Source organism: Mojavia sp., from assembly GCF_059505145.1.
Genome location: NZ_JCACKA010000057.1, coordinates 1 through 57,671, shown reverse-complemented (window position 1 = coordinate 57,671; position 57,671 = coordinate 1). Strand labels below are relative to the sequence as shown.

Below are 57,671 nucleotides of genomic sequence, written 5' to 3'. Positions count from 1 at the left end.
AGAATAAACCTGCTTAAATAAGATCACCTGCCAAACATTTCCTGATTGATCATCTAATTTTTTTTGTGAGCGATAAAGTATTTCTCCTGGTCTTTCTTTTAGTTGGATGACAGCAGCGATCGCTTTTTGAGATGTACTGATTTCTAAACCCAGAAATATAAAGGTCGTCAATATCCCCAGCAGTAGCAGCCATCCAAATATTTGTAATAAACGGCGCAACATCAGATGTACCTCCTTGCCCTGGTTCAGAGTCAATGGCTAAAAGTTCCATTGCTTTTCTCCCTTGCGATAAGTAACATACTCCCGGCGCTCATCCTAAGGCTCTTAGTTAGATGTAGTAGAGATTGTAGTTTTCTGAACAGCCTCTCCAGCCTTTACAACACCAGATGGAAGATGCACAACATGGACTGTACAAGGAGCATGGTGAAGGACGTAATTACTCACGCTACCAAGGAATAGTTCTGTTATTCCTGAGCGACCCCGACGCCCCATAACAATTAGGTCAGCGCCACAACTACTAGCTATTTGACAGACCACACGACCAGGACTACCCATGCTTTGGTTAAATTCTGCCTCAATACCTGCTGTGTTTGCTTGGGCGCATAAGTGTTGCAATATCTCGATACCTTTATTTTTAAAAGTATCCCACTGCTTTTGGTAGTACTCGAAGCTTTGAGAACCCAATCCTGGATAGTAATCAAAATTGGATAAGATGGGTGCGTAGGGACTACCTTCTTCTTCCCCAGATAGGACATGCAGTAGCATTAATTTAGCATTTGTTACCTTTGCTAAAGCCAAGGCGTGCTCAAAAATCTGCTGCCCCATTTCCGAACGATCCAAAGCCACTAAAATCTTTTTAAACATATAGACCTCTGTTTTTGATTAGTTATTGGTAATTCGATTTGCTAATTTCTTGACCTTGAATTGGTACATATTCCAATTCCTCAATATTGTTCGGCAACTGATAGATAAAATTTTTCTAATCGTTATTAAAGCTGAATTTGTAAAGGATTTTTCGTGCTTTAATTATGTTTATAAAGCAACAATTTGAGGAACTTGTGAGGACAGCAGCAGACTTATTTAAAAGTCGCCTGCTACAAGCCTTTATATCCATTGATCAAACGCTACATCACTGTCCATCAGCCCTGGTTACGCCTGTCATTTAATATTAATTAAATGTTTAATATCATTACTTTGCGTTAATTCTAACAGTTTCCATTTTGAGCTACAAAAGGTATTTTATATCCAATGCCATCAACACACCTATTTGCGCTAACAAAAATTATCTATTTGACAAAGTTAATTAAGCAAGTGTAAATCTTGATACTTCTGGTTCTACGTCTGGAAAATCTATGATTTCGATATCTTCTTTGCAGAACAGTATACAACCGAGTCTAACTTCTGCATTAATACTTAGATGTTTTTCAGGAAACATCGATTTTCGGATTACTTACCGTTTGTGAGTCAATTATTCTTGTGCTAGGGGATAGTGTATAAGGCACAAGCAACAAGTTTCTCATCATGAAGTTAATTTATATACTACCATTTGTAGTACTACCCTTGCGCCAGTGGTATAAATATGTCAACTCAATCTGAGAAGTATACCTTACAATTAAATCATGAAGTCTCAACTGAAAAGGTAAAATGAGTTTTATCCTAGCTTAGACCAAGGTGTTACTTAATTCTATACTTTGTAGAAGCTAGCCTTCGGCTAGGCTGCAAGAACAACCCGTTGAGATGCAATTGTGACTAATTACTTTTTGAGGATTGATCAAGCTGAATATGTGTTAAATAAATTTAAATATATATACAATTATTCTTTAATATGCATTTGATTTCACTATTAATTTCTCTTCTTAATTGAAATTTATCGCTCGTTATCTGTTTAAATCCCAGACATCAAGAAAGCTTGTGATATGAAGATTTTAGTTGTAGAGGATGACGAGTTACTTGCTGACGTACTTACCGAAATTCTAGCTAACCAAAACTATGCAGTCGAAGTTGCTAGGGATGGTAATGCTGCTCAGGATTTAATCGAAACTTACGACTATGATTTAATTCTGTTAGATGTAATGCTGCCGAAGCTGGATGGCATCAGTCTTTGCCGTCACATACGCTCTCGTGGTCTAAAAATGCCAGTTCTGTTGTTGACGGGGCGTGATAGTAGTCATGAAAAGGCCATTGGACTAGATGCAGGTGCGGATGACTATGTAGTTAAACCCTTTGATGAAGAGGAGCTAGTTGCTCGTGTACGGGCCTTATTGCGTAGAGGCGGGACAACATCACAACCTGTACTGGAGTGGGGCAAGTTACGGCTTGATCCTAGTAGCTGCGAAGTCACCTACGCTAAAAATTTACTTTCATTAACACCAAAAGAATATGCCCTATTAGAACTGTTCCTACGCAATAATCGCCGAGTCTTTAGTTGCGGCATGATTTTGGAACATCTTTGGTCTTATGAAGATACTCCTGGTGAAGAAGCTGTTCGCACCCATATCAAAGGGTTGCGAATGAAGCTCAGAAATGTAGGAGCGCCCAATGATTTGATTGAAACAGTATATGGTATTGGCTATCGATTAAAACCACAGGGAGAAGAGGAGCAGGCAACTAGGGGAGCGCAGGAGCCTTCAAAATCCCCAATTCCAAATTCTAAATCAGAGCAACAAACACTCGCAGCAGTTGCCGCAATTTGGCAGCGATTTCAAGGGCGAGTTGATGAGCAACTGAGGATACTAGAGGAAGCAGCAGCTTTAACTCAAACAGCTTTGAATTCAGAACTAAGTTTGTCGACAACACAAGGACGCGAAGTCCTCACGCAAGCAGTCCAAGAAGCTCACACTTTGGCCGGTTCTTTAGGCACTTTTGGTTTGCCGCTTGGCTCAAAGCTGGCACGCAAAATTGAGCATCTGTTGAAATCTCATACAACCTTGACACCAAACGATACAAGCAACTTGCAGGATTGGGTCAAGCTATTGCGTCAAGAAATTGAGAAGAAAAATAATCAAGTAGTATCGTCACCACCAAATGATGAAAGTTCCTTAGTATTGGTCGTTGATCGCGAGGAAAACTTAGCTGAAAATTTGGCAAAAGAATCTGGTAACTGGGGTTTAAAAGTTACACTGGCTACCAGTATTGAAGCTGCCAAAAATCAAATCTACCGAGAGCATCCTAATGTAGTGCTGCTCGATCCAAGCGTTTCTCCACATGAAGAGGAAAGTCTAAGCTTGCTGGCAGAACTGTCCCTGCGTCAGCCTCCTTTACCAGTGCTGGTTTTTACCGAGCAGACTGATTTTACTAATCGGCTAAAAGTTGCTCGTAACGGCGGGCATACTTTTTTGCAGAAGCCTATGTCCTCTGCACAGGTACTAGAAGCCATTACCCAAGTATTGCAACAAGCTCCTCATGCTGAAGCCAAGGTATTAGCTGTAGATGACGATCCGAAAATTTTGGCATTGTTGCAAACCTTACTTACTCCTTGGGGGCTAAAGGTAATCACCCTTGATGATCCGCAAAAATTCTGGGAAATTTTGGAAGGAGTAGCCCCAGACTTGTTGATTCTGGATGTGGAAATGCCTTACACCAATGGTGTTGAGCTGTGTAAGGTGGTGCGGAATGATCCTCGCTGGAGCGAGTTGCCGATTTTATTTCTGACGGTTCATAGCAATGCTGAAATAGTCAATCAGGTATTTAGCGTTGGTGCTGATGATTTTGTCAGTAAGCCCATCGTCGGGCCAGAATTGGTTACCCGAATCATCAATCGCTTAGAGCGGATGAAACTACTACGGCGCATTGCTCAAAGCCACAACACTCAAGCTGTCAAACCTCAAAAACTTTGGCAGGCTAGCTTTGATACTGAGCCAGAATCGGTCAATAGCGCTTTGCAAAATCAAAGCGATCGCTCAAATATAGCTTTACAGCAAAGCCAGGCAAATTTAAACCGAATTAACAACGAATTAGAATTGCGAGTAGCAGAGCGTACTGCCGAGTTAATTAGCCTCAATCAACAATTACAATCACAACTTGATGAGCGGCAGCGAATACAGGAAAAACTACGGATCTCTCAAGCTCGATTTGCACGCATTTTAGATATTGCCGATGATGCAATTATTTCTGTTGATGCAGATCAACGCATTACCTTGTTTAACCAAGGAGCAGAAAAGATTTTTGGCTACTCTGCTGAGGAAGTTATTGGACAGCAACTTGACTTACTTCTGCCACTGCGCTTTGCTCAAGCACATCGTCAGCATGTGGTTGACTTTGGCAAATCACCCAGTTTGGCCCGCAGGATGGGCGAACGGCGTGAAATATTTGGTTGCCGTAAGAACGGGATAGAGTTTCCGGCAGAGGCTTCCATATCAAAATTAAATATAGCAGGAGAAATTGTATATACAGTAATATTGCGTGATATTACAGAGCAAAAGCAAATCGAGCGGATGAAAGATGAGTTTGTCTCTGTCGTCAGTCATGAACTCCGCACGCCCCTGACTTCGATTCATGGCTCTTTAGGTATGCTCACCAGTGGTTTACTAAAAGCGGAGTCAGAGCAGGGAAAACGTTTGCTGCAAATTGCTACTGATAGTACCGATCGCCTAGTACGCTTGCTCAACGACATCCTAGATATCGAGCGCATCGAGTCAGGCAGGGTGAAAATGGAACGAAAAATCTGTAATGTGGCTGGCTTGATTAAATCAGCAGTGAATGTGATCCAACCTCTTGCAGATAAAGCCCAAGTGCAACTGTCTACTTATAGCTTACCTATACAGCTATGGGCCGATCCAGATCGGATTGTCCAAACTCTAACTAACCTACTAAGTAACGCCATTAAGTTCTCATCTGCTGGAGACACAGTTTGGCTAGGGGTTGAAAAAAAAGACAATGAAGTGTTGTGGACTATCAAAGATAATGGCCGCGGCATCCCAACTGACAAACTTGACAGTATCTTCGAGCGATTTCAACAAGTTGATTCCTCAGACTCGCGCAACCACGATGGCACTGGTTTAGGCTTGGCAATTTGCAAAAGTATTGTGCAGCAGCATGGCGGACGTATTTGGGTCGAGAGTGTCTTAGGTGAAGGTAGTAGTTTTTACTTCACACTACCGATTCTAAAAACTATCCACAGTGCTGATTTAGAAGCATCTGGAACTACAGACTCAACACTCAAGCCTCAGCGATTGCGCGTAGCGCAGTGCCAAGGGCAATCGCCGCTAGTGCTAGTTTGTGACGACGACCCTAATATCAGTAATGAGTTGCAAACTGTATTGGAACAAGGAGGATATCGAGTAGTAACAGTAGCTACTGGTAAAGAGGCGATCGCCTTAGCAACTACCCAACGTCCAGATGTGATTATCTTAGATTTGCTGATGCCTGGCATGAATGGTTGGGAAACTATGGCAATATTGAAAGAGCGAGCAGATACTAGAAATATTCCAATTGTGATTTGTAGTGTATACAAACCCAGCACCGATAGCCAACCTAGTGCAGACTTTGTTGATTGGGTAAGTAAACCAGTCGAAGAGAACTATCTGTTGCAGTCACTTAGGCAGGTAGTGACTAATAGTTCAAGACGATTCCGCATTCTGATTGTTGAGGATGACAACGATTTGGCTGAAGTGCTGATCACTTTGTTTGAAAGGCATGAAATTGAAACATTTCTAGCCAAGACTGGACGAGAAGCAATTCGTCTCAGCCAAGAAGTTAATCCTGACTTACTAATTCTCGACCTTATCTTGCCAGAAAGCGATGGATTTGCAGTGGTGGATTGGCTACAGCAGCATAATCAACTTTGTAGTACTCCTGTGGTCGTTTACTCAGCCAAGGATCTAGACGAGTCAGAATGCGATCGCCTGAAATTAGGACATACAGAATTTTTAACCAAAGGGCGTGTAACCACCCAAGAATTTGAACAACGAGTAATGGAGCTACTTCAGCGTATTACTAAAATACAAGCTGAAAGCCTTGAATCTGAACTTTAAAAGCAAGAACATTTAATCACAATCAATTAAGAGAATAGGAGCAATGGCAACCAAGCGAATTCTGGTAATCGATAACGAGCAATACATTCAAGAAGTTGCCAAGATTTGCTTGGAAACTGTTGCAGCCTGGGAAGTGGTAACAGCTAATTCTGGTCAAGAAGGCATAATTCAAGCCGAAGTTTGCCAACCGGATGCAATTTTGTTGGATGTAATGATGCCAGATATGGATGGTATTACTACCTTTGAGAAACTCCAAGCTAATCCGGCTACAAAAGCAATTCCGGTGATTTTGTTAACTGCTAAAATCCAGGCGTCTGACCGTCGCCGCTATGCCCAAATGGGAATGGCAACAGCGATCGCTAAACCTTTTAATCCGCTAGAATTAGCCGCTCAGATAGCTGCTTCCTTGGGTTGGACTTGAGAATAGTAGCCGCAAATATGAGGAAATTGCTTAGTAATTGCAATAACTGCATTTTAGGTTTGATGTGGAAATTACGTACAGATACCTACGGTTATAGACATCTAATTTGATTATCTCGATAGCATCTTTGTCTATTTTATTACGAGCAACATTAACAATGTGACAGTTGTATAACTGTCACATTGTATTATCTTACTGAAAAAGTCGGTGCTACTTTGATTACACCAAACAGGCGATTTCATCTAGACAATCGCACAGTCAGCAAACGTAGCTCGTTTTGCAAAATATTTACCGAACTAGCATCATCAGTGGGAGCTTTAACACAGCCCGAAATTTGGGCTGAGAGCTTTTAAATCAAGTATCCAGCATCTATCTATGTAACCGCAAACATTCATTAGGACGGTAATTTTCAGATTCCCGTTGCTTCATTTTCGGGCGTCTATTATTAACGTCCTCAAACACCTTTAGGAGTCGTATTATTATGTTTTTTGATCAACCAGTTGCGATAACCCAACCTGCAAACCTAAACAATGGTACTGGGTTAAAAGCTGAGTACTTTGATAACGCAGACTTGCTCGCTCCAAAGCTGATGCGTACAGATGCTAATGCAAGTACTACAGTGGCGCAGGTCAGTACTACTGGTAAGACATACTATGTTTCTGGAAGTGGAAACGATAACAACAACGGCTTGTCGACAGGTAGTGCATTCCGAAATTTATCAAAAGTAGGAGGCTTGGTAAAAGCAGGTGATACCGTTTATGTGATGAACGGTACTTACACCGGTTCTGGCTCACAAATTCTGCTGATTTATCAAAAACATGGTACGCCTAGTGCTCCAATTACTATCAAGGCTTATCCGGGGCATTCTCCCTTCGTCAAATCACGCAATATGTACGCCATTAACATCGTTGGTTCTTCGTACATTAATATTGAGGGTTTGACGCTGGAGGGGAACAACGATAACGTCAGTTTGCAGTATGCACAACAACAAAAATACAATACCAGAGATCCGCTGACGAATGGTATAGGGATTGGGGTTAATGAAAAATCCCGCCATGTGGTGATTCGCAAGAACAAAGTGTCTAAGTTTGGTGGTCAAGGGATTCATAGTTACAAATCCGACTACGTCACTATTGAGAATAATGTCGTAAGGCAGAATTCTTACTATAGCCCTATGGGGACAAGTGGCATTAGCACTATATATAACTGGAATTCTGATTCCAATAGTGGTAGCTACAAGATGATTATTCGGGGAAATACCATTTATGAAAATAAAAACTACATTCCCTGGTCTTCGGTTGGCAAAATTACTGAAGGGCATGGAATCATCATTGATGATAGTTTAAATACCCAACAGAATTCTCTTCATCAGAAGTATTACGGCAAAACGCTAATTGTAAACAACATTATCTATAAAAATGGTGGCGCTGGCGTTAATGTGTATAGCAGCGCTTACGTTGATGTTGTCAACAACACGACCTTTCAGAACGCCTTGGTTCCTGATACTAAACTCTTCGGTGAAATTTCAGTGTTTAGCTCTGAAAATGTGAAAGTATTCAACAACATCATGTACCCGATGAAGGATGCAGTAGTTAATGGCGTTGGTGGATCAAAGAACTACCAATACAACTACAACGTTATCTACAATTCATCTAAATTCAATGGTTCTGTAAACAACAATATTATTTGGAAAGATCCACTATTTCGTGACCCACATAACGGAAACTTTGCCCTGAAATATGGTAGCTCCGCAATTGATCGTGGAACTAGTTATTTCAATGGAGCAAACGCACCCAATACTGACCACGTAGGCTTAAGTCGTCCGCAAGATGGAGATAGCAATGGAGGTGCAGTTATAGATATAGGTGCAATAGAAGTCACCGCACAAGCTGCATTAGCAAAGTAATTACGACAGATAGATACATAAAACTCAGACACAAAAGGCAATTCCTAATCCAAAATCTGTCGTTAAAAGTTGCTACGGAGGTTTGTAGCAAAGCCAGTTATCCCATACGACTTATACCGAAGGAATTCATACCAGTTCTCTATAATCTCGCAACATATCAATCTCCGCGTCTTTGTCTTTCCGCGTCATCATCTAAGCCGTCTGTTGGAGAATTTGTATTACAGCACCCTGACGCCACTCTTTAGGGAACCCCCTACCAAGAGCGCTGATTCACTGCACGCGATCGCTCAACTTTTCGCAAAATCCAAAATGGTATAACTTCGCTCAACAATAGCTTGTGACAGTTAATTAACTGTCACAAGCTATTGACTTGCTAAAAGAGTAGATGGTACCTTGATTACGGCCAACAAAGCGATTGCATATAAACAATCGTAAAGTCAGCAAACGTAGCTCGTTTTGCAAAATATTTACGAAATTATCATCATCAGTGGGAGCTTTGGCGCAGCCCTAAATTTGGGCTGAGAGCCGTTAAATCAAGTATCTAGCATCTATGTAACTGCAAAAATTCTTTGGCTGGTCAGTTTCACACTCCCGTTGCCTCATTTTCGGGAGAGTGCTACTACCGCCATCGAACACCATTAGGAGTGAGTGGTATTATTATGTTTTTGGATCAACCGGTTGCGATAACCCAACCTGCTAACCTGGGCAATGGTAATGGGTTAAAAGCTGAGTACTTTGACAACGCAGACTTGGCTACCCCAAAGATAATGCGTACAGATGCTAATGCAAGTACTACAGTGGCACAAGCCAGCAATACTGGTAAGACGTACTATGTTTCTGGAAGTGGAAATGATTACAATAACGGCTTGTCCACAAGTAGTCCGTTTCGCACATTGTCAAAAGCAGGAAACTTGGTAAAAGCAGGTGATACAGTCTACGTGATGAACGGTACTTACACTGCTTCTGGCTCACAAATTCTACTGCTTCATCAAAAACATGGAAGGTCGGGCGCTCCAATTACCATCAAGGCATATCCTGGACATTCTCCCTTGTTGAAATCACGCAATATGTACGCCATTAATATTAATGGTTCCTCTTACATTAATATTGAGGGTTTGGCGCTGGAGGGGAACAACGATAACGTCAGTTTGGGGTATGCACAATCGCAAAAATACAATACTAAAGATCCACTGACGAATGGTACAGGGATTGGAATTAATCAAAAATCCCACCATGTGGTGATTCGCAATAACAGAATTTCTAAGTTTGGTGGCCAAGGGATTCATAGTTACAAATCCGACTACGTAACTATTGAGGACAATGTGGTAAGTCAGAATGCTTACTATAGCCCGATGGGGGCAAGCGGTATTAGCACCATATATAACTGGAATTCTTATGCCGGTAATGGTGGCTACCAGATGATTATTCGGGGAAATACCGTTTACGGCAATAAAAACTACATCCCTTGGGCTTCGGCTGGGAAAATGACTGAAGGGCATGGAATCATAGTTGATGATACTAAGAATACCCAAAAAAATTCTCTTTACCAGCGGTATTACGGCAAAACGCTAATTGCAAACAACATTACTTATAACAATGGTGGTGCTGGTATTAATGTGTTTAGCAGTAGCGACGTTGATATTGTCAACAACACAACATTTCAAAACTCAGTAGTGTACGATACTAATCTCTACGGTGAAATTTCAGTATTTAGTTCTGATAATGTGAAAGTATTCAACAACATCCAATACGCGATGAATAATGCAGTAGTTAATAATGTCGCTGGAGTAAAGAACTTCCAATACAACTACAACCTGATCTATAATTCATCCAAATTCTACGGTTCCACAAACAACAATATTGTTGGGAAAGATCCACTATTTATCAATCCATATGGAGGGAATTTTGCCCTAAAATATGGTAGCGCCGCAGTTGACCGTGGAACTAGCTATTTCAATGGTACGAACGCACCTTATAATGACCAGGTAGGCTCAAGTCGTCCGAAAGATGGAGATTACAACGGGAGTGCAGCTATAGACGTAGGTGCGCGAGAATTGAGCTAACAAGCCGCGTTAGCAAAGTGTATGCCAAACACTTGTTCAAACAATCATAGGAAAAGCTAACAAGTTATACAGAGAAATCACATGCACTTGTGGGCAATTGCGACTATGTAGTTGAATAAGTGGTTGGCACTTTTGTGTTGTTTATCCTAAGCTTGATGATTGAGCTGCCGCTTGTTCTGCTACCCATGTGTAGTGGCATGAAACCGAAACGGTATTAACTAAATTCAGCAATAAGTCCACCACCAACTCTTGAGTTATATATAACTCAAGAGTTGGTGGTGGCTAATTCACCATTGCAACCTCTAAAAAAGGAAATTGTTAGCAGTCAGACTAGTAGTTTTGATGTTAGTTAGTGTCGCAAGTGTCTGAAATTGGTTGGGGTTAAGGTCTCCATCGGGATTAATTTTAACAACCGTCGAAGAGCCAACCTGCCCTAGTTGTATATAGGATTTGAAAGGATTAGTACTCATAAAGTTTGATCCTTCAATAATTTTGCTAATGTCAATTACGTCTCTTCCAGGTTCAAAATATTGGATAGTATCGCCTTTGTCTGAGAAGCTTTGGAAGACAAATCGGTCATTACCTCCTACTCCATTCAAGAAATCACTACCCTTACCACCAATCAAGACATCGTTACCTTCACCACCTTGGAGAATATCGTTACTATCACCGCCTTTAAGGATGTCGTTACCATCACCGCCTTGGAGGATGTTCCTACCATTACCGCCTTGGAGGTTGTCGTTACCTGAAGTACCGCGCAGGATATTAGGCCCTGACATAGTAGTTGAAATACCTGTTGTGCTCAACTGACTTGATACTTCGTAGGCTCCAACATCAGGGTTGCTATCTCGCAGCATCCCTCGTTCGTCAATGGTGGGTATACCGCTACCTGCCTTACCAGTATTGATGGCGGGGCTACCTGCTAGTAGAGGATGTATGAGAGAACCATTGATAGTTTGCAAAGAGCCAATCATCGGGTCAACTATGCGACTACCTGCTACAACTCGGCGACCACCGTGCGTTGGACTAGGATATTCAATATTGCCGCCACCATCTCGTAGTTGATACCCAACTTGATTTTCTGCAAGGGTAATACCTGCGGTATTTTTAGCAACAATAGAGTTGGTAAGGGTTACAGGTGCTGTCGGACTACCAATCCAAACTGCACCAGAAGCTCGTCCGGCATAATTGTTGACAATAGTAGAATTCACAATATTTACGGGGCTAGTGCTGTCGGTATTGATGAACATTGCCCCGCCTGCATCGTTGGTCACCTTATTGCCTGAAAAGGTGCTATTGATGATATTTTTCGTCGAGCCGCCATCTAACCACAAAGCACCTCCTTGATGTGCAGAGATATTGTTGGCAAAGGTGACGTTGCGAATTGTCAGAGCAGTATTACCTCGCAATCCACCTCCTCGCGCAATACCTTTAGTGGTGTAGTTAGCTGTGTTACCAACCACAGTGCTGTTTTCTAGGAGAATCTTGTCAGCACCGTAACCATAGAGAAAGAGTGCGCCGCCTTCACCTTTAGTCTGATTTCCTTCAAACTTACTGCCACGAATAGCTATTACGCCTCCTACAGTGGAACTAGGCCCTACTGGGTCTGCTCCATCGGTAAAGATTGCGCCGCCGCCAATATCACCTTCGGAACTGTTTTTCAGAAAGACTGATTTTTCTACAGTCAACCCACCCAGCAGGCTATAAATTGCGCCGCCATTCACTCCTTTGTTGTTAGTGAATTGGCTATCTTTGACAATGAGTTCACCGGAACCATAGGTGGCGATCGCCCCCGCACTAAAGCCTGACTTCGTTAAAGTACCGTCGTTGCTGTCAAAGCTGCTGTTAGTTACTGTGCCTTTACCGGTATATCCAATATGGATGGCTCCACCCATACCACCGCGATTGTTGTTAAATCGACAGTTTTCAACTGTTATAGAGCCATAGTCAACAACTCTAATACCACCACCTCTTGCAGTTGTGTAACCGTCGGCGATGGTGAGATTTCGCACTGTAGCATTGATATGTCTGCCAACCTCAAATATTCGTGAGCTATTGTTACCGCTAATCTTTAAATTTGCTGCTTCTGCGCCATCAATTGTCAAATTTTTGGCAATGTTAATTTGCCCACTTGTGAGCGTGATCGTCTTATTGGTAAGAGTAGAGGCAAATTTGATAGTGTCCCCTGCTTGAGCAGAGGCGATCGCAGCGCGCAAAGAACCTACGCCACTGTCTGCGGTAGTAGTAACGCTAATAGTAGTCATGCTTTGAATTCCCTTGGAAAAGAATGATTTGAGAGCAACTTTTTCGACAAAATCACTAATTTTGTGATTCGTAAGCTGTCGAGTCACCGTTCGAGACGATGGGATTCAGAGCACCCTGTTGTGATGATTTTTTAAAGCTAAATTTGGAACCCAGGAATACCTGGAATTTCAGCAGAAATTCCTTAGTAATTAGCGAAAAATGCTATTTTCCTATTTGTGCAGATGCAATTTATCGAAATTTTTATTCAGCCATTTGGGGCAGAATTACTAGTTTTGTGATTCAGATACAGTCAAATTAATTCTTCAATATGTTGGTATTCTGAACAGCCTGATGTGTTTTTTCAAAATTAGTTTAAAAAAACAGTAAAAGTCAGTTATGTGAGCCAAAACCCATATAAATTGGGAAAGTTTTTCAAAATTCTACTTGTGAATAGCTATAATTTATCGGATATTTGACTCATTTGAATTATCAAGAATTAAGTTGATGAACACTTTATAACTTCCTCAAACTTATTCTGCTACGGCAAATTTACTGAGATATAATTTTTTGGATTTGCAATATTTACCGTATCTTTATGGAAACTTTATGATAATAATTCGATAATGTCAATAGGTTACTGAAATTAGAATATGGCGTAAGCTTTGTAGAGCTTATACCACAAGTTAAATTCATTTGATTGAAGAATTGACAAGGTAAATAATTCATGTTAAAAAAATCAAGGTGCAATTATGACCTTGTATTCAAACGCATATAGAATCAGGGCAGCTTCTGATTAAACACTGCTACTGATGGGGGAAATACGAACAATGCTCACATTGTCTGATCTATACCCAGGAGGCATTTGTAGATATTTATTTTTGTTGTGTCACTTCTACGTAAATATGCTCTAACCCTACAGGCTTACGGGCTATAGAATCGATTGCTACACCCTCAAAACACGAAATAATTTCTTTCAATTCCAAAGGTTCTGGTAACCAAAAAGCCAAATCGTTACCATAGCGTCTATGAATAAAACCACATTCTTGACCTCTGGCGATCGCTTGTTCTTCCGAGCTAGTCTGCACCACGACAATTTCTTTCGCTGGAATCAGGGTGCGTAACTCTGCTAAACTACCCTCAGCAATAATTCCGGCATTTTTGAGAATACCAACTCTATGACAAAGACGCTCCGCTTCGTCTAATGAATGAGTTGTTAGTAAAATGGTAATTCCTTGACTTTTTAGTTGCCGAATCAACTCCCAAATTTCGTATCGAGCTTCAATATCTAACCCAGTAGTAGGCTCATCTAAAATGACTAATTGTGGTTGATGTATCAACGCCACAGCAATATTCAACCGTCGTTTCATCCCACCACTGAGAGTATCAACTGGGCTTTTTGCTCGGTCTAATAAGTTTACAGATGCTAAAACCTTAGTTATTTGGTTATAGCGTTTTTCCCGATTTAATCCGTAAATATTGGCAAAAAACTTGAGATTCTCCTCACAAGAAAGACTTTTATAAAGTAAATTTTCTTGGGGTGCAACGCCAATTATTTTTTTTGTCGCTTCTGAAACTGGTTGATTGTTTATTGTAATGTAACCACTGTCGGCTTTCAGCAAATTACAAATAAGGTTAATGGTAGTTGTCTTTCCGGCTCCATTTGCGCCTAGTAGCCCGTAAGTTTCTCCCGAACCAATATTTAAGTTTAGATTTTGAATAACTTGTCTTTGACCGTAAGACTTATTTAAATTTTTAATAACTAACATATTTTTTCACAGTCTCCTTTCTACTACTAACATCCGTCCATAACATAGCCATGCACTTATAACCATAGCCATAGCAAATACTAATAGTAAATAGAAATGTGATTTAATATCATTAATTCCATCACCTTTTGCTGAAACTGCTACAAGAGCTTCATTCATGTGGTAGATAGGATTATATTTTGCAATATTAATTAGTGTTTTAGGGAAAAGTGAACTGGGTAAAAAAGCTCCACCTAAAATTAACAAAGGAACTCCAAAAGCTGCTACTAAAGCATTAACATCTTCAATCCGACGAGCAAGTTGTGTACCCAAAATAAAACCTAAGCCAACATAAGCGACAATACTCATTAAAATAATCGCCAATCCTAAGATAATAGAACCTTTAAATGTAGCCCCCCAAAATGCAGCAATAGTATAAATCAAAAGTGTCTGTCCTATACCAATGCAACTATGTGCTAAAAAGATTCCCAAAAAATAGGATGTGCCACTCAAGGGAGATATAAAAAGGCGTTTGAGGGTTTGCTGTTCTCTTTCTGCAACTACAGTTGCTACACTCCCACCTAAACAGCTAAAGAAAAGTGCCGCGCCTACCAAAGTCGATGGTGCAGCATATTCAAAAGCAGTAGCAATTGGTAATTGTGCCCGTTCTGCCAAAATCAATCCACTGAGGCTTAACACTGAAACGGGGAAAATACTCCAAAAAATTAGACTGCGTTTGCGGCGGAACAGTTCAATTAAGATGCGTTGAGCCACAGCTATAGTTTCACGCCAATACTTCATATTTAATAACTAATTAAGTAACTGATAATAGCGATCGCATCTTTGCAAAGCACAAGCCAACGCAAACATACTTGAGTTTAAACTAGCACAATTTAATTGGCGATTAATCTGGTGAAACAACGCTGACTATGCAGATTAGATGTACACTTCTGGATGACAATATGCAGCTTTTCAATGCAGATATAAAGCTTTGTAACTAGGTTACTTTAGTTTCATAAAATCTTCATAAATGGTAAATCAAATCTTCAAGATACAATTTAGCTTTTGTAGCAGCGCTGCAATTAAGTTGAGAAATGAATAATATCATGTCCATTCAAATAACCGTCATTGCGACCGTAGGGAAGCAATCCCAAAAACATTGCGATTGCGTCGTTTCACTTCGTTCCACTCGCAATGACATTAGGGGTGATTTGCCGGACATGATATAACATAGAATAAGCTGGTTAGAACAGTATTAATTAATACTACCGTACATTTTGATTTGGCAAAGATTGATAAAAAATGTTTTCTTTACACAGTCATACATTGATTTGATGCAAAAGCTGAAACAACGTTACTTCATTCCAGAAGAAGTTGAAAAATTTTACTGTTCATGCTTCAAGCAATTATCAATATCAATACAAGCTAATTGCAGCAAAAAAAGAACGCATTAAAACAAATAAGGTCAAAGCAATTTAACATTCTCAGGAAGCCATAGCCTTGCTATATAAGACTTACTTACATTTTCACATAGCGGTTATTATTTGGATTTAGTACACTTTCATTCCACCTCTAATCCTTTGATGGATGCAGGTAGGCAAATTTTGATGCTAACCAAAACTGAGTAGTTTTCGGGTATACTGCCATTAAGTGAAAACGGCTATTTCATTAGCCATTACTTAATCATTGACAATTTATCTTATTCTGTAAAAATAAATCCGTTCATGATAAATAGGGAGATGGAAAAATTTCTAGCAAAATCTGCTCACTCATAACCATCATTTCATGTCAATACTTCATTGTGAAGAGTTAATTTTATAACATGAGTTCACCATTTAATTTGCCGGAATCATCTACTATCTCCCGTCGTACACTGCTCAAGGTGTTTGGTATTGGTGCAGTTGCAGGAGTAACAGGGTACTCACGGTTTACAAAGCCAAAACCAACGGTTTTTCAAAAAGATACTCTTAATTTGCCACGAATGCTGAATCAAGCTAAAAGTGTTGTAGTAGTTGGAGGTGGATTAGCAGGTTTAGCTTGTGCTTATGAATTGAGTCAACGTGGATTTGCTGTGACGCTTTTAGAAAAGTCCCCTCAACTCGGCGGTAAAATTGCTAGTTGGCAAGTTGAAGCTGCTGGTGAAACCTTCATGATGGAACATGGTTTTCATGGATTTTTCCCTCAGTACTATAATCTCAATAGTTTAGTCACAGAGTTAGGAATAAATGATAACTTTCAGTCATTAAATTTTTATGCTGTTGTTTACCGCGATCGCAAATATCAACCAGAAGTATTTCGCCCTAGTCATTCAGCTTTTCCTTGGAATATTGTAGATTTAGCGATCGCCTCTCCCAATCGCTTCCAATGGGGGATTAATCTTGTTAAATTAAAACACTTGCAAGTATTTCAAGCGATTACTGGATTTCAAAGAGAAAAAAATTATCAACGTTTTGATAATATCTCAGTTGCCGATTGGGTAGAAGAGGGATTTCCTCAAGGCTTATATGACTTGTACTTTTTACCTTTTGCCAAATCTAGTTTGAATGCACCAGATATGATGAGTGTTGGAGAACTAATGCAGTTCTTCCATTTTTATTTTTTTGGTAACCCTGAAGGACTGGCTTTTAATGGCACAAAAGATGATATGGGAACCAGTTTAATACAACCCATAGCTAAGGAAATTATGAGTAAAGGAGGCAAAATTGTTACAAGTGCATCTGTAAGCGAAATTATTGCCGAACAAGAGAAGATAAATACAATTAAATATTATACTGGTAATAGTAATCACAATGTGCCTTTTTGGGTCAAGCGCAACTCAGTTGTTGAAGATACACAAATAGAATATTTTGGCGTAGCTGATGAAATGTTTGCTGTTGCAGGCGGGGGTAAAGAAGCGATTTCTCTTACCTGTACTCATCAAGGCTGTACTGTACAAAAAGCAACGGATGGCAAGTTTCATTGTCCCTGTCATGGAGCAGTTTTTGCAGCTGATGGTAAAGTTTTAAAAGGCCCAGCACAACGAAATTTATCTAAGTTTCAAGTAGTGCAACGGCAAGATGAGGATTTACAACTGGTAGCGTTAAATCAGGAATCTTCACCACCAGAGACAATTACAGCCGATTATTATGTTTTTGCTACTGATGTACCGGGAGTACAACAGTTATTTAAACGCATTACTGGTGATGTGAACGAAAAAGTGCGATCGCAAGTAGCAAATTTGAGTATCGCCGATCCATTTGCTGTTTGTCGTTTTTGGTTTGACCGCGATTTTAAATGGGAACAAAGTAATTTTACTTCTTTATCTGGTTACCAGCTAACCGATAGTATTACTCTTTATCACCGCATTCAACAACAATTCATTGATTGGGCAAAACGTACTGGTGGTAGTGTAGTGGAGTTACACGCTTACTGCTATAAAGAAAAAGAATTTCCCACCCAGGAAGCTTTGTTAACAACATTTGAAACAGAACTTTATGAAATTGTTCCTGAATTAAAACAAGCAAAAGTTTTACATCGGGAATTAGTCAATCAACATAACTTTTCTGGTTATCCGCCTAATAGTTATGCACAACGTCCAGAAACTAGCACAGATGTTTCTAACTTAATTTTTGCTGGAGATTGGGTGAAAATGCCCTTTCCTTGCGGTTTAATGGAACGCGCTGTAAGTAGTGGTTTACTAGCAGCAAATGAAATTTTATCTCGTGAAGCTTTGCAGAGACGATCGCTTTTATCAGTCAATCCAGAAGGATTGTTGCAAATTTAGAGATAAGTATATGAGCATAATTAATTACAAAGCAAGGGAAAAGGATTGAAAAATTAGATCCCCGACTTCTTTAAGAAGTCGGGGATATGAAATAATTATCAAAAAAATTATTTACCTGAATTTAACCCAATCACTCCGATGATTATCAGGCTGATAGATATGAGTTTCATAGGAGTAGTAGATTCACGAAACCAAAAAATACCGATGAGTGCAATTAAAGTAGTACCTAAACCAGCCCAGACAGAATAAGCAACACTGATTTCAAGTTTTTTGAGACACAAAGTTAGAAAAGCCAAACAAAGACCATAAGATATAAATATTAGTACAGAAGGGCCTACTTTAGTAAACCCTTGAGATAATTTCATACAAGTTGTGCCCAGGACTTCCAAAAGGATTGCTGCGAAGAGGTAAAGCCAACTGATGGACATAATTATTTAAGCTGCTTACTTAGGGTATATTACAAGTAGAAGGATTTTAAAATTTTTACCGATATAAAAAAGTTCAATAAGTTAAAATATCGTTGTTAATCATATATATATGCAGAAAAATTCTGCCAACATAGTAGCCAAGGTTACTAGTGGCAGCTAGTAATAATAAAATCTTAGAAGCTTGACTTAGCTTATCTTTGTTTAATCTGCAAACCTGCCTTAACTGGGTCAAAATCTTGGGGAAAATGAGTGTTGTGATCATAATCTGCTTTTTCTAAGTTTGCTCCTGCTAAATTAGCTAGGCGCAAATTTGCAGAAATTAATAAAGCTCCTCTAAGATCAGCATTGTTCAGATTAGCTTGACTGAGATCGGTAAAGCTGAGGTCAGTTCCTCTGAGATTAGCATCACTGAGGTTAGCTTCGCTCAAGTCAGCATAGCTAAGATCAGATCCTTTCAGGTTAACGCCTTGTAAATCCGCATTACCTAGTTCTGCTCTACTAAAGTCCCGTTTTCCTGTTGCATATCTCTCTACAAGAGTAGCCACAGTATTAATAGGCTCTTGAGAATCTGGTTCAGGCATATAACAGGCTCATGTAACTTTTCTACTTAGGATTACATCACGAAAATTGACCATGTACACAATTAATAATGGGAGTTGCTAATAATCTTAAGGTTTGCATCGCACCTGGAAGTGGGAAAATATTAATTGAGAAATTAACTACTTTCTCACGAGTGCCTCAACTTTTTTTCTAGTTTCAAAAATCAAGCCATCGAAGGTAGTAACCCTGGTTAAACTTGCAGTTCCATAGCAAATACCAAGGAGGGCAAATCATGCCATCCCTTAATTTATTATCTGTCTTCAATCCATCAAATTACTGGCGAAGTGGTTATGTCACTATACCGTGGCAAGCGATCGCCCAACAATTTCAAATTTCTCCAGAAGAACTCAGATTAAGCGACCTGCGCGACCTTTCACATACACCGCTTAGTGCCCAAATTGACCGAATTGACCCTGAAGATCCATCCCGTGATGTTTTAGTGTTTCACCTTCCTAAGCCAATTCCACCTGGGTCAGAAGACGAGGTCTTGGCTTCAACTTTCATTCGATTAGATAGAGGTCAAGCCATACCGCCTCAATTAGGTGAGCCATACTTAGAAGTAGTCACTGGTTCAGATGGACGGGAGCGCGGAGTCCGGCTCGTCAATAATCGTTTAATTATTTGGTTTAATTTAATACCTGCACCCGAAGACAATGAGCGAAACTGGTTTTCTGGTTCCGCTACCAGCGTACAATTAGACCACCAGGAAATCCTCGATCCATTTCGGGCCGCAATGGGTGAGTGGCTAGGTCAAGATCCCGAAAAACGTTGTATGCAGGTGAGTAAACTCCAGCTACCAGGAACTTCTTACCCCAAATCGCCTTATTATCAAGTTTCGCTGTTCAATCATTCTTATCGGCTTGTTTCCCAATCTAGCGGCCCTGTACGCGCCACAATCACAATAGCTTCAGAACCATTTGATTATATGGGGCCAGATCCGGTTACAGGTTATAACCGTCATTTAGTGTGTGAACTCTATCGGGTAATCAGTTTATATGCTGGCGCGGACTATTTAATTGAAGAATTATTCGTCAAGGCAAAACCAAAAGCTCTTGAAGACAGAATTGTAGATGCTCCAGATATAGTCAATCTTGACTTTGGACTGCACTACTTTGCACACATGAACATGGGACAAACCCAGGATATTGAACAAGTATTTCCTGTACCCGACTGGTTCGCCGTCGGCTCTACTACACCCCCCTATGCAGCTTACGGCTTGGCAACTAATTTGCATATAGAATCGGTGACCCATCCGCACGAAGGGGATAAAAGTTGTTTTTCTTGGCAGTTACTACCTGGTAAATCTGCTAAATGCTTACATCTGTTTATGCGTGGTCAACCAGAAGGATTCGATGCACGAGTAGGTCATTCCTGGTATGAGTTGCTTTACAGACCTCTGAAGGTAGAAGTATATCAAGATACTGAGGTGAAACATCCAGCTAGAAATGGCAGATTAATTACCGCTTAATACCGATTGTTATCAAGAATAAGGCAGTAAAAAAGATTAGGGATTGGGGATTGGGTAATCTAGCGGAAAAATTATAGGACTTACGCACTAAAGCTTGAAAACCTCTTTCCCCCTGCTCCCTGCTCCTCTGCGGTCTTAATGATAAGTCTTTAACTGGATACGATATTACTTATGCGATCGCATTTTTTTTTCCTTTGATCAAATTTCTCATTAAGCTAGAGTTTCCGAAAGTCCCCCAGATTACCACCAAAAAATTCGCAGAGTGGCTATTAGATCCTGTAAAGCCACAGCCGCTTGTGCTGGATGCACGAACTCAGGCAGAGTATGCGGTCAGTCATCTCAAAACAGGAGTACGTATTGACCCTATGACACCTGACCTAACAACACTTTTGACAGTTTCAAAAGATATGCCAATTGTCGTGTATTGTTCAGTTGGCTACCGTAGCGCTAAAATTTCCCAGCAACTTCAAGAGGAAGGTTTTTCCCGTGTTTTCAATTTAAGTGGCGGTATCTTCCAATGGGCAAATGAAGGACGACCTCTTTTTAAAGATGAGCATCCAACACAGCTTGTGCATCCCTATAATGCAAGCTGGGGTAAACTATTAAAACAAAGCTACCGTGCTTAAGAGCATTCATGCGATCGCCTTTCTTGCAAAAGTTACAACAAAACTAATAAATGCTTACGTCAAATCGATTTTTACTTCAATAAAACTAACAAATGGGTTGATCATTTCAATAAATACTTATGCAAAATCGATTTTCGCTTACATAAAACTTATGAATAGGTTGATCGTTTCAATAAATGCTTATGTCTAATCGATTTTGACTTCAATAAAACTAACAAATGGGTTCGTATTTGCAACAAACATCAAAATAAAACAAACTTTAACTCATATCATGTCCGGCAAATCACCCTTAATGTCATTGCGAGTGGAACGAAGTGAAACGACGCAATCGCAATGCTTTTGGGATTGCTGCCCTACGGTCGCAATGATGGTTATTTGAATGGACATGATATCATTCCACAGCTACAAAAACATCGCGTGAACTCGTTTTCATAGCGATAGGACTTAGGCACACTCTACGAATTTTTGGCGTTCTTGGCATCTTGGCGGTTCGATAAATTAACGTGCGCCTCCGTTGAAGACTCACGTTAAATTAAGGGCAATGCCCACCAAAACCTGGATATGGTGGGCATTGCTACACTTAACCTTTACAGTTTGCCTCAAACCGTAGTTGCTAAACCATTGTGTCTCAGCAAAGGAGTTGTACTAGGTTCACGACCCCGGAAGGACTTAAACACCTCCATCGGATGCTGACTACCACCAAGTGCTAGGACTGTATCACGGTAGCGTCTACCCGTAGCTTTGATAGCTTCTTCATCTTCTAGTCCAGCTTCTTCAAAGGCAGCAAAAGCATCCGCACTCAGGACTTCAGCCCATTTGTAACTGTAATATCCTGCTGCATAACCACCACCAAAGATATGCCCAAAAGCACATAAGAAAGCATCTTCTGGTAGCGGTGGCAAAACGGTAGTAGTTTTGGCAATGCGTTGGCGTACATCTGCTGGAGTTTCATGACTACCAGGGCGGTAGCGAGAGTGTAGTTCTAAATCTACACTGCTAAAGTGGAGTTGCCGCAACATCCCACTACCACTCATATAATTTCGTGCTGCTATCAGCTTTTGGTAATAATGCTCAGGTAGAGGTTCACCAGTTTCGTAATGCTTTGCCATGCCGAACAAAGTGGGTCGCTCATAGCACCAATTTTCCATAAACTGGCTGGGTAATTCTACTGCATCCCACTCCACATTATTGATACCTGCTGCGCCAGTATAATCTACCTTGGTGAGCATATGATGTAAGCCATGACCAAACTCGTGAAATAAAGTCTCCACATCATTAAAAGTCATCAAACTAGGCTTACCATCAATGGGAGGAGTTTGGTTACAAACCAAATATGCTACAGGTAAGCGGATGCTAGTTGCACCATTTTCGACAGTTTTGCCACGATTAATGCAGACATCCATCCAAGCACCACCGCGCTTTTCTGCTGGACGGCTGTAGGGATCTAAGTAGAAATAGGCTATGGGCGCACCTGTTTCATCAGCAATTTGGAAATAACGCACATCCTCATGCCATACTGGGGCTTGACCATCAGCAGGAGTCACAGTAACCCCAAATAGGCGATTCACTAATCCGAACAAGCCATCGAGAACTTGGGGAAGGGGGAAGTAAGGGCGTAATTCTTCCGCAGTGAAGGCAAATTTTTCTTCTCGCTGGCGTTCTGCCCAAAAGCTAATATCCCAATGTTTTAAATCTTGAGCTTCTTTTGCTCCTTTGGATATGGCAAAAGCTTTGAGTGCTTCTAAGTCTTTCACCGCAGCATCATAACTAACGCGACGCAGTTCTTCTAACAGCGCCTCGACTGCTTCAACATTGGGAGCCATTTTACTAGCTAGGCTCAATTGTGCAAAGTTGTTAAAGCCTAACAAACCTGCTAGTTCTTGTCGCAATTCCAAAATGCGGTTAATCAGGGGATTATTATCCAAATCACCTGATGCAGCACGACTGATAAAAGCTTTGTAAAGCTTTTCGCGCAAATCCCGACGAGTGCTGTGCTGCATGAAAGGCCCATAACTAGGAAAGTCTAAAGTAATCCGCCAGGGGCCTGTTTCAGGTGTGGCGTTTTCTTCTCCGGCAGCACGAGCAGTTTGTGCTGCTAAACTAATTAAGCTTTGGGGTAAGCCATCAACTTCTTCTATAGCTGTGAGAGTTAAGCTAAAGGCTTTAGTAGCATCGAGTACATGGTTAGAGAACTTGGTAGAAAGTTCTGCTAATTCCATTTGAATGGCGTTGAAACGCTCCCGTGCTTCTCCTTGCAAGCCAACACCAGATAGTTCCGCATCTCGAATAGCGGCTTCGACAATGCGCTGCTGGGCTAATTCTAAATTTGCCCAAGCATCACTAGCACGAAGTTCTTTAAAAGCATTATAGAGAGGTTGGCTTTGACCAAGCTTGGTGATAAACTGCACTACCTCTGGTTGTACAGCTTCATGAGCTTCACGAAGTTCCGGGCTATTTTTAACACCCATTAAATGGTTGACTATGCCCCAACTCCAAGACAGCCGATCTGTCAATTTTTCTAAAGGTTCTACTAAACCGCTCCAAGTAGGCTGTACATTAGCTTCTAAAGTGGCAAGCTGTTCGTCAAGTTCTGCCAGCAGCTGCTTGAAGGCTGGTACTACTTGCTCCGGTTTAAACTCTGTAAAGGGAGGTAAGCCAGCGCCTTTAAGTAGGGGATTCTGAGAAATAGTGGCATTTGCATTCATGGTTCTATGTGAGCTGCCGAACAATACGGGAGAACAGTGATTTTATTGATATATCTTCTAATGTAGCGATCGCAGCGCAATTTCGCCGCACTGGATATTACAGAAAGTCGGCGTGGGAAAAGTCCACTTCTTCTAGGGGTGGGATGAACCGTCGCACGCCGACTTGGGGCATTGGCATTCTTTCCCATTCCCCAACGTAAAATCCCACCGCTTGTATGGGTGGGATGAGCTTATAATAGGCGATCGCTACATTAAAACTACTCCGCCAAGCTTTTATGACCTTGGCAGTTGAGGCAGAGATTGCTCATTTTCTTGTGCTACCTGTGGCTCGATTAAACAGCCAGTAGGATGACTATTGATTACAGTTCTTACACCAAAGGGTGTCAACCCCTTCGGGGAATTCAAAATTAAAGACAATCAGTGAGGGCTTGTACCCACCACTGATTGAAGGCCACTGAATAAAATTCAGTGGGGGCTTGTACCCATAATTAATAAATTCAAAATTATTCTTATTCTTCATTTTGAATTTTGAATGCGTGAATTTTGAATTCAAAAAATGGTCATTGTGGCTATAACTTATAAATCATGACCATTGGATAGTTCATTAGAAACTGTAAGCCCATGGTCATTATGAGTAAAATGCCAGTTGAGAAGCTGATCAAGAAGTGAATTCAAAACACTTGCTTTTTTCTCAATCACCTCCACAGCCTGAACCGTCGTGCTTTGGTCAAGCTGACCCTCACGTAAAAGATGAGTCCAACACAATATGCTGTTGAGAGAAGACCTGAACTCGATAGATAAAGAAGAGATAAATTGTTTAAATTGTTTGCAATCTACATTAGGTTGCTTATGTTTAGAGACTTCTGGGTAAATTGCATCAGAAGTAAGACACCAGTTGAGGAGCTGATCTAGTAGTAAAAGCTGACGTTTCGCATTGTGCTCGATTACTTCATAAGCCTGAAGCATGGTACTTTGGTCAAGCCGACCCCGAAGCAAAAGATGAGTCCAACACAATATGCTGTTGAGAGAAGACCTAAACTCGACAGAAAGCGGAGGCTTAAATTCTTCACGCTGATTGATGTGATCTGCCTGTACCTTAGGGCTGATTGTATTGCTACTCATAATTTGCTTCTTGCTCTGGTAACAAGCGGTAATTTGTGGATTTATTCGGTATTTACCGGAATATTATTTTAATTTACAACCTTTTTAGACAAACGTGTTATTCCTAAAAGCAGATTTGTGAGTGTATTTAGAAATAACCGTAGAGTGAAAACTTAAACGCTCCTCCTCAAAATAGAGGAGCGCTAGAGGCTAAAAGTCTTGCCATTAACCCTTTTTGTAACAGTCAAATTGTAGTGCTGACAGACATCGCGCCCAAAACTTCCAAGATTTATGCGATCGCTTGCTACTTTATTCTTTTCTTACCGGAGGTGCTGCGCGTAACTTGCTTAAGCGTAGGGGTACGATAACAGCTTCGCCTCTTTATAAACTAAATATGAAACTAAGCCTTTAAGTGAAAACCAGCTAGTAACATGAGTATTTATACGATAAAATACACCTACTAGTGACCTTAAAAGTTTATAAAATTGACCGCACCAAAGTTTAATAGTTATCAAACCTTTAATTCTTGCAATTTAAATAGTACAGCACGGCGGAAATAGAGATTTTTCGCATCCTGCGGGAAGGGGTAGCAGGTAGATACTTTCGTGTTGTGTATATTTCAAAAATAATTTAAACCTTATTCTATGCTTAAGTAAAGTTCATCAGCAGCTATTACTAAACAGCAAAACTATAAGGTTCCTGCAATTCATCAACTAATATTAAAGCATTTTTTACAGGCAACTCCTTTGTCGAATCAGTTTAGTTTTTAAAGTATAGGACTCATATTTGATTTTTGAACAAAATTCAGTACACCTTTATCCCTTCTTCCCAGTCCCCAGTCCCCAATCCCCAGTCCCTTACCTCTACGAGTGATTCAGAAATCAAATCGGATTGCTATATAAACCAAACACTTGAAATAATAAGTAAGAGCAAATATGACAGCAATCATAGTTAATCAACAAGTATTAGAAAGATTAAAACAAGCGTATTCAGAAAAATTTGGTGGATCGCCGAAATTGTTAATAAATGAGCTAAATAATATTTATCAAAATAAAACTACTAACTTAAAAGATGTAATTTCAGATAAAACTATCCGCAACTTCTTTAATAATGCTGAACCTATGAAGATGCAGGAGAAGAACCTTAACTTCTTATGTGGAGTATTATTAGGATGTGAAAGTTATCAAGAAGCTTTAAGGCAACAAGCAGCCTTAGAAGAAGTAGAACAGCAACATTCTGATTTAAATGTAGAGTGGTTTGAACGTTATCAGGAATATCTCAGGACAAAGTGCGGCACAATGAAAGTGCTTACCATGACTCAGCCTGTACAACTAGATAGTATTTACGCAAATGTAAATGTTCTAGAAAGTATTAAAGGGAAAAAGCGAAAATTAATTGAAGACTTAATATCTAACATATCTAACGAAAGTATAAGTTTTAGCCGTCTTAATTATAAAGTAACTGACAAAAGTATTGTAGCTTTAGATTCGGTAAAACGTTACCAAAAGCTTCTTATTTGGGGTAGTCCAGGAGCAGGAAAAACGACATTTCTCAAATATCTAGCTCTGCATTCTAATACGGAATTTGGCAAGCAAATCGTTCCTATTTTTATTTCTTTAAAAGCATTTGCAGAGGAAGAAGATAAGCCAAATCTTATTGATGTAATTAGACGAGAATTTAACGTATGCTTTCCTGAACCTGCTCAATTTGTTCAAGAGTTACTAGAGCAAGGTAATTGCTTGATTTTGTTAGATGGGCTTGATGAAATTGCAGAGTCGGAAAGCAACCGAATTTATCGAAATATTAATACTTTTGTAGAACAGTTTTCCAAAAATCGTTTTATTATGACCTGTCGTTCTGGAGCTTCAGATTATACATTTGAACACTTCACAGAAGTGGAAATGGCAGATTTTAATGAAAACCAAGTTTTGATGTTTGTGAAAAAATGGTTTGCATCTTCTCAAGAACCAAAGCTAGGAGACAGATTTTTAGAAGAAGTAGAAAGAAATATTTCTATCAAAGAGTTAGCTATAAATCCATTGCTTTTGACTATGTTGTGTTTAGTATTTGAGGATAACTATGAATTTCCGAAAAATCGATATTTATTGATTGAGGATGCTGTCAATATACTAATACGCAAATGGGATGCTAGCCGACGAATAGAGCGTGATTCTATTAATAGCTTTAATTTACCATATCAACGAAAAGTTAATATGCTTAGTCAAATAGCTTATGAGGCTTTTAACCAAGAACCGCAGAAGTTTTTTTGGCAGCAAAGGGAACTAGAAAAAACAATTCGTAATTATATTAAAAATATTTTAGAAAGTTCTTCTGATAATTTTGATAATCAAAGTTTAGAGGTATTGAAAACAGTAGAAGTTAATCATGGATTAATCGTTAAGCAAACTAAAGACTTATATTCATTTTCTCACCTCACTTTTCAGGAGTATTTCGTCGCTCATTATATAATAGAAAACCGCAATACTGAAATTTTCAATGAAGTTATCAAACATCATTTAACAAAGCGTCAATGGCGAGAAGTATTTTTAATGATTGCGGGAAGACTCGCAAACGCTGATGAATTTCTCAAACTCATGTTTCAGCAGATTAATAAGCTTGTAAAAAGCCAAGCTCTACAAGATATGTTGACTTGGCTAGATGACGTAACTACCTTCCATGCAGTTAAGTCTAGTTCATGGAGAGCATTTTATTTATTTGTCGATCAGATATATGAAATCTATACTAATCGAGTTACGAAAAATAATTATAGCTTGGCTCAAGGAATCTTAATTCAAAGGCTTGCCGTTATTTTGAGACAGATTAATGTCGAGCAAGAAAAAATTATTAAACGCCCACAGTTAGCAAACTTTTCATTAAATTTAGTAGATATTTATGCTCATGTTGATGCTAGAGCCAATGAGAAAGAATTTGACCTTCAAAAAGTAAGTCCGTTGCTGAGAAAAGAACTTCCTGTAAGTGATGAGCCATTCATGATTCCGCAACTAATCAGTAGAGTAAACATTGATAAGGAACAAGGAATCATTACAATGCACAAACAAGAAGGGCAAATTATTTTAGATAAAGAGCATTTTCCTAATCAAGATAGTGATAGCGATGTTTCTATAGAGCAAGAAAGCAATCATAGTAATGACGAAGATTTAAACAATCACACATTAAAAATGAATAACTACGAGGATTTGCTAGAAGAGCTATTGTATTTAAAAGATTCCTTTCCTTATGAGAATGCCCCTAAATGGGAGTGGCAAGAGTGGGCAAAAAAGTTGAAAGGATTCATGAGGCTGTATTTACATATTGGCTTTGATGATGTGAAACTTTCACAAGAGCAAATCAAAAGTTTAGAAGATTATTTCTATGCCAATATTCTGCTAATAGAATGTATACAAGGAGGAAGTTACTCCTCTAAAGATTTACGCAACCAGCTTATTGATCACCTCTTATTGCCATCTAAACGTATTCCTTCAGAACTGTTATCTCTGAGCTATAAGAATAGTTAAAAGTTAAACTATACCGTTTTTTCTTAAGATTTCGACAGATGGCAGCAGGACAAGGAGAGTAATTTGTAGCTTTGATGAGACTTTAAAATACTCGTAGGGTGAGCATTGCCCACCCTATTATACTCAAGTTTCAAAAATCAAACTGATTCCTATACAGCGTTTTTCAGGTAAATGAAGTACATGGGTAAGCCCCGACGAGTAACAATAATCTGCACCTCTATATACAAGATTGTCTGTTTGAGGTTTGGACATAAATACCGCTTGTTGCCGTAAATTACCTTTTAATACTATGATGTACAGGCAGGCTACAGCATTTGGAGAAAATGCCTACTCTTTATGGGCAAGCAAATTAAGAAAGTATGTCAGCATGAACCAGGCGAATTGTGGACAGACGGCTGTTGTACCTCGAATCCACCTGTTGACAATAGTTCGATGAAGTCTAATGAGCGAGTGGTAGAATCTGCTTTAGGGCAGTCTCTTACAGCACAAACAGAGTAACAAAAGCACTCGACAGACGCTGCTGTACTATATGCAGATTAAAAAGGTGTGAATCAACTCTCCCTGTACTCTAGGCTTAGGCTTCAGCTTGGCGATCGCATTTTCTCCATTGGAAATCAGCCGTTCCTTAAAAGATATGCGATCGCAGTAGGATTTATCCAATTTCCAGGGGACAAACAGAAACACTGAAATATTGGCTTTGTAATCAAAGCATTGATACCATCACGGCTAACACGGCAGACAAATGCTTGTTTTTCTCAAGCAAGTTAGATTAATTAAGTAATTTCTATAAAATTCATATCTGAATTTGAAATACCCGCAGGGTAGCATCTGGCGTTGGACGTTGCCCATCCTAGATATGGTGGGCAATACTCATCTTACGCTTAAGTCTCAAGTGTACGAAATTTTTCAAAAATCAAACCGGATTCCTATAGTTCATCCTCAAAAATTAAAATATTAATTTTAATTAAATCTAAGAAAAATACGCAGAGTAATTGCCCGGCTCGTTATTACACTCCAAAAACTTACTAAAAGCTTGGCAGTAATTAGAGTATCTTTCGATAAATTTTTAATTTAGATTTAAACATTAGAGTTCGATAAAGCACGATAATTATATCCCATTTTTGAATCCTTTTGGATGTAGTGTTTAATGTTATCTAAATCAACGAAGTAGTCAGCTACATCAATCAAGCTGTCGCTCGAAACTGTTCGCAAACTTACGACTTCTACCCTAACTCCTTTACTAGCTACAGCATTCACAGCATAAGCTAAATCTCCATCTCCGCTTACTAATACCGCAGTATCGTAGTAGGGAGATAAATTTATCATATCTACAGCAATCTCTACATTCATATTTGGTTTTTTAGAATTTTCTGAAAGCTGAAATTCTTTGGTGACTACTCGATAGCCATTCCGACGCATCCAAAAAAGAAAACCTTGTTGCTTTTCATAGGATCGTAAACGAATAGAATGTTGCCGTGGCATATCGATTCCAGTATAGAAAAAAGCACGTAATAGCCGTGAATTCTCTGTTAAGCAACAAAGCAATTTTAGATAGTCAATTTCAATACCTAGCTGCAAAGCTGCATGAAATAGGTTTAAACCATCAATAAAAATAGCAACTCGACCACGATGTAAGCCTTTAAAAAGTAAACTTGATACCGTAGTATCTTGTTTTTGGATGTCTTCGCTTTCGTAACTATGATTCATTTGATGTTGTTCTTGCCATTGCAGTTCCTCTTTGAGGTGTTTATCTTCATCTTTTTCTTGGGTAAAAGTACTAGTATTCATTGTTAGGCTCCTCTGAATGTTAAATTGGAAGATGTTCTTGAGTAAATTAGCAATAGATGCTCTGTGCTGATAAATCAGCCTAGTAGGGAATGGTATATAGTTGATTGCTGCAAATAATCTGAACCCGTATGAACTGTGCAGATTTCAAAGTATAAAGGCTTGAAGTTGCGATTTGCATCAACACACATTTAACCAAATATTCCACTAGTGATAAATAAACCACTGTTTCCTTGGTTATACTAAATGTTGACTTGGCACAAAACCTGCACCCTTGAACGCAATAAGATTCCTTTAAAAGTGGGTGCTTTAGTGAGTTATTAGCATTTGTTTTTATTGTACATCTATATTGGTTAGACCTAAATTGAAAACAATTTTTGTATATTTACTTGATGAGTTTAGTATACAAAATAAATATTAAAATTTTGTACGCTAAAAAATCCAAACTTACGTTTTAGCTTGATCTAAGCTACTTTTTTAAGAAATAATTAAGTATCCATAACAAATTACTATAATTTTAATATTTCTGGTTTGCAAAAATTGATACATAGTTTGATTCAGAATGTATACAAGCAATCCTGACTTTTGGTTATATTAAATTTTGTATATGCCACGTCCATACTATAACTTTCTTCCAAGTTCCGCTATTTAAAATTTTGTAATGGTTACTATTTATTTTGTCAAATATAGCAAAGGAGTGAGTTACAGATTATCGCCGCTTGTAAGGGTACAACGCCCGTTCCCTACCTATGTACTTCATTTACTGAAAAACGCTATAAGCCCTTGTACAGCAATTTTTAAATGCATAGACCACAAGTTCGCCTCTCTTGAAAGAAGGAAGGCAACATATAGGCTTTCCCCTTCATAATCATGTCCACTTATATCACGTCCGGTTAAAGACTTATCATTAGGGCAGCAGCAAAGCAGAGGAGCAGAGGGGCAGAGGAGAAAGGATTTTGTTGCTCATCTGCATAAATTCGGGAATTATAACTAATTAGCTGGACTTGATATTACTTGTCGGCTGACACGGGTATACAGAGGGATAGCGCGGTTCGCCGATCACCCTTGGTGTTGTAGTGTAAAGTACGTGAAAGAAGACGCGGATATTAATTTGTAGTAGGATTTATGAGAATTGGGATAAAATGTTCCATAAATAGCGATAATTTGCCAAAAAAAGAGGAAAGAAGTAAATATTTCTTCTTTCCTTGAGAAACCGTATTGCGATGTTTTTTGATATTTAGTACTAAATATCAATTAGTATACAGCAAGTTGCTAGTTTTTTGGTGTTTCCTGAGAGAACAGTTTATGAATCGTTTTAGTCTGGGTGCCATCGGCAGCATTTGCTTCAATCAGATAGTCGATTAAGCTGTCTGAGAAAGGAACACGCAAATGGAAAGTACCATCCGGTTTAAGTTTAATCGAATGACCCGCAATGCTTACAGTTGCATCTGGTTGAGTTGCCCCGTGAATAATTAACTCAGCATCCGCCACAAACCAGAAATCTGTATGGGGGCGGCTGAATACACGAACAGTAGCGGAACGGGCTATTGATACCCAGCGATCGCCATCTATGATATAGCCAATTTCTGCAATGTAGTCGCGATCGCTCGTGGGGATCGCGACAAAGCGATCGTGCGATATTTCTTCACATTCATACTGCTGCACAAGTTGGGGATTTTGATAGCTCAGGTCAATATCAGTGACATCGTAAAGCCGTAGCGCCAATTGGAAAGTGCCAGAATTGTGCAAAGTTTCCTTTTGGGTGTCGCTAATGTACCAACAAACATAAGCCCACTTGGGAGTACGGGGTGTGATAACAATACTGCTCTCAAGATTTGCGTCTAATGAATCAGCAGTTTCTTCTGCTGTGTCGTAACTATTAAAGACACGAACAGTAGCAGAACGGGCTATTGACACCCAGCGATCGCCATCTGTGGGATAACCAATTTCTACAATATAATCGCGATCGCCTTTGGGAATATCGATAAAATGATCCCGTGCTGCTTCGTCACATTCATACTGTTGAATAAACTGCGGACTTTGATAACTTAGGTCGAGATCGGTGACATCGTAAAGCCGCAATGCCAAGCGAGAACCAGAACTCTGCAATACTTGCTTGTGAGCAGTATCGCTAAGAAGCCACCAAACATAAGCCGAGTCAGGAGTACGAGGTTTGAGGAAAATAATATCCTCAACATTTTCATCTAGCGAATCGGCAGTTTCTTCTGTTGTGTCGGTACTACTAAAAAAGCGAACAGTAGCAGAACGGGCGATTGACACCCAGTGTTCACCATCTGTGGCATAGCCAATTTCTGCGATGTAGTCGCGATCGCCTTTGGGGATCTCGACAAAATAATCCCGTGTTGCTTCTTCACATTCATACTGCTGAATAAACTGCGGACTTTGGTAACTCAGGTCGAGATCGGTGACATCGTAGAGTCGCAATGCCAAGCGGGAACCGGAACCCTGCAAGACTTGCTTGTGAACGTCGCTAATAACCCACGATACATAAGCCCACATAGGAGTGTGGGGTCTGAGAATAACACTGTCCTCAACATTTGTATCTGACCAATCAACAGTTTCTTCGTTTACGGCTGCTGCATTGTCATCCTCAATGCCATAAATCGTAGCCCAAGGCCCAAGTTCTGCATCTGCTGCTACAGTTGCTTCGTCGGTTAAAGCCTCTAAGTTGGGTAGAAAAATATCTTCTTGCGAGTTAGATGCTGCTTGAGTGGTCGTTTCTGGCAGATCAGAGAATATTTCAAAAATATCTTCTTCTGTCGTCGGCTCGGCAGTTGATTCGGCGGCGTCTGCTACCGCATTCAATGCTAATTCAGGGACTTGGGACAAATCGGGAATTGCGGCTGCTGATTCAATTACTGGTAATCCACCTTCAGATGTCTGTTCGGGGGCTTCGGGCAAATCGGGAATTGTCGCTGCTGATTCAATTACTGGTAATCCACCTTCAGATGTTTGTTCGGGGGCTTCGGGCAAATCGGGAATTGTTGCTGCTAATTCAATTACTGGCAATCCGCCTTCAGATGTCTGTTCGTTAACTTCAGGCAAATCGGGAATTGTTGCTGCTAATTCAATTACTGGCAATCCGCCTTCAGATGTCTGTTCGTTAACTTCAGGCAAATCGGGAATTGTTGCTGCTAATTCAATTACTGGCAATCCGCCTTCAGATCCGGCTTCACCTGAATTTAGTGAATTTAATTGGTGATTATTATCACTGCTTTCTATCGTATTATTAGTATCTTCTGTATTTGAGCCTGAGCCAGCATTAATAGACGAGAGAACTGCTCCTGCTGCAATGCCAGCCGAGTTAATATTTTCTGCAATGTTGGATTCTGCCTGGGGTTGTTCTTTTATTTGGTCTTGAGTGGTTTCGATATCCCAATTTTTGACATCAAAATTTGAAATCGATATTTCAGTCGTTGTTAACAATTCTGCTTGAGAAGCTTCTTTAGGCACATCTTGTCGGTGTGGATATGAAGTATTAACAACTGCCGCTGGTGCTTCTGTCTCCCAAACAGCTTCGCCAGACTTTGGAACGGTTGCTACCTTATCTTTGGAATTTATTGTAATATTACTTAGATTTGGATCTGATTCTGTGTCATAAGTATCAGACCAAATATCCGTCTCTGGTTTTCCTGCTAAGGTGGTGTTGTTTACCACTAGCACTGGAGCAGATGTAGCCTTGCTAACAGAAGTTGTAGCAATGGCGTCATCACTCACAGTTGATATAGGTTCACCCGAAGGGGTATTAACAGATGAATCTGGGGCTTCGTCTGTTTCCTCAGGTGTCGATGGGCGTCTTGTGCGGAACAACCAATAGGATAATCCACCTATGGCAGACATAACCAATAGAGGCAATAGTAACCAAAATGGTGCTTCCCTTTGCACGCTCGCATAATTGCTTTCAACCGGAGTCGCCAACGGATCAGCAGGGGAAGTAATTACATTAGGTGCTGTCGTGGTTGTAGATTCACTAGTTGGGTCAGCAGTAGCAGCAGTTGTCGCCTCAGTAGTTGGGGAGATATTTGTATTTGTAGCAAATGGTTGCAATTCGCCTTTAGCGATCGCAGCAGCTTCTGCTGTTCTTGCTTCTTCTATTGCTTGTTGTCCTGGTGGTGCGATCGCAAAGCCAAGAAAACCTGCTACACCCACATTGGGATTTTGCTTATAGACGTAGACTAAAGGTTGGGAGAAGGGATACTTGGGATCATCTGGTGAAGTTTGATGTATTTGAAGAACTCGCACACCAGGCAGTTGTGATACCTGATTAGCTAATGCATAGCTGATGCCGTCATTACCCAATTGTTTGACGATTTCTGCGGTGTTATCTTCGGCTATTTGAGTAGCAGTAGAACCAGTGGTAAACTCAGCATTTTTAAAAGCTGGATAACTGCGAAAATTATTGCGAGTGTCGCTTGTTGCTGGGCGATCAATCACACGAATCTTAACGTTTGGCCCTCCCAGTTGCGACCAGTTGGTAATTTGCCCCCGAAAAATTCTAGCGAATTGCCTACTTGTCAAGCTTTTTTGAAAAGGATTATCCGCACTTACAATAATCGCAATCTTTTCTCGGTGTAAGCGCACTTGCTCTAGACCTTGTGCTTTTTCTTCTGGAGTCAGTCCACGACCGAGAGCCGCTATATCAATTTGCCCATCTAGTAAAGCTTTCAGTGCTGCATCAGTACCGTTAACTGCAACTTCAACCTTCGTACCAGAGAACTGTTTCTCAAAACTTTGTTTTAAGCTTTGATTAATCCCAGCCAAGCCACTTGAACCATCAATCCGCACTGTTGTTCCATTCTCCACTGTTTGCGGTAGCGGAAAAGAGGGAGCATCAGTCGGAGATTGCGCCAGTATAGGTGACGACACCAAGAGAGTTGTTGCCATAGGCATAGTTGCTATGGCAAGCAGTAATGCCAGCTGGACTATCGCACTATCTTTTTTTTCTTGTTGCCACATATGCTCCTAATCAGGGTACACAAAACAGAAAGTCGGCCAACCCTAAAAGTTATTTTTATTATGAAAGAGACGCGCTAATTATACATCTCTATTCTCTTTGTGCTAAGTTTTTGACTTACATCTTCTACTTAGCCGTGCTAATAACAAATCACCCAGTTGTGGCAACAGCCTCTGCCTTGTAATTTTATTTACTCTTTTCACCCAGCGACAAGTCGAAGCAGCGGCGATCGCCGTTAGCGTCAGTTTCTCACCGCGAAATAAACTAAAGCAAGCGATCCCTCTTGCGCTAACGGCGAGAAAAGGCAGGTATAAAAAAACAAGAAGATGTTGGTTAAATGAAAAGGCAGGGTGAAATGCCCCTGAAGCTTGCTGTGGAGCGGAGCGGAACATGGGTTTGAATCCCCGTCTGAGCTATTTCCCCTGCTCCCTGACCTCTTCTTCAACTGGCTTCACTTTTCTTAAAATCATTGAGATCTATGGCTTGAGGACTTGGATATAGGTTGAGCGATCGCTCGACAGGAAAAGGGACTATTTTTAATCTATGCCCTAAGAGCCTTGGTGGGTGCTATACATCTTTTGCAAAGCAGATAAAAAATTGCATTGACCACACCACATGAAGCTACAGCGCGTGGATGACCACGGATTTTTCTGATGGAAAGTCTCCTGCAATCAATTCCTACTGTTCCCGCATTAAGTTACTAGGATATAAGATTATTATTTGATTTTTGCGAAGCTAGGTACATTTCTATTACTTCTTTCCTATTCCCTACTTCTACGAGTAAGTATGCCTACGCCACGCTGCGCGAACAAAATCAAAGCGGACTGCTATATGCTTTAACCATTTACTGACAAGGTGCTGATTTCTAGGCTTTATTTAAGCAAATAGTAGAAATCTGAATTACAATTTCTGTACCTTTTCCAATTAGGTAAATCATCACGAATAAAGTCTAGATCAATTTCTCCTATTTGGTTAGTTATTTCTATTTCTGTACTCTGAGGGGGCGACATACAGCCCACATTGCAGATGGTATAAAGGCTCTCTTTAAAATAAGCCTCTAATTGCCTGTCATAGCAGTATTTACCAACAAAAATTCCGCTTTTAACTCAGCACTCAACACTCAGCACTCATGGCTCTTTTTACTTAGCAATGCTGTCGTGTCCAAGATAACAGTGACAATCCGGTTTATCAATTAGTGATTCAATCAGAGCATTCAGGGCAGTAGCAGCTAATAAGCCGCCTCCCATTGTCCCTTCAATGGTTATAAAAGGTACTGTTTGTTGCATCAGTAAACGTTTAGCTGCGGGAGCATGACTAAAGCCAATTGGCATACCAATCACTAATGTAGGCTGAATTTTTTGGTTGCCAATCGCTGCACATATTTCCAGAAGTACTGAGGGAGCATAACCAACCACTAGCACACAACCTTTGGGTACTTGCTGTAATTTCTCCTGCCATTTTTGCTGCTGCCAAAAGACAATTTCTGCTTCTGCGGCAGTGGTAACGTGGGGATTATCAATAAGTGTTTCTACCCGACAGCCTAAATGGGCTAATCTCGTACTATCTAGAGCAGTAGCAACAGTGGGGATATCGACGACAATTTGACAGCTTGAAGAGAGAGCTTTACGACTAGCAGCGATCGCACCTTGGCTTAACTTGACAAATGATACCAAACTCACATCACCACAAGCTAATACCAACTGAGAAATCAAGTGTTGTTCAATTTCTGAACGTTCAGATAAATCGGGTAGCAAACGTTGCAACGATTCTTGAAAAGCTTCCGGGTGAGTGTGAATTTCCGCATCTAATCCACTCCAAAGTTGTTCTAGCCCCCCTAATCCTGTTTGGGTTTCTACTTCTAGTAACTTGAGTTGTGCCAAAACTTCAGCTTGCGTATTTTGACAATGCTGATCTCGTCCCAATAAACCTTCTAATGCCGATGCTGTTTGCCGCAGTTGGGAAATTTGCTGCATCACTGCTAAATACTGCTTTTGCAGTTGCGCCATCAAGGTTTTAGTTGTGTCGGTTTCTGGTTCTACTTCGAGAATTTGGCGAATGTGGTTGAGTTGGAACCCTTGCTGCTTCAGTGCCACAATTCGTTGTAGCCTGATGACATCCTTTTGAGTGTAGAGGCGATAATTGCTAGGCGATCGCACTGGTTGTGGTAATAATCCTAATTGATGGTAATGTCGCACCATCCGTGGAGTAATGCCACCCCCCACCGCATCAGTAAGTTCTTTGATTGTTAAGCAAGTAGCATTCATCATTTACTTAATTTACCCCATGCCCAATGCCCAATGCCCCATGTAATCTCTCTGAAACTCCAAGAAAACGTCCTATGATGAGTACACATGGTGAGAAATTCTGAAGTTGACCGTCAACGAGAACATCAAGCTAACGAGCGTACTTTTCTGGCTTGGTTACGCACTTCAATTGCATTGATTACTTTTGGTTTCGCTATTGCTCGCTTTGGTTTATTTTTGCGCCAAATTCAAACAGCGCTTACTAAACAGCCAACTCCTGCTAATGCCTTGTTTAATTCGGAAAACCTTGGTGTTAGCTTAGTAATTTTTGGAATTATTGTCATTGTTTTGGCAGCATGGCGGTACAATCAAGTTTTTTGGCAAATTGAACAGGGAAATTACAGACCAAATCGGTTACTAATTTGGCTCGTGACTGGGGCTGTTATGGTTTTTGGTATTCTTAGTATCCCTTTAGTTCTTTGGCGCGATCGCAAACCAGTTTCTCCAAATTCTGTTCCCAATGAAAAGCTTCAATCGCTTAAAAAATATTTTTAAGCTTTGAGATATACACGGCGTAGGGTAGTCGCCCACCCTACAATTATTACAATTACTGACTAGAGTTTATATGTTCTAAACGAGGCCGTAAATTTTTAATTATGGCGATCGCAACTAGAACAATTGCCAAAATCAATGCTACATTTTTTAGCAAAGGGTCGTTCCAGTGCTTAATTGCGATCGCAACTAATGCCCAGACTATTACTCCCGCGTAAGCAATATCTTGACGTTGAATACTAATGGCTGCTGCTATTAAAAAAGCTGCCAACAACATAATGACAGTCCATACTTGAGCAGAGATATCCCATCCGTTCCAACCCTGAGAATACAAAGCACACGCTACATTGACAATAGTTGCAACACTAATCCAACCCAGGTAAATGCTGATGGGAAAGTGAAGACACCACTTCTGGGCACGAGGTACATTTTTGTGCCCAATACCTAATTTTAGGTAGATACTAATCAATGGCAATAGAATCAAGAGCATTGCAATTACAGAAAGGGCAAAAAATCTGGAGAGAAACAGGTACACCCAGATACTTTGAGCAATACAGGCAATTACCAACAGATATCCTGTCTTGCGTAAATCTAAATTGTCTTTCTGGCTGGGTAGAAACTGATAGATTCCAAATACGAATAATCCAAGGTAAATCAGTCCCCAAATGGCAAAGGCGTAGTTAGCAGGAATAATTAGAACATTTTTGAACAAAGTGTTGGAAATTTCACCTATACTGAGTCCATTGAGCGGAAAAAAGTTTGATGCAACATTGATCAAGAAAGCGCCAATAATTGCAAACAAGGTAACAAACTGGCGTAGTAAATCCCAGTTGTTGCTAGACGTGGATTGTTGCATAGGATAATGAGATGAATGGCACTAAAAAAAATACAAATTCTGTATTTTCATGGGCTTAAAGACTTTGGAAATATGCAGATTCATGAATTAGCGATGTCTACGTCGAGCTTCGCTTACGCAAACTGAGAGTTGCAGATTTTCCTGATTCCCGACATCAAAGCTATTAATTTTCTCAACCCCTTATCAGTCAACGATTTCATTGTTTATACCAGATAGCTATGCGCCGGACTGTCACCCCTGTACCAGCAATAATTGGGCAACCTCCATGTATTTCAGGATTATGGTTAATTAGTGCGCCGATATCGGTAATAGTTGCCAAAACTTATTCTCCCAAATGTTTCACACTAAATATTATTGTATGGGGTTGTCAGTAATCGTAGTGGCGTGACTTCAAGCGATCGCAAAATCAGCTTTCCTTACCAACATCACAACACCTTTTAACTTGGTATAAGATGTTTCAACAGGCTGCTGGAAGTCGTGTTTTCCTCTGTGGGTTTCAACCGCTAACTGCTTAAGCACAATTACATAATTTTATTAAAAAATATAGTTTAAAAAACACAAAAATTTGTGATTTACCCTGAGCCATAATACAGCTTTTTTGAGAGAAGCTAACACTAGAACCTTTATATGAGTAAATCTATGCCTCGCGCAAAACGTTCATCTCGTGTTCTCGAAAAAGCTCAACTCAGAGTTTCTGGACTTAAGGCTATTAATCCAAATATAGATTTTGGCGATGCTAATAGTTTGCAAAATATGATACAAAAAATTGAGCAGTTACGCGCTAAACTTGATGCTCATAATACTGCTCTGGCTGTGATTCATGCTTACAGAAGTGATATTGAACAGCTAGAAAAAAACTTGAGCGCCTTGTGTGAAAAAATGCTGCTGGCAGTTGCGGTAAAATACGGTAAAGACAGCCAGGAATATGTAATGGCTGGTGGTGTTCGGAAAAGCGATCGCATTCGTAAAAGCACAATCACCCGTTTAAAAGCAGTTGCAGAAGAAACAACCGTTAAGTCTGCTCAAACTGCATAGTATTATTCGTTGACGCAACAATACCACTTGCTACAAGTTGCTTAACCCTTTCGGCAGTCGCTCGTGAGGGAAACCACGCCACTTGCTACCCTGCGGGAAGCCCATAGGACTCTATTGAAAAAAAACTTGCTGCCGATTCCTGTTTACCTATTTGGACTAATGCTATGCCTAGACCGTTATTGCTGGAAATCAGCTTTAGAGCCAGTTTTCCTGATTCAATAGCGTTGTCTGTTTTCAATACACTCTAAAATCACGTGTGCTGTAGCTCCTCAGTGTACGGCGATTACCAGCCCTACACCCTTGACCTTAACATTAATGTCAAGGTTTAGCGTGAGAGAGTCCACTTACTGTCACACTCTCATGCTCTACCCCCAACGTTTTAATGAATTCACCAAAGAACATACAGATGTCATAGCAGCTCTACTTTGTGGGCTGCTACTATTTTTTGGATGGTTTGCTTTGCATCTTGGCGCTTTGGGATGGGCGTTGCTGCTGTTACCTGCGGCGTATATTATCGGTGGTTACGAAAGTGCCCGTGAGGGATTAACTACGCTCTTCAAAGAAAAAGAACTCGATGTAGATTTGCTGATGATTGTGGCGGCTGTAGGTGCAGCTAGCTTGGGCTTATGGCAACGGGAATACCATTTAATTGTTGATGGTGCAATTTTGATTCTCATCTTTGCCATTAGTGGCGCATTAGAAGGCTATGCTATGCGGCGAACTGAGCGCAGTATCCGCAGTTTGATGAGTCTAACGCCAGACACAGCAACAGCTTTACGTCAGGGAAAAGAAGAGTTAGTGCCCATCAACCAGCTACAGGTGGGCGATGAGATTGTTGTCAAACCAGGAGAGCTAATTCCTACTGATGGCTTAATTGTGTCTGGTTATAGCACCATCAATCAAGCTGCAATCACAGGTGAATCTTTACCTGTAGAAAAGACGGTAGGCGAAGAAGTTTTTGCAGGTACAATCAACGGCTATGGCGCGTTGAAGTTGAAGCTACACAAACCAGCAGCCAGCAGCTTAATTCAACGCGTAATTCGTTTAGTAGAACAAGCACAGACAGAAGCGCCACCTTCGCAACAATTTATCGAGCGATTTGAACGGGGGTATGCACGGGTAATTGTCAGCTTGGGATTTTTGCTGGCGATTTTACCGCCATTTATTTGGGGTTGGGATTGGGAAACCACAATTTACCGTGCCCTGACTTTTTTGGTAGTAGCTTCTCCCTGTGCTTTGATGGCTGCAATTATGCCAGCGCTACTTTCGGGAATTGCCAATGGTGCAAGACAAGGGATTTTATTTAAAAATGGTGCCCAATTGGAGAAGATTGGCCAAGTCCGGGCGATCGCCTTTGATAAAACTGGTACTTTAACAACAGGACAGGTGCAAGTTTTCCAGGTGATTGCTCATGGTGAATACTTGCAAACAGATGTATTAAAAGCCGCAGCATCTTTAGAAACATTCTCAGAACATCCCATCGGTAAAGCAATTGTACAGGCGGCTACTGATTTAAACTGGGTGCGTGCAACTGATGTACAAGCTATACCAGGAAAGGGAATTGTCGGGATTGCCAAAGAAAAAACAGTAATTGTCGGGAATGCTGCTTTTGTGCGGGAGTATGTTACTGAGTTACCAAAAGAATTACAGAACTTAGCTCAATCTTTGGAGATGGGAGGGAAAACCGTTGTTTGGGTAGGACAAGGGAGCAGGGAAGAAGAATTTGGAGTGATAGGTGCGATCGCTATTGCAGACATGGTACGCGATGAAGCGGCATTAACTATTACTCGTTTAAGAAAGTTGGGCGTTGAACGAATTGTGATGATTACCGGCGATAACCAGCGCACTGCTCACAGCATCGCTCAGGCAGTAGGAATTGATCGAGTATATGCAGAACTTTTACCAGAAGATAAGCTAGATATTATACGTGATTTGCAGAAGCAGTATCAAACAGTCGCAATGGTAGGAGATGGTATTAACGATGCACCTGCCTTAGCTCAAGCATCTGTAGGTATTGCTATGGGTGTAGCTGGCAGCGATGTAGCATTAGAAACAGCCGATATCGTGCTAATGGCAGACAGATTAGAAAAAATTGCTGTGGCGATGCATTTGGGTAGGCGATCGCAAACCATAATCAAACAGAATATAGTTGTAGCCTTGGGTTTTATTCTGTTGCTTTTGGTGGGTAATTTTCTCGGAAATGTTAATCTACCCATCGGCGTGATTGGGCATGAAGGTTCTACAGTGTTAGTAACTCTAAGTGGGCTAAGATTGCTCAAATGAATCGCTTTTGTCCTGTGGTTTAAAAAACTTATTAACTATGAGACTAACCCGCTAATCAATTCAAACTACTGTTGAGTCAGGTTGCCGGGGTAAGCTTTACTTATGGCTCTCTTGGTGCTGCTTTATAAAGTATTTGCAGTTTACATCTTGAGAGCTTTTTAACTATTTATAAAACTTGTTAAACATCCTTTAAACAATTGATCGGCATGGCGATAGAGAATACTAAATATAAAATATGATAAGTAAGAATTTAACCTTAGTTTTTCGCCACTTTTTGAGTAATTGTACACCTGCACCGAGCCGGAGGCGATCGCTTTTATCAAAAAATGATGGTAAAAAGCCTGAAGCAACATATTACCATTAATCCACAAAACAGTAGATTTTTACAGTACGTAAGTTTTCTAATCTTTATCCGTGTCCGTTTTTGCACTGCTACTACTGTATATTATTTACCTGTAATCATGTGTATTCATTTTTTAAAAAAATAATAATTATTAACAACTACTAGAAGCAAAGCTGAGTAAGGACACAGCAAGTATTTAATTAAAAATATGAGATTTTCTGAAGCTTAACTACTATCGAAAATCTACTAATACTACTAATATCAATCTAGAATTGTGTTATGTGCTTTTGTAGCTTTGCTTCCGTAAAGCGAAAAAAGAACTATTTTAATTGGTGCTGTTAAATAATACGAAATTATTGGATGAAGTGAAAAAGCCTGCGCTTCATTCTTATTCATTTCGTATATCTGTATTTAGTAAAAATGGAATTGCTGTGGCTGATGTTTTGAGACTTTTGCTCAAGCTTTACAAAACATTAGATATAAGGATGAATTCGTATGAGTAAACTGATAGTTCCTCCCAATATCATCGGTACAGATAAGGCCGACCTAATTCAAGGTATCGACGAGAATGTCAATTATCAAAGCGACATTGGATTTATTGGTATTCAAGTTTTAACTAATGGCATCATCGATACTCGTTCGGGAGACGACACTATCAATGGTGAGGGTCGAGGTTCTTATTCTTCAAAGGGAACTGGTATTTCCAATAGCGGCACCATAAAGACTGGTTTGGGAAATGATACCATCACAGGCACAGGTGAGGGTGAGAGTTCTGTGCCTTTAGGCGGAACTGGTATTTTCAATAGCGGTTCCATAGAGACTGGTTTGGGAAAGGACACTATCATTGGTAAGGGTCAGGCTGTTGCTTCTCCAAGCGGAATTGGTATTTTTAATAGCGGTACCATAAATACTGGCTTGGAAAATGACACTATCATTGGTGAAGCTCAGGGTTCTATTTCAAGCGAAACTGGTATTTATAATAGCGGCACGATAAAGACTGATTCTGGAAATGATACTATCACTGGCACAGGTAATGGCGGCAGTGCCCCTATCCCTGGTTACATCTATCCAGGAACCGGCATATTCAACACTACCACAGGCATCATCAGTGCTGGTGGGGGAAATGATACGATCACAGGCACAGGTGATGGCGGTAGCTATAGCGATGACGGTAAAGGTATAGGTATATCAAATCAAGGCAAGATTAGTGGAGATGCAGGCAATGACAATATCAAAGGCATCGGCATAGGAGGTTATTATGCGGGAGACGGCATTGGAATTTTAAGCAGTGGTAGTATCAGTGGCGGTACGGGAAATGATACCATCACAGGCACTGGCACTGGCGATACTACCATCAAAGGTGGCGCAGGCGGAGATGGATTCGGCATCTCTAATACAGGCAAGATTAATGGAGATGCAGGAAAAGACTCTATTATCGGGACTGGAACAGGCGCTAAAGGGAGTTTCGCCTTCACTAATGGCCCTGGAAATGGTGGCAAAGGAATCGGCATCTCCAACACGGGCAGTATCAGTGGTGGAACCGAAGATGATTCAATTACTGGTATTGGCAGAGGAGGCGCAGCAGGCACCGGCGACGGAGGCGGTGGAGACAGAGGCCTTGGTGGTGATGCTATAGGTATTGCTAACAGTTCCAATATTGATGGTGGCAATGGAAACGATGTCATTAAGGGCATCGGTATTGGTGGAAAAGGCAATTCTAACTCAAACGGTCGTGGAGTCGGCATCTCCAATACTGCTCCTGGTCGCATCAATGCAGGTAACGGCAAAGACCAAATTCTCGGCTACGGCACAAGCGTGGGATTAGAGGGCAATGGTGTAAATATTGTTGGCATTGATGGTGGAACCGGTGACGATTTGTTTAAAGCAAGGAAAATCAGCGGTTTAAACGCTCAAGGCAATCCCATTGAAAGTGCTAATCAGGATGGAGCTGTTGCCAATATCTTCATCAGTGGGGCTAACGGAAACGATATCTTTGACTTGGGATTCGGTACTGCCAAGTTAAGTGGTGATCAAGGCTACGATACCTTACTGCTTCCGGTTCTCGGTAGTGGCAGCTACACCATTGGAACACCTGATGTTAATGGCTTCTTCCAGATTAAGAATACTGCCAGTACGAATGTTTTGACAGTTAGCGGTATTGAACATATTTTATCTGGTGGAACGACTCTTGTTTAACGCGATCTCCACGGGTTAAAGAAGGTACAAAAAAGTCCTTGCCTGCTATTAAACGAGAAATACGCAAGCAAAAAAAGAACTACTTTAGTTGGTGCTGTTAAATAATACGAAATTATTGGATGAAGTGAAAAAGCCTGCGCTTCATTCTTCTCCATTTTGTAGATATGTATTTCGTAAAAGTCGAATTGCTGTGTCTCAAGCTTTAAAGAACATTACATATAAGGATGAATTCGTATGAGTACACTGAAAGTTCCTCCCAATATCATTGGTACAGATAAGGCCGACCTAATTCAAGGTATCGAGAATGTTAGTGGGCCGAATGGCGGCATTGAAAACATTGGCATTGAAGTTTTAACTAATGGCATCATTGATACTGGTTCGGGAAACGACACTATCAATGGTGAAGGTCGGAATTCTAATTATTCAAAGGGAACTGGTATCTCCAATCGCGGCACCATCAAGACTGGTTTGGGAAATGATACGATCACAGGCACAGGTAATGGTCAGAGTTCTGACTCTTTAAGCGGAACTGGTATTTTCAATAGCGGTACCATAGAGACTGGTTTGGGAAACGACACCATCATTGGTAAGGGTGACGCTGCTGGTTCTTCAAGCGGAACTGGTATTTTCAATAGCGGTACGATAAAGACTGGCTTGGGAAATGACAAGATCATTGGTGAAGGTCAGGGTGGTTTTGGTGATTCAAGGGGAATTGGTATTGACAATAGCGGTACCATAGAGACTGGTTTGGGAAATGATACGATCACAGGCACAGGTAACGGCGGCGGTGCCCATCGAAGTAGCGCGCCAGGAATCGGCATCTTCAACAGTACCACAGGCATCATCAGTGCTGGGGCAGGAAATGATACGATCACAGGCACAGGTGAGAGCGGTGACGATAACGATGAGGGTGGTGTAGGTATTTCAAATCAAGGCAAGATTAGTGGAGATGCAGGCAACGACAATATCAAAGGCATCGGTACAGGAGGAATGTATGCAGGAGATGGCACTGGGATCTTAAGCAGTGGTAGTATCAGTGGCGGTACGGGAAATGATACCATCACAGGCACAGGCACTGGCTATAGTACTATCTATGGTGGCACAGGCGGAGATGGGGTCGGCATCTCTAATACAGGCAAGATTGATGGGGATGCAGGAAAAGACTCTATTGTCGGGACTGGAACAGGCGGTCAAGGAGGTTTCGCCTACGCTGATCGTACTAGCGCCGGTGGCAAAGGAATCGGCATCAAAAACACGGGCAGTATCAGTGGTGGAACCGAAGACGATTCAATTACTGGTATTGGCACAGGAGGCGAAGGAGGCAAGGACACTGGAGGTCAGGGCATTATTATAGGCCTTGGTGGTGATGGTATAGGTATTGCTAACAGTTCCAATATTGATGGTGGCAATGGAAACGATGTCATTAAGGGCATCGGTATTGGTGGAACAGGCAAGCCTGGCTCAAACGGACGTGGAGTTGGTATCTCCAATACTGCTGGGAGCATCAATGCAGGTAACGGCAATGACCAAGTTCTCGGCTACGGCACAAGCGTGGGATTAGAGGGCAATGGTGTAAATGTCGTTGGCATTGATGGTGGAGTTGGTGACGATTTGTTCAAAGCAAGGAAAATCAGCGGTTTAAACGCTCAAGGCAATCCGATTGAAAGTGCTAATCAGGATGGAGCTATTGCCAATATCTTCATCAGTGGAGATAACGGGAACGACATCTTTGACCTGGGATTCGGTACTGCCAAGTTAAGTGGTGGTCAAGGCTACGATACCTTACTGCTTCCGGTTCTCGGTAGTGGCAGCTACACCATTGGAACACCTGATGTTAATGGCTTCTTCCAGATTAAGAATACTGCCAGTACGAATGTTTTGACAGTTAGCGGTATTGAACATATTTTATCTGGTGGAACGACTCTTGTTTAACGCGATCGCGACGCTTTGAGAAGGTACAAAAAGCGATCGCCTGCAATTAAATTAAAAATACGCATTGTGTCGAGAAGCTCACTTCTATCAAACACTGCTCTGGGTTTACTCCAGGGCAGTTTTATATTGCACGGGCACTCAATTTTGGATTTTGGATTTTAGATTAATATCATGTCCGGTTAAACACTTGTCATTGCGACCGGAGGGAAGCAATCGCAAAGATATTGGGATTGCGTCGTTCCACTTCGTTGCACTCGCAATGACATATCGCAACTAATTTAGCGGACATGATATAACCCCACGCTTGACAGAGAAAAAATGTTAGGAAAACGATAAGTTAAAACAAGTGTCAACAGCTAAACACAGCGCTCATGATTGATTTTGAACCTTGGGACAAGTTACTGCGTCAATATGTTGATCAACAGGGTCGTGTAGACTATCTTGCTTGGAAAAGGGAGCAACCTCAAGCCCTTGCCGATTGGCTCTCAAGCATAAAACATCTTCAATTTAATGCCAATGCTGCGGAAGAATTGGCATTGTGGATCAACCTCTACAATGCGTTTACCATTTCGACGGTTTTAGAACAATACCCAATCGAGTCAATTCGTCCGCGTATTTTAGGCATTCCTAACTGGCTTGGGTTTTTGTGGTTTTTTCAACGCCGGATTTATGACATCTTTGGCAAACGTTACAGCCTAGCCCAAATTGAGAATCAAATTCTGCGAGACAAATTGCAGGAGCCACGTATTCATTTTGCGATCGTTTGTGCTTCGATTGGTTGTCCCTTACTGCGTCCGGGAGCTTACTTTCCTGAGCAAGTCAGTCAGCAGTTAGATGAAGATGCTCGGCGTTTCATTAATAATCCAGAAAAAGTTCGTTACGATTCCCAAAGCCAAGTCCTTTACTGTAACAAAATCTTAAAGTGGTATCGTCAAGACTTTGTTAAGGTTGCGCCCTCTATACCAGAATACATCCGTTCTTACTTGAACACAGACCTGCCCCTAACTGCCTCAACGCCAATTTCCTATCTTCACTATGACTGGAGCCTTAATCAGCGAATGTCTTGATAAAACTGCTTGAGATAGTTGGCATCAACGCCAATTCCCCACAAAATCCCGATGTAAAGATAAATTGCAGTTGCTTTCAAACTACCCCATTTTGCCACGCGGCGATCAGAGCTTTGAACAATGCGGTTTACTTGACAAATTCGCCCCTTTTGCACCAGTTTCAAACATAAATCGCCATCTTCCATAATCGGCAATGCTTCATCGAATCCACTGCAATCCCAAAAGTCAATCCGACGGCAGAATATTACCTGATCTCCAAATAAAAGGCGCAATCCTTTAAAAAAAAGATGAGGTTTAAATAGCAGTGGCGCGTAATAGGTTTTCAGATAATTATGTAGAGAGATACCCCAGCGAGTTGTTTGAGAACCTACCATTAGAGAAATGAATCCACCACAGGCAACTGTTGGCTTTGCCAGGGTTTGTTCAATGATAGCAATAAGGTCATCTGGAACCGAAGTGTCTGCATGAAGGAAGCAAAGAATATCTCCAGTGGCAGATGACGCTCCGTAGTTCATCTGAATAGAACGCCCACGCTGCTTACAGGAAAGAATTTGTATCGTCAGCGCTTTATGGAATGGCTGAAATTGCTTGGCGATCGCTATTGTTTCATCTTCGCTACCACCATCTACTACTATTACCTCTTTTGCTGGCGGATTCAGTAAAGTCAGTTGGCGTAATGTGCGCTCTAAACTAGCCGCTTCATTTAAAGTGGGAATGACAATCGAAACTTGAGACATGCACTTCACAGTGTTTTGCCGTTGTTATTATTCTACCGGACTGATGTGTATGGGTTTTAACCCAAACAAAAATCAGGCAATGGTGAAGCGCTTGATCAATACATCATATAAAGCGATCGTTACTACAAAAGTTGCATTACTAATAATCAAAAACTTTTCTGTGATTCCCAAATTCCATTGCACAACATAAAAAGCGATCGCTAACATACTGCATCGGTGTCCGCAACTCAAGCACAAACCAACTAGCAGACCCCGCAATTAAGAAAAATAATGGCATCATATGCCACTGATGTACAAAAAAGATAAACCCCCCTAACGAAGGACTTAGCAAATCATTTTGGATATAAAAATCTCCTATTTCACCTTGTAAAAAATGACAGCGGCATGGAAATAAATTAGTAATAGCACCGCCAGCGCCCTTAGCCAATCCAAGTCATGACGTTGTTTCAGGTGACTTTTCGGTGTATCCAAGTGATTTTCTAAGTTCTTGCTGTAAATCTAACCAAAATCTTAGCGGCTTTTATTACCAAAGATAGATTCTACTAATCGGGTTAAATATAAAACTACATAAATTAGCGATCGCATAAAAGCGTGTTTTATTGTCCTTGTTCTTTTGCGTGCCAAAAAACAAAAGTACACCCTAACTGGAAGCCCCTTAGTAATTCCGATTAAATCTACACCCTTCAGCTTACTCCCATACTTTATCTATTTCCTCATTTTGTTCTTTCTCACGGTACAAGACGACTCACTAATAAATAGTGCAACTTAAGAGTAGTGCAAATATGATAAATTATGAACGCTGCAAAACGACTTGCTACTCTCAACCGCATCCGCAAACTCAGCCGCCTCATGGATACTTCTATACGCATTCCAGGCGTAGGTTTGCGTATTGGAATAGACCCAATTATTGGTCTAGTTCCAGGTGCAGGTGATTTAATTAGCACAGCGTTTTCAGCTTACATAATATTTTTAGCTACTCGCTTTGGCATACCACGCCAGGACTTAGCCAAAATGATTTTTAATGTAGGTTTAGAAACAGTCGTTGGCACTGTACCTTTAGTAGGGGATTTATTTGATGCTTTTTATAAGTCCAACATTCGCAATTTAGCAATTTTAGAGCAACATCTGGCGGTAATGGAACCAAAACTTCAAGAAGTAGCTGATGAATTGTTAGCTCAAGAAACAAGTCTCGTATAATCCACTATATAGGTTTACGTTTTTAAACATTTTTACGAGTGGCTGATATGATTGTTTGAGGTTATAATAATAACAGTAGTATGAGACACAACATTAGAACAAAAATGTTGTAACTCCAACCTCTACTAACAAAAACTGAATCTATATATAAAGCAACCTCCCAATAATGTGAGGTTGTTCTTTTTATAACCTAAAAGGCAAAAGTTGCTGAAACTCTTGCATTGAGCGAAATTTAGTTTTTGTGTATTGACAATTCAATTTGAAAAATGGAACCTTGCCCAACTTCGCTTTTGACGCTAAGATGACCACCATGTGCTTGGACGATTTGTTGAGCGATCGCCAGTCCTAAACCAAAGCCCCCAGTTTCTCGCGCCCGTTGCTTATCTACTCGATAAAACCGCTCGAAGATATAAGGCAAATCTGTAGCAGGGATGCCAATGCCGTTATCTTCAACTTGAATCACCGCCGAACAGGACTGGGTATACAAGCGCAACTGTACTATCCCACCAGCTTTTGTATATTTACAAGCATTACTCAGGAGATTTCCTACTGCTTGATGCAATAGATCTGGGTCAGCCAGCACCACAATTGACTGTTCTGGCAAATCACTTTTAATATTTAAATGCTGGGCAGCGATAGTAGTAGACTGAAAGTCTATTAATTCTCCTAGTAAATCTGTCAAATCTACTTCTTTAAGAAATTCAGGTGATAAATGCCCCGCCTGCCGTGCCAGAAATAGTAAATTACCAATTAAAGTATTCATTGATTTAGCTATCTCTGCAATCTTCTCTAAACGCAGATGCTTGGACGCACCTTGATCAAGTGGCGCTAGCATACCAACTTGAGCATTGCTGAGTACCGCCGCTAAAGGAGTACGTAATTCATGGGAAGCATCAGCAGAAAAGCGCTGAAGTTGTTCGTAACTGAAACGAATCGGCTGCATTGCCAGCCCTCCCAAAACCCAACCTGTTAGACTAATCACCCCCAAAGCGATGGGAACAGCCATTATCAAAAACATTAATAATCCTCTCAAGGCATCTTGAGCATCTGCCATCAATATTGCTACCTGGACATAGCCAATCAGCTGTCCTTTGTGTCGTACTGGCAGGGTTAGCTGACGTAGCCAAGAAACTTTCGACTTTGCCAAGGGCAAATCATTGGTTGTTTTAATAGTTTGAAATTCAAAAGCCGCGCTTAACTGTTCTGGAGGAGGCGCACCAAAAAATTGTCTCAGCTTGCCTAATCGATCGTACCAACCAGCATAGATTACCTCAGTATCTGCTGGAGGTGGGTTGTTTCCTAAAAACGGCACATTGCTGAGATCCACACGTCCTTGTCCCTGCTGTAATTCATACTGCACCGAAGCTGCTATCACCCTAGCTTTTTTGTAAAGTAGCCGATCCTTTAGTGCCAACTGCTCAACAGCTTCTTGGTAGTAAAGCACCCCAGCAAAAACGATTAAAATACTGCCCATAGAGAGGGTAAACCAACGAGCCAAGTTACGACGGCTACGGGTGAACATAGTTAAGAGTTAAGATTTAGGCGTAATTCGATAGCCCAGGCCGTAAACTGTCTCAATCCAGGAAGCTGCACCTATGACCTGCAAGCGTTGCCGCAGTCGCCGTACTAGGGAGGTCATAGCGTTACTTTCCGGCTCACTACCCCATTCCCACAATACCTGCTCAATCTGGTCACGGGTTAAAATTTGTTGGGGGTGACGCATTAAGTACTCTAACAACTGATACTCACGGGCAGATAATTCCACGATTGCCTCGCCTCGCGTCACTGTTAGGGTTGCTTGACACAGTTGTAAATCAGCCAGCACAAGAGTTTTTCCTAGACAAACAGGCGATCGCCTCGATAGCGCCCGTACACGTGCCAGCAATTCAAATACGTCGGCAGGCTTAATCAAATAATCATCTGCTCCCGCATCCAATCCGGCAATTTTGTCGGCTGTAGTGTCTTTAGCTGTCAGCATTAATACAGGCGTACTTTTTCCAGAGCGTCGATACTGACGACACAGATCCAATCCACTAATTTCCGATAACAACCAATCTAAAATTAGCAAGTCATACTCTCTTTGCGACATCACCCATTGAGCGATCTCTCCATCAGTAACGCTGTCAACAATATACCCTGCTTGGGATAGCGCTGTATGCAGTGGTTCTATTTGTTCCGGATCGTCTTCTACTAAAAGTATCCGCATAATTGACGCTTGCACCCCATCGCTATTCTGTCTCATACTAAAGAGGTCGATGGATACAGAGCGTCTTCCATGAGTAGTATTTCTAGCGGAATAGATAATTAAAATTTTAAATTAGCAATTATCACAATCCTATGTTTTTACAACGTTGGCGGCAATTGCTACACTCTCCAATTATAGAATTCTGCCTTCCCCTGCCTCTGTTGGGTGTTTTCTTTTGGTTTGGTGGCAACCTGATGGCAGAACAAATATTGAGTCGCCCTTACGGTAGCGTAAATAAATTACAAGCAAATACTCAATTCGATGTTAAGCTATCGCTGACAGTTGTACTGATTCAAGCAGAAATAAACAGAACAAAAGGTGCCACTTTAGTCATAGTTAAAACTAAAGATCCTAGCTTGAAGAAGTTGGAGTTTGAGTTTCCAACTACAAATGCTAATCAAGTGGAAATAGATATTGCCCAAGAGTTAGACATCACAATTGCAAATGTGCGGAAGCTGGTGCGCTACCGGATAAAAGATTAGCTATTTTGTCCTTGGAATAAAGCAGGAGGTAAAAGGCAGCAGCACAAATTGTTTTATAATTTGACCCAACTCAGCTAAATTTTAATAAAAGAAATGAAGACATATACTTATTAATTATTTTTTAACAAATTTATTACTAATAAAAAATGTTACAACTAAGCTAAATATAAAGTGTCGTCTTCCCATAAATATTTTTTAAGATCAACAAAAAATTTATATGAATTATTAAATGAATCAGTCTCAGATAAAACTTGAATACCTTCAGCTTCCAACTTATTTTTTTGTTCGTGAATATAGGATATTAAATTACCTTGAGAGTCCAATATTCTATGTATAGGATAATCAGTAGCTGAGGTGTTATTAAGATACGTCGGAATAGCTCGCATATAGCTTTTATCTACTCCTATGCTTTGAAGAATATGTTTATATGTAACTATTTTTCCATTTGGAACTTTAATTATATATTTTAAAAAGCGCTCATAGGGCTTTTCGGATAATGCAGGAAACTGTTTTGCTTTAATGTAAAAACTATTGCCGACTTCTAGTTTACCTGATGCGATGACTACACCTAAAATTCCTCTTTTACCTTGAATATTTTGTAATGATTGTACTAAATGTTTCATTCGTTTACATGGGTCACAGTGAAAAGTTAAACGAATGGCAGCACCGCTTTCAAATACAATGAGAGAGCCGGGTCTAAATTGCTCATCATCTAGACCTTTAATCACAATATTTTCTCGCAATTCTCCTGGCTGTATTGAAAGCTGATAAATATCCTCATATCTAACAATTAAAATTTGCCTGGGGCTTATACGGTTAGCATTAATATCTCCGTCTATGCCATGCCCTAATTTTAAATTAATTCTAGAAAGCTTTACCATTGTAGAACCTTGTTCCACCTTAGTAAAAAGATGTACTATTGAGCCAGATCTATCAAACATAAACTATTATTTACTGGAATAATTTCTTATCTTAGCTAAATAAACATAATCGGCTCCGCAGGTTATATTTATTTAGCCTACGTAGCCGATCCGGATTTCTGTAACTGTAGCTCTAAACTGATAGTCTACGCTTAACGTAGGTATTCTTTATTCAAGCTCCCTTCTTGAAGCATAAGTAAAAATTAATAATTACACATTTATCTAACGTTTCTCACTAAAAAATTGGGCTGACCACAGGTTTTTTGAGAACGCTGTAGAAGTTCTGCACTACAAGCACCTGGTTTACCGTCTTTCGTGTAGCAAACGAAGATTTCTTGCAAAAATCTTCCTGAACCAGAGCATTGTGGTGCTATTCCATCAGTGGTAAATGTACTATTAGCACTCACAAATGTATTTTTTAGGTCTTTGATTGTGGTACGAAATGGTTTAGGAGGACGATTATAAGCTGTGGGAATAATAACAGAATCTTTTAAATGTTTAGATAACGCCAGATATTGTACAGGGCTGAGGCCAGAGCAAGTACCATGTTTTTCCCATTCATGATTGTAAAGCTTATCACTAGGGAATAAACCTGGGAACTGTTGCTTGATTTGTGAAGGTAATTTTTGAGTCGAACAATTAGCGGGATAACCCTTTTGGTGCTGCGGCCACAGTCCATGTAGTACAAAACCAAGTTTCTTACCTAGTTTGCATTGCTGTTGGTCACGGTCACCATTTTTAGCACAATAATCTGGTGACCACGATAACGCCAGGACATAAAAATCAAATTGACCGGGAGTAGCACGATTTTGAGCAATAACGGCATTAGGTATAGCAAAGCCAGTTATTGTTAGAGAAGATACTACTAATAATTTTTTGAGCGGCAGATTCAGCATCAATAGCCTCTGTGATGAAATTTACAAAATATACATTACTGTAGTTTAGTAATAAAGGATACTGGATTATGCCAATTCAAAATTCAAAATTAAGAAAGCCAGACTTCACAAGGGCTTCTGAGTTTGGAACCGTTGCTGAATTTGGGAAAATTGGTATAAGTCATTCTCCTCTGCTACCTATGTGTAGTGGTTTCAAGTCGAATAGTATAAATAAGTATCTCTGCTAACAGCGTTATTACCCAACCCAAAAGTTTTCTATTTATTATCCAAACGGGTAGCTTGCTCCAGTGCTGCTTTTTCTCGCGATCTGCGGGCATAAGGTTGTAGTTGGGTGCGATCGCAACCGGTGAGGATGCTCAAATTTTCTAAGCTAATGCCTCGCATTAACATTTCTACACGCCAAGTCTGTTGTGCTTGGGCGATCGCAGGCGGTTGTCCTTGTGGAGTTAGCATTCCCTCAGTCCATGTTTCCCAACGAATCTCAATTACTGGCTCGGAAATTGGTTCTCCTGCTGCATTGAGAAACATTGCTGGTTGAATATCTTTACGACTTTTCAACCATTTAATTAAGGGATTGCTAGTATATGAGCCATAGCGTTTGCCCAAAATCCATTGATTTACAGGCACTTGACGAACTAACCCTGGGGTTGTGATTTGCAGAAAGTACCCTTGAGCATCGTAAATTTGGTGCGATCGCTGCAAGCCAACTATCTCTGTAGCGGATAACCCAGCACCAAATAACACATATGCCAAGGCATAATCTTGTACTCCCAATTTCCTAGCTTGTTGCAGAATTTCGTGGACTAAACTAGCAGGTAAATCAACCACTTCTATAGCGATCGCGCTTCCTGGTAAATAATCTACTGCTGATTCCGCTGAAGGTGACATAGCACCGTGTAAAAATAACTCCACCAAATTCTCCAGAAAATCATCTCTATCTTCCCAAAGTTCGTGAAATTCACTAGTAAATTCGATAACGGCGTATCCCAAAAGCATCCCATTTAGCAAACTAGCTAATTTTTCCGCGGGTAGATAAGTATTTAAGCGCCCCTGCTGAATGACAGTGGCTAAATACTCCGCCACATAGCGGTTAGCCTCGGTTAAACCCCTTCCTAAGGCACGGCGATTTTCCGCTGGGTATTGGTCGGCTTCACCTACAACAGACCGCACAAACTCCGGCACTCGTTCTAATGCATGTAAAGTGTCACTTGCATAATCTTTCAGAGCTTGATAAACACTACTAGGAGGGCTTGCCCGGCGCACCAAAGACTCACCTAAATTCTTGAAAGCCGCAGATTCTTCTAACACAGCTAGTAAGAGTCCATGCTTATTGCCAAAATGCCGGAATAGTGTCACTTCGTTGACCTCTGCTGTTTCTGCAATTTGACGGGTGGTAGTGCCACTGACTCCCTGAGCTGTAAACAATTCAAGTGCTGCCTGAATCAGACGTTGCCGAGCTGAATGGGTTTGAGATGCCATAAAAACATAAATGCAAGTGGCACTTGCATATAAACTGCGAAGTTGTTAGCATAGCAAATGTAAGTGATACTTGCTTTACCTTACTGTAACGAACTTGTACAGAAGGGGGTAACTTCCTTGTAGGGTGTGAAGTGCAATAGCCTCAAACATCCCTAGCAAGAGTACGCCCGAAAAAAAGCAGATCGCTTCATTATTCATCAAATAAAAGTTTTTATGACTGCAAAATCTCTGACAATCGCCTCTGAGGAAAGAACTTCACTCCGCCTCAGTTGGACGAACGTGGTCTTTTTCGGCACATTTCATGCATTAGCTTTACTAGCGCCTTGGTTTTTTTCTTGGTCAGCATTAGGCTTGCTGGTGTTTCTCCATTGGTTGTTTGGAAGCATTGGTATTTGCTTGGGATATCACCGATTGCTGAGTCATCGGAGTTTCCAAGTACCCAAGTGGTTAGAATATACGATCGCCTTTATCGGAGCTCTTGCTCTTCAAGGAGGGCCAATTTTTTGGGTTGGCGGTCACCGCCAGCATCACGCCCACACTGAAGATGTCAATTTAGATCCCTACTCTGCGGAGCGAGGGTTTTGGTGGAGCCATATGTTATGGATTTTATACCCTCGTCCCGAATTCTTCGATACTGAAACCTATTATAAATATGCACCTGACCTAGCACGACAACCGTTCTATCGCTGGTTAGATCGGTACTTCGTACTGCTGCAAATACCTTTCGGCATATTTTTGTATCTCTTGGGTGGCTGGCCTTTCGTGATTTACGGTATTTTTGCCAGGTCAGTTTTGCTTTGGCACTCAACCTGGTTCGTGAACTCAGCAACACACAAGTGGGGCTATCGCTCCTTTGATGCTAATGACGGCTCTTGTAATCTTTGGTGGGTATCCATCGTCACCTATGGAGAGGGATGGCACAACAACCATCATACTTATCCCCATGTGGCTAAATCTGGATTTTCTTGGTGGGAGATTGATGTTACTTGGTGGAGTATCCAAGCCTTGAAGACATTGGGTTTAGCTAAAAAAGTAGTGATGCCTCCCTCTCAAAAGGCAAGTCAAGGATAAATTACTACTGAACTAGTATGCATCTACCATGCCCACAGCGCTATCCCCCGTGGGCTGAGTTATTTCAGTTCTACACCTTCATGTGCAAGCAACCAACGTTTTCGCTCTAAACCTCCTGCGTATCCTGTAAGTGCAGCATTCGCACCAACAACACGATGGCAGGGAAGCGCGATCGCTACTGGATTGAGTGAGTTTGCCATACCAACAGCGCGGTAAGCAGTAGACTTACCAATTCTTTTTGCTAACTCACCGTAAGAAATTACTGTTCCCCAAGCAATAGTTTGTAGTGCAAGCCATACTTGCTGTTGAAAGGCAGTACCTCCAGTACTGACAGGAATATTATTTAAGCTAGTGCGATCGCCCTGAAAATAAGCTTGAATCTTGCTACTAAAGCCCTGTGGGTTTTTCACATTCTGAAAATAGAAATTGCCATAACGTCTTTGAAGAAGCTTCGACATTCTTTGCTCGTAATCAGCAAAGTCTAAAGCGCAAAGCTTTTCCCCATCAGAGACAATCAAAATTGTCCCAACTTCTGAACTGATTTTGTCAAATAGCAATTTCACAGTATCGATGTAATTTCAAAAAGGTCAATTGCTTGTTTTATCGACTATTGCGGTAGCAATCACGCGATCAATTATGATTGATCTGCCGCGATCGCGAAAAAATATATTTGTGAAGTTATGTTGTGTTGAATGGAGGCTATAGCAGTGAACTCAGTCCGTATTGACGAACTTAGTAATGATGCCTGCTCTATATTGTATGACTCGGCATTGCTGAATGAAAGGATGAATTGATTTATATAGGTACAATTTGATACTTT

Annotated in this window: 45 protein-coding genes (1 of these 45 running past the window's edge); 19 read left to right on the top strand and 26 right to left on the bottom strand. The window is 40.7% G+C overall.

Annotation, left to right across the window (positions count from 1 at the left end):
* Together AC5JL8_RS11310 and AC5JL8_RS11305 are read right to left on the bottom strand one after the other, a co-directional pair.
* Window positions 1–222: the 5' portion of a DUF3122 domain-containing protein gene (locus AC5JL8_RS11310; RefSeq protein ID WP_495879872.1), read on the bottom strand. Its footprint begins 294 nt before the window's first position; 222 of the gene's 516 nt are visible here — the first part of the coding sequence; its start codon is at window positions 220–222; its stop codon lies beyond the left edge, outside the window.
* 102 nt (window positions 223–324) lie between these two features.
* The gene (locus AC5JL8_RS11305) at window positions 325–864 is read right to left on the bottom strand and encodes a universal stress protein (protein ID WP_495879871.1); all 540 of its coding nucleotides are present in this window, start codon (window positions 862–864) and stop codon (window positions 325–327) included.
* A 1,052-nt stretch (window positions 865–1,916) separates the two neighbouring features.
* Here AC5JL8_RS11305 and AC5JL8_RS11300 point away from each other — a divergent pair.
* The 4 genes from AC5JL8_RS11300 to AC5JL8_RS11285 all read left to right on the top strand — a co-directional run bounded on the left by AC5JL8_RS11300 (window position 1,917) and on the right by AC5JL8_RS11285 (window position 10,362).
* Complete coding sequence (locus tag AC5JL8_RS11300) at window positions 1,917–5,972, top strand: response regulator (RefSeq protein ID WP_495879870.1); 4,056 nt, start codon at window positions 1,917–1,919, stop codon at window positions 5,970–5,972.
* Between the two features lie 43 nt (window positions 5,973–6,015).
* Window positions 6,016–6,393, top strand: a complete 378-nt coding sequence (locus AC5JL8_RS11295; protein ID WP_495879869.1) for a response regulator — start codon at window positions 6,016–6,018, stop codon at window positions 6,391–6,393.
* 481 nt (window positions 6,394–6,874) lie between these two features.
* Complete coding sequence (locus tag AC5JL8_RS11290) at window positions 6,875–8,299, top strand: choice-of-anchor Q domain-containing protein (RefSeq protein WP_495879868.1); 1,425 nt, start codon at window positions 6,875–6,877, stop codon at window positions 8,297–8,299.
* 569 nt (window positions 8,300–8,868) lie between these two features.
* Window positions 8,869–10,362 (top strand): right-handed parallel beta-helix repeat-containing protein, encoded by a 1,494-nt coding sequence (locus tag AC5JL8_RS11285; RefSeq protein WP_495879867.1) that lies wholly within the window; start codon window positions 8,869–8,871, stop codon window positions 10,360–10,362.
* Window positions 10,363–10,664: 302 nt separating this feature from the next.
* Here AC5JL8_RS11285 and AC5JL8_RS11280 read toward each other — a convergent pair whose 3' ends face one another.
* From AC5JL8_RS11280 to AC5JL8_RS11270, 3 genes are all read right to left on the bottom strand, one after another.
* Entirely contained in the window at window positions 10,665–12,626 is a 1,962-nt protein-coding gene (locus tag AC5JL8_RS11280) for a choice-of-anchor Q domain-containing protein (protein ID WP_495879866.1), read from the bottom strand.
* An 852-nt stretch (window positions 12,627–13,478) separates the two neighbouring features.
* A complete protein-coding gene (locus AC5JL8_RS11275; protein WP_495879865.1) occupies window positions 13,479–14,372 on the bottom strand; it encodes an ABC transporter ATP-binding protein in 894 nt (297 codons plus the stop codon).
* 6 nt (window positions 14,373–14,378) lie between these two features.
* Window positions 14,379–15,152, bottom strand: a complete 774-nt coding sequence (locus tag AC5JL8_RS11270) for an ABC transporter permease (protein WP_495879864.1) — start codon at window positions 15,150–15,152, stop codon at window positions 14,379–14,381.
* A 1,021-nt stretch (window positions 15,153–16,173) separates the two neighbouring features.
* Here AC5JL8_RS11270 and AC5JL8_RS11265 point away from each other — a divergent pair.
* Entirely contained in the window at window positions 16,174–18,114 is a 1,941-nt protein-coding gene (locus AC5JL8_RS11265; protein ID WP_495879863.1) for an FAD-dependent oxidoreductase, read from the top strand.
* Between the two features lie 107 nt (window positions 18,115–18,221).
* On the opposite strand, the gene AC5JL8_RS11260 is transcribed toward AC5JL8_RS11265, so the two are convergent.
* Window positions 18,222–18,542 (bottom strand): DMT family transporter, encoded by a 321-nt coding sequence (locus tag AC5JL8_RS11260; protein WP_495879862.1) that lies wholly within the window; start codon window positions 18,540–18,542, stop codon window positions 18,222–18,224.
* Between the two features lie 191 nt (window positions 18,543–18,733).
* Window positions 18,734–19,123 (bottom strand): Alr5209 family pentapeptide repeat protein, encoded by a 390-nt coding sequence (locus tag AC5JL8_RS11255; RefSeq protein ID WP_495879861.1) that lies wholly within the window; start codon window positions 19,121–19,123, stop codon window positions 18,734–18,736.
* A gap of 251 nt (window positions 19,124–19,374) precedes the next feature.
* On the opposite strand from AC5JL8_RS11255, the gene AC5JL8_RS11250 reads away from it, so the two are divergent.
* Together AC5JL8_RS11250 and AC5JL8_RS11245 are read left to right on the top strand one after the other, a co-directional pair.
* The gene (locus tag AC5JL8_RS11250) at window positions 19,375–20,610 is read left to right on the top strand and encodes a hypothetical protein (protein ID WP_495879860.1); all 1,236 of its coding nucleotides are present in this window, start codon (window positions 19,375–19,377) and stop codon (window positions 20,608–20,610) included.
* A 194-nt stretch (window positions 20,611–20,804) separates the two neighbouring features.
* Entirely contained in the window at window positions 20,805–21,236 is a 432-nt protein-coding gene (locus AC5JL8_RS11245; protein ID WP_495879859.1) for a rhodanese-like domain-containing protein, read from the top strand.
* Between the two features lie 599 nt (window positions 21,237–21,835).
* Here AC5JL8_RS11245 and AC5JL8_RS11240 read toward each other — a convergent pair.
* Window positions 21,836–23,941, bottom strand: coding sequence for a M3 family metallopeptidase (locus AC5JL8_RS11240; RefSeq protein ID WP_495879858.1), 2,106 nt, complete (start codon window positions 23,939–23,941; stop codon window positions 21,836–21,838).
* Window positions 23,942–23,949: 8 nt separating this feature from the next.
* On the opposite strand from AC5JL8_RS11240, the gene AC5JL8_RS11235 reads away from it, so the two are divergent.
* Window positions 23,950–24,141, top strand: a complete 192-nt coding sequence (locus AC5JL8_RS11235; protein WP_495879857.1) for a hypothetical protein — start codon at window positions 23,950–23,952, stop codon at window positions 24,139–24,141.
* Between the two features lie 73 nt (window positions 24,142–24,214).
* Here AC5JL8_RS11235 and AC5JL8_RS11230 read toward each other — a convergent pair whose 3' ends face one another.
* Window positions 24,215–24,346 (bottom strand): hypothetical protein, encoded by a 132-nt coding sequence (locus AC5JL8_RS11230; protein WP_495879856.1) that lies wholly within the window; start codon window positions 24,344–24,346, stop codon window positions 24,215–24,217.
* A 171-nt stretch (window positions 24,347–24,517) separates the two neighbouring features.
* Window positions 24,518–25,063, bottom strand: coding sequence for a histidine kinase dimerization/phospho-acceptor domain-containing protein (locus tag AC5JL8_RS11225; RefSeq protein WP_495879855.1), 546 nt, complete (start codon window positions 25,061–25,063; stop codon window positions 24,518–24,520).
* A 914-nt stretch (window positions 25,064–25,977) separates the two neighbouring features.
* Between AC5JL8_RS11225 and AC5JL8_RS11220 the strand changes: the two genes are divergently transcribed.
* Together AC5JL8_RS11220 and AC5JL8_RS11215 are read left to right on the top strand one after the other, a co-directional pair.
* A complete protein-coding gene (locus AC5JL8_RS11220; protein ID WP_495879854.1) occupies window positions 25,978–28,557 on the top strand; it encodes an NACHT domain-containing protein in 2,580 nt (859 codons plus the stop codon).
* A gap of 336 nt (window positions 28,558–28,893) precedes the next feature.
* Window positions 28,894–29,055, top strand: coding sequence for a hypothetical protein (locus tag AC5JL8_RS11215; protein WP_495879853.1), 162 nt, complete (start codon window positions 28,894–28,896; stop codon window positions 29,053–29,055).
* Window positions 29,056–29,082: 27 nt separating this feature from the next.
* On the opposite strand, the gene AC5JL8_RS11210 is transcribed toward AC5JL8_RS11215, so the two are convergent.
* The 5 genes from AC5JL8_RS11210 to AC5JL8_RS11190 all read right to left on the bottom strand — a co-directional run bounded on the left by AC5JL8_RS11210 (window position 29,083) and on the right by AC5JL8_RS11190 (window position 37,581).
* Window positions 29,083–29,241, bottom strand: a complete 159-nt coding sequence (locus AC5JL8_RS11210) for a hypothetical protein (protein ID WP_495879852.1) — start codon at window positions 29,239–29,241, stop codon at window positions 29,083–29,085.
* Window positions 29,242–29,634: 393 nt separating this feature from the next.
* On the bottom strand, window positions 29,635–30,345 hold the full coding sequence (locus AC5JL8_RS11205; protein WP_495879851.1) for a LabA-like NYN domain-containing protein: 711 nt from the start codon (window positions 30,343–30,345) through the stop codon (window positions 29,635–29,637).
* Window positions 30,346–31,614: 1,269 nt separating this feature from the next.
* Complete coding sequence (locus AC5JL8_RS11200) at window positions 31,615–35,247, bottom strand: DUF4912 domain-containing protein (RefSeq protein WP_495879850.1); 3,633 nt, start codon at window positions 35,245–35,247, stop codon at window positions 31,615–31,617.
* Between the two features lie 174 nt (window positions 35,248–35,421).
* Window positions 35,422–35,709, bottom strand: coding sequence for a hypothetical protein (locus AC5JL8_RS11195; protein WP_495879849.1), 288 nt, complete (start codon window positions 35,707–35,709; stop codon window positions 35,422–35,424).
* 747 nt (window positions 35,710–36,456) lie between these two features.
* Window positions 36,457–37,581 (bottom strand): precorrin-8X methylmutase, encoded by a 1,125-nt coding sequence (locus tag AC5JL8_RS11190; RefSeq protein WP_495879931.1) that lies wholly within the window; start codon window positions 37,579–37,581, stop codon window positions 36,457–36,459.
* Between the two features lie 87 nt (window positions 37,582–37,668).
* On the opposite strand from AC5JL8_RS11190, the gene AC5JL8_RS11185 reads away from it, so the two are divergent.
* Window positions 37,669–38,115 carry a YidH family protein gene (locus tag AC5JL8_RS11185; RefSeq protein WP_495879848.1) on the top strand — a complete coding sequence of 149 codons (447 nt, stop codon included), beginning with the start codon at window positions 37,669–37,671 and terminating at the stop codon, window positions 38,113–38,115.
* A 52-nt stretch (window positions 38,116–38,167) separates the two neighbouring features.
* Here AC5JL8_RS11185 and AC5JL8_RS11180 read toward each other — a convergent pair whose 3' ends face one another.
* From AC5JL8_RS11180 to AC5JL8_RS11170, 3 genes are all read right to left on the bottom strand, one after another.
* Window positions 38,168–38,968: a TspO-related membrane protein gene (locus AC5JL8_RS11180; protein WP_495879847.1), complete on the bottom strand. Its 801-nt coding sequence runs from the start codon at window positions 38,966–38,968 to the stop codon at window positions 38,168–38,170.
* A gap of 196 nt (window positions 38,969–39,164) precedes the next feature.
* Window positions 39,165–39,287 (bottom strand): DUF433 domain-containing protein, encoded by a 123-nt coding sequence (locus tag AC5JL8_RS11175; protein ID WP_495879846.1) that lies wholly within the window; start codon window positions 39,285–39,287, stop codon window positions 39,165–39,167.
* Window positions 39,288–39,358: 71 nt separating this feature from the next.
* Entirely contained in the window at window positions 39,359–39,487 is a 129-nt protein-coding gene (locus AC5JL8_RS11170; protein ID WP_495879845.1) for a hypothetical protein, read from the bottom strand.
* A gap of 120 nt (window positions 39,488–39,607) precedes the next feature.
* Here AC5JL8_RS11170 and AC5JL8_RS11165 point away from each other — a divergent pair, with 120 nt between their 5' ends.
* The 5 genes from AC5JL8_RS11165 (at window position 39,608) to AC5JL8_RS11145 (ending at window position 47,824) form a co-directional block, all read left to right on the top strand.
* Window positions 39,608–40,003: a hypothetical protein gene (locus AC5JL8_RS11165; RefSeq protein WP_495879844.1), complete on the top strand. Its 396-nt coding sequence runs from the start codon at window positions 39,608–39,610 to the stop codon at window positions 40,001–40,003.
* A 360-nt stretch (window positions 40,004–40,363) separates the two neighbouring features.
* Window positions 40,364–42,286 carry a heavy metal translocating P-type ATPase gene (locus tag AC5JL8_RS11160; RefSeq protein WP_495879843.1) on the top strand — a complete coding sequence of 641 codons (1,923 nt, stop codon included), beginning with the start codon at window positions 40,364–40,366 and terminating at the stop codon, window positions 42,284–42,286.
* 838 nt (window positions 42,287–43,124) lie between these two features.
* Window positions 43,125–44,825, top strand: coding sequence for a beta strand repeat-containing protein (locus tag AC5JL8_RS11155; protein WP_495879842.1), 1,701 nt, complete (start codon window positions 43,125–43,127; stop codon window positions 44,823–44,825).
* A gap of 234 nt (window positions 44,826–45,059) precedes the next feature.
* A complete protein-coding gene (locus AC5JL8_RS11150) occupies window positions 45,060–46,757 on the top strand; it encodes a beta strand repeat-containing protein (protein ID WP_495879841.1) in 1,698 nt (565 codons plus the stop codon).
* 371 nt (window positions 46,758–47,128) lie between these two features.
* Window positions 47,129–47,824 (top strand): DUF547 domain-containing protein, encoded by a 696-nt coding sequence (locus tag AC5JL8_RS11145; protein WP_495879840.1) that lies wholly within the window; start codon window positions 47,129–47,131, stop codon window positions 47,822–47,824.
* On the opposite strand, the gene AC5JL8_RS11140 is transcribed toward AC5JL8_RS11145, so the two are convergent.
* Together AC5JL8_RS11140 and AC5JL8_RS11135 are read right to left on the bottom strand one after the other, a co-directional pair.
* Window positions 47,809–48,561, bottom strand: coding sequence for a TIGR04283 family arsenosugar biosynthesis glycosyltransferase (locus tag AC5JL8_RS11140; protein WP_495879839.1), 753 nt, complete (start codon window positions 48,559–48,561; stop codon window positions 47,809–47,811). The genes AC5JL8_RS11145 and AC5JL8_RS11140 overlap by 16 nt on opposite strands.
* Window positions 48,562–48,633: 72 nt before the next feature.
* On the bottom strand, window positions 48,634–48,768 hold the full coding sequence (locus AC5JL8_RS11135) for a hypothetical protein (RefSeq protein ID WP_495879838.1): 135 nt from the start codon (window positions 48,766–48,768) through the stop codon (window positions 48,634–48,636).
* A gap of 585 nt (window positions 48,769–49,353) precedes the next feature.
* On the opposite strand from AC5JL8_RS11135, the gene AC5JL8_RS11130 reads away from it, so the two are divergent.
* Window positions 49,354–49,758: a DUF4112 domain-containing protein gene (locus AC5JL8_RS11130; RefSeq protein WP_495879837.1), complete on the top strand. Its 405-nt coding sequence runs from the start codon at window positions 49,354–49,356 to the stop codon at window positions 49,756–49,758.
* Between the two features lie 232 nt (window positions 49,759–49,990).
* On the opposite strand, the gene AC5JL8_RS11125 is transcribed toward AC5JL8_RS11130, so the two are convergent.
* On the bottom strand, window positions 49,991–51,280 hold the full coding sequence (locus tag AC5JL8_RS11125) for a sensor histidine kinase (RefSeq protein WP_495879836.1): 1,290 nt from the start codon (window positions 51,278–51,280) through the stop codon (window positions 49,991–49,993).
* Between the two features lie 9 nt (window positions 51,281–51,289).
* Complete coding sequence (gene rppA, locus AC5JL8_RS11120) at window positions 51,290–51,964, bottom strand: two-component system response regulator RppA (protein WP_495879930.1); 675 nt, start codon at window positions 51,962–51,964, stop codon at window positions 51,290–51,292.
* Window positions 51,965–52,095: 131 nt separating this feature from the next.
* On the opposite strand from rppA, the gene AC5JL8_RS11115 reads away from it, so the two are divergent.
* A complete protein-coding gene (locus AC5JL8_RS11115; RefSeq protein ID WP_495879835.1) occupies window positions 52,096–52,485 on the top strand; it encodes a hypothetical protein in 390 nt (129 codons plus the stop codon).
* Window positions 52,486–52,640: 155 nt separating this feature from the next.
* Here AC5JL8_RS11115 and AC5JL8_RS11110 read toward each other — a convergent pair whose 3' ends face one another.
* The 3 genes from AC5JL8_RS11110 to AC5JL8_RS11100 form a co-directional block, all read right to left on the bottom strand.
* A complete protein-coding gene (locus AC5JL8_RS11110) occupies window positions 52,641–53,426 on the bottom strand; it encodes an MGMT family protein (protein ID WP_495879834.1) in 786 nt (261 codons plus the stop codon).
* A gap of 197 nt (window positions 53,427–53,623) precedes the next feature.
* Window positions 53,624–54,301: a ribonuclease T2 family protein gene (locus AC5JL8_RS11105; protein WP_495879833.1), complete on the bottom strand. Its 678-nt coding sequence runs from the start codon at window positions 54,299–54,301 to the stop codon at window positions 53,624–53,626.
* A 255-nt stretch (window positions 54,302–54,556) separates the two neighbouring features.
* Window positions 54,557–55,780: a TetR/AcrR family transcriptional regulator gene (locus tag AC5JL8_RS11100; RefSeq protein ID WP_495879832.1), complete on the bottom strand. Its 1,224-nt coding sequence runs from the start codon at window positions 55,778–55,780 to the stop codon at window positions 54,557–54,559.
* 213 nt (window positions 55,781–55,993) lie between these two features.
* Between AC5JL8_RS11100 and AC5JL8_RS11095 the strand changes: the two genes are divergently transcribed.
* Window positions 55,994–56,851 carry an acyl-CoA desaturase gene (locus AC5JL8_RS11095; RefSeq protein WP_495879831.1) on the top strand — a complete coding sequence of 286 codons (858 nt, stop codon included), beginning with the start codon at window positions 55,994–55,996 and terminating at the stop codon, window positions 56,849–56,851.
* 59 nt (window positions 56,852–56,910) lie between these two features.
* On the opposite strand, the gene AC5JL8_RS11090 is transcribed toward AC5JL8_RS11095, so the two are convergent.
* The gene (locus AC5JL8_RS11090) at window positions 56,911–57,414 is read right to left on the bottom strand and encodes a methylated-DNA--[protein]-cysteine S-methyltransferase (RefSeq protein WP_495879830.1); all 504 of its coding nucleotides are present in this window, start codon (window positions 57,412–57,414) and stop codon (window positions 56,911–56,913) included.
* Between the last annotated feature and the right edge of the window lie 257 nt (window positions 57,415–57,671).

What these genes read in the sequence shown, in the direction of transcription:
- AC5JL8_RS11185 (WP_495879848.1), top strand. Translation starts at nt 37,669, where the DNA reads ATGGTGAGAAATTCTGAAGTTGACCGTCAACGAGAACATCAAGCTAAC.
- AC5JL8_RS11150 (WP_495879841.1), top strand. Translation starts at nt 45,060, where the DNA reads ATGAGTACACTGAAAGTTCCTCCCAATATCATTGGTACAGATAAGGCC.
- AC5JL8_RS11280 (WP_495879866.1), bottom strand. Translation starts at nt 12,626, where the DNA reads ATGACTACTATTAGCGTTACTACTACCGCAGACAGTGGCGTAGGTTCT.
- AC5JL8_RS11200 (WP_495879850.1), bottom strand. Translation starts at nt 35,247, where the DNA reads ATGGCAACAACTCTCTTGGTGTCGTCACCTATACTGGCGCAATCTCCG.
- AC5JL8_RS11145 (WP_495879840.1), top strand. Translation starts at nt 47,129, where the DNA reads ATGATTGATTTTGAACCTTGGGACAAGTTACTGCGTCAATATGTTGAT.
- AC5JL8_RS11135 (WP_495879838.1), bottom strand. Translation starts at nt 48,768, where the DNA reads ATGTTAGCGATCGCTTTTTATGTTGTGCAATGGAATTTGGGAATCACA.
- AC5JL8_RS11155 (WP_495879842.1), top strand. Translation starts at nt 43,125, where the DNA reads ATGAGTAAACTGATAGTTCCTCCCAATATCATCGGTACAGATAAGGCC.
- AC5JL8_RS11140 (WP_495879839.1), bottom strand. Translation starts at nt 48,561, where the DNA reads ATGTCTCAAGTTTCGATTGTCATTCCCACTTTAAATGAAGCGGCTAGT.
- AC5JL8_RS11250 (WP_495879860.1), top strand. Translation starts at nt 19,375, where the DNA reads ATGCCATCCCTTAATTTATTATCTGTCTTCAATCCATCAAATTACTGG.
- AC5JL8_RS11190 (WP_495879931.1), bottom strand. Translation starts at nt 37,581, where the DNA reads ATGAATGCTACTTGCTTAACAATCAAAGAACTTACTGATGCGGTGGGG.
- AC5JL8_RS11305 (WP_495879871.1), bottom strand. Translation starts at nt 864, where the DNA reads ATGTTTAAAAAGATTTTAGTGGCTTTGGATCGTTCGGAAATGGGGCAG.
- AC5JL8_RS11105 (WP_495879833.1), bottom strand. Translation starts at nt 54,301, where the DNA reads ATGCTGAATCTGCCGCTCAAAAAATTATTAGTAGTATCTTCTCTAACA.
- AC5JL8_RS11265 (WP_495879863.1), top strand. Translation starts at nt 16,174, where the DNA reads ATGAGTTCACCATTTAATTTGCCGGAATCATCTACTATCTCCCGTCGT.
- AC5JL8_RS11195 (WP_495879849.1), bottom strand. Translation starts at nt 35,709, where the DNA reads ATGTTCCGCTCCGCTCCACAGCAAGCTTCAGGGGCATTTCACCCTGCC.
- AC5JL8_RS11160 (WP_495879843.1), top strand. Translation starts at nt 40,364, where the DNA reads ATGCTCTACCCCCAACGTTTTAATGAATTCACCAAAGAACATACAGAT.
- AC5JL8_RS11260 (WP_495879862.1), bottom strand. Translation starts at nt 18,542, where the DNA reads ATGTCCATCAGTTGGCTTTACCTCTTCGCAGCAATCCTTTTGGAAGTC.
- AC5JL8_RS11115 (WP_495879835.1), top strand. Translation starts at nt 52,096, where the DNA reads ATGTTTTTACAACGTTGGCGGCAATTGCTACACTCTCCAATTATAGAA.
- AC5JL8_RS11290 (WP_495879868.1), top strand. Translation starts at nt 6,875, where the DNA reads ATGTTTTTTGATCAACCAGTTGCGATAACCCAACCTGCAAACCTAAAC.
- AC5JL8_RS11110 (WP_495879834.1), bottom strand. Translation starts at nt 53,426, where the DNA reads ATGTTTGATAGATCTGGCTCAATAGTACATCTTTTTACTAAGGTGGAA.
- AC5JL8_RS11225 (WP_495879855.1), bottom strand. Translation starts at nt 25,063, where the DNA reads ATGAGTAGCAATACAATCAGCCCTAAGGTACAGGCAGATCACATCAAT.
- AC5JL8_RS11095 (WP_495879831.1), top strand. Translation starts at nt 55,994, where the DNA reads ATGACTGCAAAATCTCTGACAATCGCCTCTGAGGAAAGAACTTCACTC.
- AC5JL8_RS11215 (WP_495879853.1), top strand. Translation starts at nt 28,894, where the DNA reads ATGGGCAAGCAAATTAAGAAAGTATGTCAGCATGAACCAGGCGAATTG.
- AC5JL8_RS11300 (WP_495879870.1), top strand. Translation starts at nt 1,917, where the DNA reads ATGAAGATTTTAGTTGTAGAGGATGACGAGTTACTTGCTGACGTACTT.
- AC5JL8_RS11255 (WP_495879861.1), bottom strand. Translation starts at nt 19,123, where the DNA reads ATGCCTGAACCAGATTCTCAAGAGCCTATTAATACTGTGGCTACTCTT.
- AC5JL8_RS11295 (WP_495879869.1), top strand. Translation starts at nt 6,016, where the DNA reads ATGGCAACCAAGCGAATTCTGGTAATCGATAACGAGCAATACATTCAA.
- AC5JL8_RS11270 (WP_495879864.1), bottom strand. Translation starts at nt 15,152, where the DNA reads ATGAAGTATTGGCGTGAAACTATAGCTGTGGCTCAACGCATCTTAATT.
- AC5JL8_RS11220 (WP_495879854.1), top strand. Translation starts at nt 25,978, where the DNA reads ATGACAGCAATCATAGTTAATCAACAAGTATTAGAAAGATTAAAACAA.
- AC5JL8_RS11180 (WP_495879847.1), bottom strand. Translation starts at nt 38,968, where the DNA reads ATGCAACAATCCACGTCTAGCAACAACTGGGATTTACTACGCCAGTTT.
- AC5JL8_RS11125 (WP_495879836.1), bottom strand. Translation starts at nt 51,280, where the DNA reads ATGTTCACCCGTAGCCGTCGTAACTTGGCTCGTTGGTTTACCCTCTCT.
- AC5JL8_RS11240 (WP_495879858.1), bottom strand. Translation starts at nt 23,941, where the DNA reads ATGAATGCAAATGCCACTATTTCTCAGAATCCCCTACTTAAAGGCGCT.
- AC5JL8_RS11205 (WP_495879851.1), bottom strand. Translation starts at nt 30,345, where the DNA reads ATGAATACTAGTACTTTTACCCAAGAAAAAGATGAAGATAAACACCTC.
- AC5JL8_RS11100 (WP_495879832.1), bottom strand. Translation starts at nt 55,780, where the DNA reads ATGGCATCTCAAACCCATTCAGCTCGGCAACGTCTGATTCAGGCAGCA.
- AC5JL8_RS11130 (WP_495879837.1), top strand. Translation starts at nt 49,354, where the DNA reads ATGAACGCTGCAAAACGACTTGCTACTCTCAACCGCATCCGCAAACTC.
- AC5JL8_RS11165 (WP_495879844.1), top strand. Translation starts at nt 39,608, where the DNA reads ATGCCTCGCGCAAAACGTTCATCTCGTGTTCTCGAAAAAGCTCAACTC.
- AC5JL8_RS11275 (WP_495879865.1), bottom strand. Translation starts at nt 14,372, where the DNA reads ATGTTAGTTATTAAAAATTTAAATAAGTCTTACGGTCAAAGACAAGTT.
- rppA (WP_495879930.1), bottom strand. Translation starts at nt 51,964, where the DNA reads ATGCGGATACTTTTAGTAGAAGACGATCCGGAACAAATAGAACCACTG.